The organism is Streptomyces sp. BV286 (genome assembly GCF_019090165.1).
Lineage (GTDB): Bacteria > Actinomycetota > Actinomycetes > Streptomycetales > Streptomycetaceae > Streptomyces.
On sequence record NZ_JAHRIB010000114.1, the window covers coordinates 1 to 57,273 of the forward strand.

Below are 57,273 nucleotides of genomic sequence, written 5' to 3' on the forward strand. Positions count from 1 at the left end.
GGAGCGGACGCCGCGGCCGGAGCCGCGCCCGGGGCACCGATGACGGCGAGCTTCGCGCCGACCTCGGCGGTCTCGTCCTCGCCGACCACGATCTCCAGCAGCACGCCGGCGGCGGGCGACGGGATCTCGGTGTCGACCTTGTCCGTGGAGACCTCGAGCAGCGGCTCGTCCTCCGCGACCTCCTCGCCGACCTCCTTCAGCCAGCGGGTGACGGTGCCCTCGGTGACGGACTCGCCGAGCGCGGGCAGGACGACGTCCGTGCCCTCGGCGGAACCGCCGCCGGAGGCGGCCTCGGCGGTCGGGGCCGGCGCCGGAGCGGCGGCCTCGGTGGACGGGGTGGCCTGCGGGGCAGGCTCCGGAGCGGGCTCCGAGGCGGGAGCGGGCTCGGCGGCCGGAGCGGACTCGGCAGCGGGCGCACCCGAGCCGTCGTCGATGACGGCCAGCTCGGCGCCGACCTCGACGGTCTCGTCCTCGGCGACCTTGATGGAGGCGAGCACACCGGCGGCAGGGGAGGGGATCTCGGTGTCGACCTTGTCGGTCGACACCTCGAGCAGCGGCTCGTCGGCCTCTACACGCTCGCCCTCGGCCTTCAGCCAGCGGGTGACAGTGCCCTCGGTGACGCTCTCGCCGAGCGCCGGAAGGGTTACGGAAACCGCCATGGTTTCGGTTGCTCCTTACGAATTGCGGAAGTCTGGGTCGTCGCGTCGTGTGGTGACCGAGGGTCGGTCAGTCGTGCGAGTGCAGCGGCTTGCCGGCGAGCGCGAGGTGGGCCTCGCCCATCGCCTCGTTCTGCGTCGGGTGGGCGTGGATGAGCTGCGCCACCTCGGCGGGCAGCGCCTCCCAGTTGTAGATCAGCTGGGCTTCGCCGACCTGCTCGCCCATGCGGTCGCCGACCATGTGGACGCCGACCACGGCACCGTCCTTGACCTGGACGAGCTTGATCTCACCCGCGGTCTTGAGGATCTTGCTCTTGCCGTTGCCCGCGAGGTTGTACTTCAGAGCGACGACCTTGTCCGCACCGTAGATCTCCTTGGCCTTGGCCTCGGTGATACCGACGGAGGCGACCTCGGGGTGGCAGTACGTCACCCGCGGCACGCCGTCGTAGTCGATCGGAACGGTCTTGAGACCGGCGAGACGCTCCGCCACCAGGATGCCCTCGGCGAAGCCGACGTGCGCGAGCTGGAGCGTCGGGACCAGGTCACCGACGGCCGAGACGGTCGGCACGTTCGTGCGCATGTACTCGTCGACCAGGACGTAGCCGCGGTCCGTCGCGACGCCCTGCTCCTCGTAGCCGAGACCGGCGGAGACCGGGCCGCGGCCGATGGCGACCAGGAGGATCTCGGCCTCGAAGGTCTTGCCGTCGGCGAGGGTCACGCGGACGCCGTCCTGCGTGTACTCGGCCTTCTCGAAGAACGTGCCGAGGTTGAACTTGATGCCGCGCTTGCGGAACGCGCGCTCAAGAAGCTTGGAGCTGTTCTCGTCCTCGACCGGGACGAGGTGCTTGAGACCCTCGATGACCGTGACGTCGGTGCCGAAGGACTTCCACGCCGAGGCGAACTCGACGCCGATGACGCCGCCGCCCAGCACGATCGCGGACTGCGGGACGCGGTCCAGCGTCAGCGCGTGGTCCGAGGAGATGATGCGGTTGCCGTCGATGTCCAGGCCCGGCAGCGACTTCGGCACGGAGCCGGTCGCCAGGAGCACGTGGCGGCCCTCGACGCGCTTGCCGCCGACGTCCACGGAGGTGGGGGACGACAGGCGGCCCTCACCCTCGATGTACGTCACCTTGCGCGAGGCCACCAGGCCCTGCAGGCCCTTGTAGAGGCCGCTGATCACGTCGTCCTTGTACTTGTGGACGGCGGCGATGTCGATGCCCTCGAAGGTGGCCTTGACGCCGAACTGCTCGCTCTCGCGTGCCTGGTCGGCGATCTCGCCCGCGTGCAGCAGGGCCTTGGTGGGAATGCAGCCGTTGTGCAGGCAGGTGCCGCCGAGCTTGTTCTTCTCGATCAGGGCGACGTCCAGGCCCAGCTGCGCTCCGCGCAGGGCCGCGGCGTAGCCTCCGCTACCACCGCCGAGGATCACTAGGTCGAAAACGGTGCTGGCGTCGTTCGCCACGTCACGTCCTCCATGCATGTGCGCCTACGCCGGTCTGCGTCGACCGGGCGGCGGCTGGTGTCCGGCCGCTCTTTCTTCGGCCCTGAGGTGGGCCCTGTCCTGCCGAGAACCCATCTTCGCACTTGTCGGCGACAGGCGGGACGCCGGGCCGGGCAGTGAGACGTCTGATCGATCACACGGCAGTGCGTACACAGGGGCCCCGCACCCCCGCGCCCCTTCGAGGGGCGCGGGGAACTGCGATCAGCCACACCCGGCCCGCACCCGTCGCAGGACGGTCCGAGCCGGGTCATGGGGCGGGCGTCAGCCCAGATCCCCCGCGGCGGTCAACTCGGCGAGCCGCACCAGCGTGCGTACGGCCGACCCCGTCCCACCCTTGGGGGTGTACCCGAAGGGCCCCTGCTCGTTGAACGCGGGCCCCGCGATGTCGAGGTGCGCCCAGGTGATGCCCTCGCCCACGAACTCCTTCAGGAAGAGGCCGGCGACGAGGCCGCCCCCGTACCGCTCGCCCATGTTGGCGATGTCGGCGGTGGGGGAGTCCATGCCCTTCTTCAGGTGCTCCGGCAGGGGCATCGGCCACGCGGCCTCGCCGACCTCCTCGGCGGCCTCGTGCACCGCTGAGCGGAACGCGTCGTCGTTCGCCATGATCCCGAACGTGCGGTTGCCGAGCGCCAGCATCATCGCGCCGGTCAGCGTCGCCACGTCGACGATCGCGTCGGGCTTCTCCTCGGACGCCTTGGCGAGCGCGTCGGCGAGGACGAGCCGGCCCTCGGCGTCGGTGTTGAGGACCTCGACGGTCTTGCCGCTGTACATGTGCAGCACGTCGCCCGGGCGGGTGGCGGAGCCCGACGGCATGTTCTCGGCCAGCGCGAGCCAGCCGGTCACGTTGACCTCGAGGCCGAGGCGGGAGGCGGCGACGACCGCGGAGAACACGGCGGCGGCGCCGCTCATGTCGCACTTCATCGTCTCGTTGTGCCCGGCGGGCTTGAGCGAGATGCCGCCCGAGTCGTAGGTGATGCCCTTGCCGACGAAGGCGAGGTGCTTCTTCGCCCTGGACGACGTGTACGACAGCTTCACGAGGCGGGGCGCGGACGCGGAACCGGCGCCGACGCCGAGGATGCCGCCGTACCCGCCCTTGGCGAGGGCCTTCTCGTCGAGCACCTGCACCTTGATGCCGTGCTCCTTGGCCGCGGCCTGGGCGACGGCCGCGAAGGCCTCGGGGTTCAGGTCGTTCGGCGGGGTGTTGATGAGGTCGCGGGCGCGGTTCAGCTCCTCGGACACGGCGGTGGCGCGCTCGACGGCCGCCTTGAACGCCTTGTCACGGGGCTTGCCGCCGAGCAGCGCGGCCTCGGCGAGCGGGGCCTTGCCCTTCTTGGCGCCGTTGCCGTCCTTGCCGGTCTCCTTGTACGCGTCGAAGGAGTACGCGCCGAGCAGCACGCCCTCGCCGATGGAGCCGACGTCGGCGGCGTCCGTGACCGGCAGGGCGAACGCGGCCTTCTTGGTGCCGGCCAGGGCGCGGGCGGCGACGCCGGCCGCGCGGCGCAGCGTCTCCGCGGAGAAGGAGTCGTCCTTCTCGGGGAGGGCACCGAGACCGACCGCCAGCACGAGCGGCGCCTTGAAGCCGGACGGCGCGGGCAGCTTGGTCACCTCGCCCTCGCCGCCCGAGGCGCCGAGGGTCTCCAGAACGCCGGCGAGCCTGCCGTCGTACGCCTTGTCCACGGCCTCGGCGCCCGGCGCGACAACCAGGCCACCGGACTTGGATCCAGTGCCCTTGGCGACACCGACGACGATCGCGTCGGCTCGCAGGCCGGGCGCCGCGGCGGTGCTGAGAGTGAGAGCAGTCACGGTGGTGAAATCTCGCTTCCATTGAGTTGCTGTGGCCGGCGGGGGTGAGCTCGGCCGGGGCGTTTGGAGTCCCGGGCACGAGCCTACGCGCGGTGGCGCGTTTCGCTCATTCCAGCGGGTGTTCATCCCTGAGTGAGGACCTGGCCACTTCTCGCCCGTCCCCGCTGTGTCCCGGAACACACGCCTTCCGTTCGCGCTGAGCGACCCTCATTCCGCTTCGCGCTTTCCGGGCGGTCCGCTCCGGACTCCCGGCGTACGCCGCGCACTTGTCGAGGCCTTCGCGCGCGGCCGCCGCCGGAATCACCGGAAGAACACGAACAACCCGAACCGCTCCGCGCCACACACCACGCACCACTCAGCACTCAGCACTCACCACTCACGAGAGAGTGAGGACCACCAGCGCCGCGGTGGCGGCGGTTTCGGCCAGGCCGCCGAAGACATCACCGGTGATCCCGCCGAACCTGCGGACGCAATGCCGCAGCAGCAACTCGGCGCAACCGCACGCCACGAGCACGGCCAGCACGCCGAGGACGAGACCGCGGGCTCCGAGGAACGCCCCCGTGCCCGCCGCTACGAGAGCGGTGACCCCGCCCGCGACGAGCAGCGCCGCCCGGGGGGAGACAGCGCCCGCGACCGCCGCCCCCAGCCCCTCGGGCCGCGCCGCCGGGACCCCGGCCCGGGCGGCCAGCGTGAGCGCGAGCCGGGCGACGGTCGCGGACACGACGGCCGCGAGGGCGCCCCGGACCCACGAGGACCCGTACGCCTCGGCGAGCGCCGCCACCTGGGCGAACAGCACGAACACGAGGGTGATGACGCCGAACGGCCCGATGTCCGACTGCTTCATGACGCGCAGCGCCTCCTCGGCGGGCCTGCCGCTGCCGAGGCCGTCGGCGGTGTCGGCGAGACCGTCGAGGTGGAGGCCGCGGGTGAGGACGGCGGGTATGGCGGCGGTGGCCACGGCCGCCGTCAGCGGACCCGCCCCGACCAGCAGCAGGAACAGGCCGCTCGCGGCGGCGAGGACACCCACGGCCAGCCCGGCGACGGGCGCGCTCAGCATCCCGGTGCGCGCGGCCTCGCGGTCCCAGCGGGACACCTTCACGGGAAACACGGTGAGGGTGCCGAAGGCGAAGCGCAGCCCGGCGGTCCAGGGCGTCTCGGAGGCCTCGGGGGTCCCGGGCGGGGGCGTGGACACCGGCGCAGGTTACCCGGCGGGCCGGAAGCCCCTCACGGCAGCCGTGGTTAAAGTGCGCATATGGGGCATTGGTGGACACGGAACATCATCGAACCGGGAAAGCTGCCGCTGCTGCTGGCGCTCACTTCCTTCGTGCTGACCTTTGTGATCACCCGGATCGTGGTCCGGATGATCCGGGCGGGCAAGGGCCCCTTCGGCAACGTCGAGGCCGGCGGCGTCCACATCCACCACGTCGTCCCCGGGGTCGTCCTGACCGTGATCGGCGGTTTCGGCGCGGTGGGCAGCGACCGGCACGGGTTCGGTTCGGCCGCGTTCGCCGTGGTGTTCGGGATCGGCGCGGGTCTGGTGCTCGACGAGTTCGCGCTGATCCTGCATCTCGACGACGTGTACTGGAGCGAGGAGGGCCGCAAGAGCGTCGAGGTCGTGGTCGTCACGGCGGCCCTGGTCGGCCTGATGCTCAGCGGCTTCCTGCCGTTCGGCGTCAATGACCTCACCGAGGACGAACTGCAGGACCGCGCGGGCGTGATCGTGAGCATCGCGATCAACTTCCTCGTCGCGCTGCTGGCCCTGAGCAAGGGCAAGGCGCGCATGGCGATCTTCGGCGTGGTCGTCCCGCCTGTCGCCCTGGTCGGCGTGATCCGTCTGGCCCGTCCCACCTCCCCGTGGGCCAGGCGCTTCTACCGCCGGCGGCCGCGCGCCAGAGCCAAGGCGCGGCTGCGGGCCTACCACCACGACCGCCGGTGGGCGGGGCCCCGGCGCAGGTTTCAGGACCTGATCGGCGGCAAGCCCGACCCGGAACCCGTCCGCTCCCTGCCGGAACGCCGCTGACGGAACGCGGAGACCGCGCACACCACCAGTACGGCGGCGATCGCGGCCAGGTGCTCCTTGCCGGCCAGGTTCTCTTTGACCAGCACCTCGACGATCATGGCCACGACGACGGCGCCCGCGGTGCGGTACGCGCGATACCGCCACCCGAGGAAGACGGCGAGCCCGACCACGGCCGCCGACGGCCCGGTGTCCACGACCAGCGCGTCCGAGGCCGGCAGCCCCAACGGGCCGTGGGGGCCCAAAGCGATGCCCACGCGCGCGTAGAGGGTCCCGGCCAGCGTGGCGACGTACGCGACGGTCAGCGTCCGCCACCGGCCCAGGCAGATCTCGGCGATCCCGAACACGACAAGGATCTGTGCGAGCGCGCCCCACACGGGCAGATCGAGGGCCGGTACGAAGACGGAGAGCGGGGTGCGCAGGAGGGCCGGGCCCAGCGGGTCCTCGGCGCGGACGGCACCGATGTCCTGGACGAACCGGTAGCCCCAGGACTGGTTCTGCGCGTACTGCAGGAGCGCCGTCAGGCACACCGCGCCGACGGTCATGGGTATCGCGCGCCATCGTCTCGCGGCGAGGCCCGCGCGCACGGCCGCATGCAGCGGACCCCACTCGGCGCGGGCGGCGCGGCCGAGGAGGTTCACCGGCGCGCACCGCCCCGTCCGTACGCGGTCATCGGCGCGGGACCGCCGCTCCGTGCGTCCTCATCCGTGCGTCCTCATCATCCGTTGGTCCTCATCCGCGGGTACTCATCTGTGCGACTCCAGGTGCTTGCGGTGCAGCCACTTCGGCAGGCCAGGCGCCTCCAGGAAGCCTTCCGCGCGGGCGGCGGCGAGGCCGATGCGCGGCAGGTCGGCGCTCTTCTCGAAGAGCAGGAACCGCGGTTCCCAGATGGGCCGGTACTTGGCGTTGGCGCGGTACAGCGACTCGATCTGCCACCAGCGGGAGAAGAAGCTGAGCAGCGAGCGCCACAGCCGCAGCACCGGCCCCGCGCCGAGGCGCGCGCCACGTTCGAAGACGGAACGGAACATGGCGAAGTTGAGCGAGACCTGAGTGATCCCGATCTCGGGGGCCTGCTGGAGGAGCTCGATGACCATGAACTCCATCAGTCCGTTCTCGGAGTCCCGGTCCCGCCGCATGAGGTCGAGGGAGAGCCCGTGCGGCCCCCAGGGCACGAAGGACAGCACCGCCCGCAGCTCGCCCTCCCCGTTCTCGCCGCCGCCGTCCCGGCATTCGAGCATCACGCACCGGCCGTCACCGGGGTCCCCGAGCCGCCCCAGCGCCATGCTGAAGCCCCGCTCGGTCGCGCCGTCCCGCCAGTCGTCGGCGCGCTTGAGGAGGTACGCCATCTCGTCGGCCGGGATGTCCTCGTGCCGCCGGACGCGCACCTGGTAGCCCGCGCGCCGCACACGGTTGTAGGCCTGGCGGACGGTCCGCATGGCCCGCCCGTCGAGGGTGAACTCCGCGGTCTCGACGATCGCCTCGTCCCCGAGTTCGAGCGCGTCCAGCCCGTGCCGGGCGTAGACGGTCCCGGCCTCCTCGCCCGCGCCCATGACCGCCGGGATCCAGCCGTGCGCGCGGGCCTCGGCGAGCCAGGGGTCGATGGCTCCGGGCCATGCCTCGGGATCGCCGATGGGATCGCCGGAGGCCAGCGAGACACCGCCGACGACCCGGTAGACGACGGCGGCCTTGCCGGTGGGCGACCACACCACGCTCTTCTCGCGGCGCAGCGCGAAGTAGCCGAGGGAGTCCCGGTCGCCGTTGCGGTCGAGCAGCGCCCGCAGCCGCTCCTCGTCGTCCTCGGTGAGCGGGTCGACGGCGCGGCGGGAGCGGAAGGCCGCGTAGAAGACGGCGAGGACGAGCAGGGTGCTCAGCACGTTGATCGCGACGTTCACCCAGTTGGGAGTGGTGATCCCGGGGAAGCGGGAGTCGTCGGCGGCGACCGAGATCAGCCGCAGGGTGCCGTAGCGCCAGCGGTCGGTGAAGGTCGAGAGGTGCGCGTCGTGGGCGTGGTTCGTGACGGTCACCAGCAGCGCGGCCAGCAGGGAGCAGAGCAGGAGCCCGCCGACGCCCACGGCCGCCGCGAGCCTGGGGTTCGAGCGGTCGCCCTTCGCGTAGAACTCGCGTCGGCCGACGACGAGGGACGCCACGAACGCCGCCGTCAGGACGAGGGAGATCCAGTTCTGCGGGTACCGGCGGATCTCCGGGAAGACCATCGCGAAGGCGAACAGCAGCAGGAAGAGCCCTGCGAGCACCAGGTTGAGGATCCAGGCCGCTCGTTTGCGCCGGCGCATGGTGATCGCCAGGAACATCGTGAACACGCCCGACGCGAAGCCCGCGGTCAGCAGGTACGGAGTGAAGTAGTTCTCCGTGTTGTGGCGGCGCACGTCCTGGCCGAGGGAGACCCAGACGGCGCTGAGGAAGTTGAGGAACGAGACGACGCGGAGGTACCAGACGGCGAACGCGGCGGCGATTCGGGCTCTTCCCATGAAAATGGATCATATGGGGCAGAGGGCGGCAAGGGCGGATTCCAGCGACCAGGTCCCGCGCCCGTCAGGGGCGCGGGGAACTGCGCGACCAGCCCCCACGCACCCGAACGCGACGAACCCCGCTCAAGCGGCTATACGCCCCTCGGGGCCTCCGGGGCCTCCGGGGCCTCCGGGGCCTCCGGGGCCTCCGGGGCCTCCGGGGCCTCCGGGGCCTCCGGGGCCTCCGGGGCCTCCGGGGCTTCGGAGGGCGCTTCGGCGGCTTCCGGAGCCACCTCCGGCACCTCCGGCACCTCAGGAAGCTCCGCGGCCAGCGCCGCCGCGGCCTGCACCAGAGGCAGCGCGAGCAACGCCCCCGCCCCTTCCCCGACCGTCACCCCGTGATCCAGCAGCGGTTCGAGCGCCATCCGGTCGAACGCCTTGGCCTGCGCGGGCTCGCCACTGCTCTGGCCGGCCAGCCACCAGTCCGGCGCGCGGAAGGCGACCCGCTGCCCGACCAGCGCACACGCCGCGGAGACGACTCCGTCGAGGATCACCGGCGTCTTCCGTGCCGCGCTCTGCAGCAGGAAACCGGTGATCGCGGCGAGGTCCGCGCCGCCGACCGTCGCGAGCAGCTGCAGCTGGTCCCCGAGAACGGGCCGGGCCCGGCGCAGCGCGTCACGGATCGCCGCGCACTTGCGCATCCAGGCGAGGTCGTCGATGGCCCGCCCTCCGCGCCCGGTGACGACCGACGCGTCGGTCCCGCACAGCGCCGCCACCAGCACGGCCGCGGCGGTCGTCCCGCCGACGCTCACGTCTCCGAGCACCACGAGGTCGGTCCCGGAGTCCGCCTCCTCGTCCGCGACGGCGACCCCCGCCCGGAACGCGGCCTCCGCCTCCTCCAGGGAGAGCGCGTCCTCCACGTCGATCCGCCCGGACCCGCGCCGCACCCGGTGCCGTACGACCTCGTCGGGCAGGGTGCCGGGCTCGCAGTCGAGCGCCATGTCCACCACGCGCACCGGCACCCCGAGGCGCCGGGCCAGTACGGACACGGGGCTCGCGCCGTCGAGCACGGAGCGCACCAGTTCGTCCGCGCTCCCGGCGGGCCGCGCCGACACCCCAAGGCCGGCAATCCCGTGATCGCCCGCGAACAGCACCACGCGCGGACGCTCGACCGCCCGGACCGGCACCGCCCCCTGTGCCGCCGCCAGCCACTCACCGAGTTCGTCGAGGCGGCCCAGTGACCCGGGCGGCACGACCTGGCGCTCCCGGCGCGCCTCGGCGTCACGGCGGACGCCGCCGTCCGGGCGCTCGATCAGATCGGTGAAGTCGTCGAGATTCAGCGGGCTCATTCGCCGAACAGTACCGGCAGTGATCGGACCGGGATCCTGACGGGCGGTCAGTGGGATTCGCGGGGTCGTTGCATCGAAGATCGCGATCCCATACGTTCCGGTTTGCAGTGGATTGTCATACCGGTTTGTATCAGCTGGTAACAGCACATATCAGCCTCTACAGGGTCTTACCCGTCGGACCGGCAGGAGCAGACAGACCATGCCCCCCACACCCCCCACGCCCGTCACACCCCCCGCACGGCCGACCGTCGCCCAGCGCCGTGCCGTGTACCTCGGCGAACTCGCCCAGGGCACCGACCGCTTCCACGAACCGCGCAGGCCCGACTGCCCCTGGTGCGGCTCGCGGCGGCTGCGCACCCGGCTGCGGACCCCCGACCTGCTCCAGCACAAGCCCGGCACGTTCGTCGTCGACGAGTGCGAGGACTGCGCCCACGCGTTCCAGAACCCCCGCCTCACCGCGGAGGGCCTCGCCTTCTACTACCGGGACTTCTACGAGAACCACGAGAGCCGGGAGGACGGCGAGGAGCACGAGAGCTTCGCCGAGCGGATCCTGCGCGCCCGCGCCGGCCGCAGACGCCACGAGGCCGCGGCCCGCGCGATGCTCCCGTTCCCGGAGCCCGAGAGCTGGCTGGACGTCGGCACCGGCCACGGCCACTTCCCGGCGGCGGCCAAGGAGTTGTACACGTACACGGCCTTCGACGGGCTCGACCCCACCGCGCGCGTCGAGAAGGCCCGGGCCGCGGGCCGGGTCGAGGAGGCGCACCGCGGCCTGCTGCCCGACCTCGTCGAGCGGCTGCGGGCCCGCTACGACGTGGTCAGCATGTTCCACCACCTGGAGCACAGCCCCGACCCGCGCGTGGAACTGCGCGCCGCGCTCGCCGTGCTGCGCCCCGGCGGGCATCTCCTCGTCGAAGTCCCCGACCCCGACTGCGCGTTCGGCGCGCTGCTGGGCAAGTGGTGGGTGTCGTACTGCCAGCCGCAGCATCTCCACCTCATGCCGCTGCGCAACCTGCTGGACGAACTGGACGAACTGGGCTGCACGGTCGTCTCCACCGACCGCCGCGAACCGCACGTCCCCTACGACCTGACCGGCGCCCTGGCCCTCGCGATCGGCAACCGGCTGCCGGGCGGGGACGAGCCCTGGCGGCCCACGCCGCCCACCGACCTCCAGCGCACCCTGCGGACGGCGCTCACCCGGGCCACCACCCCGCTGCTCGCCTCCGCCCTCGTGCTGGACCACGCCCTGGCCCCGCTCCTGCGCCGCACACGCTTCTCGAACGCGTACCGGATCATCGCCCGCAAGAACGCGCGCGAGCCGTCCCTCCGGTCCGCGCCCCACCCGGAGCGCGGACCTGGCGAGCCCTTCAGCTCTTCAGCGTGAGCGCCTGTCCCGCCACCACCAGCAGCACGTGCTCGCACTCGGTCGCGAACGCCGTGTTGAGGCGGCCCAGTTCGTCGCGGTAACGACGGCCGGAAGGAGTGGCGGGGACGATGCCGGAACCGACCTCGTTGGAGACGGCGACCACCGTGCGGCGGGTCTCACGGACGGCGGCCGTCAGTTCCTCGACACGCGCCCGCAGCGCGCGCTCGCCGCCGCCCGCCCACTCGTCGTCGTCCCACGCGCCCGCCGAGTCCATGGCGTCCGTCAGCCACAGGGACAGACAGTCGATGAGCACCGGCGGCCCGTCCTCCTTCAGGACCGGCACGAGGTCACAGGTCTCGGTGGTACGCCAGGAGCCGGGACGCCGCTCGCGGTGCGCGTGCACCCGGGCCGCCCACTCCCCGTCCCCGTTGCGCGCGCCGCCCGTCGCCACGTACAGCACGTCCGGGAAGGCCTCCAGCCGTCGCTCCGCCTCCACCGACTTCCCGGAGCGCGCCCCGCCGAGCACCAGGGTCCGGCGCGGCACGTCGGGCACGTCCTCGTACACCCCCACGGTCAGCGTCGTGCCGTCCGGCACGGCCCGTGCCCCCGCGGCCGCGAGCCGCCGCCCCAGCTCACGGCCCGGCGGCACGTCGTGGTCGAGGTGCACCGCGATCACGTCCGTGGCGGGCCCGACGGCTCCGACCAGTCTCAGCCGGGCCAGCGCGTCCGGCCGCCCGACGACGTCCCCGACCACCATGTCGTACATGCCGGCCGTCTCGTCCAGGCCCGCCGGGGCCGCGCCCGGCGGCAGGTAGAGCAGCCGCTGCCCGTCCGGGCCCGTGACCGCGTACCCGGTGCCCGGGGCGTCCATCGGCAGCGCCCGCACCCGATGCCCCGTCAGCAGGGTGAGCTCGCGCCCGTCCGGCACCCGCCCCGGCTGCGGCAGCCCCGCCGGCACCTCCACGGCGGGCCCGTCATGGGGGTGCGACAACAGGACCTGTCGCACCCCGCTCAGCGAGTGCCCGGCCCGGGCCGCCGCGAAGGCCGCCCCGGGCGTCAGATCCAGCAACAACGTCCCGTCCACCAGCAGGGCGGCGGCCGCCCGGGCGCCCTCACCGAGCGCCACCGCGCAGACGGCGCACGAACAGTCGGGCCTGGGCAGCCCCATGGGCCCGCCGGTACCAAGCAGAGTCACTTCCACGGAGCCGATTTTTCCGTGTCGGCGCGGCTCGTGCCCGTCAGGGGTGCACAATGGCGCGCTTCTTCCGGGCCGCGGGACGTCGCGCGAGCGGTCCCCGTCCGCCCGGCACCGGCACCCCACAGTTCTCGACCTGCACCTTTGAACACCGGACGACCGGCGCAGCCCCTAGGCTGGCGCCAGGAGCCCGATCTTGCTCGGTACTTTTGGGAGGCTGACATGGCGGCATGGACGTGGCGGTTCGAGAAGGCAGATGGGACAGAGGTCCAGCCCGCGGTCCAGCCCGAGGAGTTCACCACCCAGGGCGACGCGGAGTCCTGGCTCGGCGAGCACTGGAAGGAGCTGGCCGAAGGGGGAGCGGACCAGGTCCGCATTTTCGAGGACGCCACGGAGGTCTACGGCCCGATGAGCCTGCACGCCGAGGCTTCCTAGGCTCGTAGCCCGTTCGGGTGAGAGGCCGCGACCGTGCGAACGGCCGCGGCCTCTCCGCCGCCCGGCCGTGCGACCCGTCGGTCACGGGCCACGCCGTCGTCCTCGGTTCCTTCGGCGGCCCGTCGGCCACGGCCCGCCCCGGGCGGAGGGGTCGTCAGCCGCGGACGCCGCAGAGGTGCAGCAGCGCTGCCACGCGGCGGTAGGGATCCGTCCGTCCGGCCCGCTCCTCGGCGGCCAGCAGGACGTCCACGTCGTCCGGCACCACCGCGTCGTCGGCGGCCGTGTCCGTGAAGACCCGCACCCCGTACCAGGCGTGCAGTGGCGCCCCGATCCCGGCCAGGGTGCCGGTGAGGGTGTCCAGCCCGTCGGCCCGTACGTCGAGCCCGAGCCGGTTCGTGTACGAGCCGGTGTCGAAGGAGGCCAGCGCGCCCGCCCAGTCGCCGGCCAGCCCCGGCCGCATGGCCAGCGCGTCGGCGTTCCGCACGAGGAGGGACAGGAGTCCGCCGGGGGCCAGCATCCGCGCGAGCCCCGCCAGCAGCGGGTCGGGCTCCTCGACGTACATGAGTACGCCGTGGCACAGCACCACGTCGAAGCTGCCCGGCAGGAAGTGGACCCCGGTGTCCCGCCCGTCGCTCTCGACGAGCCGCACCCGGCCGCGGATGCCCTCCGGCTCGCAGGCGAGGGCGTCGCGGGCCACCGCGATCATCGTGGAGTCCTGCTCGACCCCGGTCACCTGGTGGCCGGCCCGGGCCAGCCGCAGCGCCTGCGTGCCCTGGCCCATGCCCACGTCGAGCACGCGCAGCCGCTGCCCCACGGGGAACCGCCCGGCTATCTGCTCGTCGAGCTGCCGGGCCACCAGCTCCTGCCGTACGACATCACGCAGGCCGCCCAGCTTGCTCAGCCAGGCATCCGCCGCGCCCCCCGCGAAAGATGCCGCGCTCAGGGCCGCTCTCCACGCTTGACCTGCGGCTTCGGCAGCCTGAGGCGGCGCATCTGGAGGCTGCGCATCAGCGCGTAGGCGACCGCGCCACGCTTCGCCTCGTCGGGGAAGCGCGTGTTCAGCTGCTTCTTCAGGCGGATCGCGATACCGACCGAGTCGACCACGATCAGCACGATCACGAAGAGCCACAGCAGCAGCGCCACGTTCTGCAGCTGCGGGATGCGGACCATGCTCAGAACGAGGATGACCACGGCGAGCGGCAGGAAGAACTCGGCGATGCAGAACCGCGAGTCGACGAAGTCCCGCGCGAGCTTGCGCACGGGGCCCTTGTCACGGGCGGGCAGATAGCGCTCGTCGCCGCTGGCCAGCGCCTGGCGCTGCTTCTCCATGTGGGCACGGCGATCATCACGCTGTCGCTTGGCGGCCTCCTTGCGCGTCGTGGGCGTATTGGCCACGCTGCGCCGCTGGGACTGGGCCTCACTGCGCTTGGGCGTGGGCCGACCCTTGGGGGCCTGCGGGTCACGGGTCTGAGTGGAGTCGGTCAGCGCCTTGTCGGCGGGGGCCTTCTCATCCTTGGCACGGCTACGGAACACAAAACCCAAGGGTAATGGGTACGGAGGCATGGACGTCAGTCCTGTGGGGAACGATCCGGCAACACCGGTCGTCTCCAGGGGGACAGAGCGGTCCGAAAAGGGGTGGTGGTGTGAGGTTCTCCCAGCCGGCCCCCGCACGAACCCCGGGGGTCACCTACTCCCTACGCCGGAGCGGGATCGTCAGCAGTCGTCCTTGGGGATGAGCGCATCCGTCCCCGAACAGTGCGGTAATGGATGCAGGGCCCGTACTGTGGGTTCTGTTGCAGTCGCTGGAGCTGGAAGTCCGTCAGAAGGGGGCGCGCGAAGCCCATGAGCGGTGTCATGAAGCGTATGGGAATGATCTTCCGCGCGAAGGCGAACAAGGCCCTTGACCGGGCCGAGGACCCGCGCGAAACCCTCGACTACTCGTACCAGAAGCAGCTGGAACTGCTGCAGAAGGTGCGTCGCGGAGTCGCCGACGTGGCGACCTCCCGCAAGCGCCTGGAACTGCAGCTGAACCAGCTGCAGGGCCAGTCCTCCAAGCTGGAGGACCAGGGGCGCAAGGCGCTCGCGCTCGGCCGTGAGGACCTGGCCCGTGAGGCCCTGTCCCGCCGTGCCGCGCTGCAGCAGCAGGTGACCGACCTGGAGACGCAGCACCAGACCCTCCAGGGCGAGGAGGAGAAGCTCACCCTCGCCGCCCAGCGCCTCCAGGCGAAGGTCGACGCCTTCCGCACCAAGAAGGAAACGATCAAGGCGACGTACACCGCCGCCCAGGCGCAGACCCGGATCGGCGAGGCCTTCTCCGGCATCTCCGAGGAGATGGGCGACGTGGGCATGGCCATCCAGCGGGCCGAGGACAAGACCGCGCAGCTCCAGGCGCGGGCCGGCGCCATCGACGAGCTGCTCGCCTCCGGCGCTCTCGACGACCACTCCGGGCTCGCCAAGGACGACATCCAGAGCGAGCTCGACCGGCTGTCCGGCGGCACGGACGTGGAGCTCGAGCTCCAGCGCATGAAGGCCGAGCTGGCCGGGGGCTCCTCGTCCCAGCAGGCGATCGAGGGCGGTCCGGGTCAGACTCGGTCCCAGCAGCAGCCGCAGGACACCCCGCGCTTCGACAAGCAGTAGCCGCGGGCAGCGTCCCACGCCGAGGAGGGCGTCATGATCGTACGGATCATGGGGGAGGGACAGGCGAGGCTGGACGACGGCCACCTCGCCGAACTGAACAAGCTGGACGACGAGCTCCTGGCGGAGATGGAGTCCGGTGACGAGGAGGGCTTCCGGCGGACGCTGGGAGCGCTGCTCGACGCGGTGCGCCGGCTGGGCGTCCCCCTCGCCGACGACTCCCTCGAACCCTCCGAGCTCATCCTCCCGTCCCCCGACGCGACCCTGTCGGAGGTCCGGGAGATGCTCAGCGACGACGGGCTGATCCCGGGCTGAGGGGGCTGTCGCCCCAGCCGCCCCTTCCTGTTCCCGTGCTCCGCCCCGGACATCCACCCCAGGGGCGCGGGCTGGAGACCAGCCGTCCCACCGGGCCTGCGAGAGAAGCTCGGGCAGGGGTTCGGGAACCGTCCCCCGTGACAGCGCCGAAAGCCCCGTACCGTAAACAGGTGTGAGCACACTGACGCGCGCCCGGGACTGGTTGAGGTCCCACCCCCTGGTGGTCGACGGAGCACTGGCGGCGGCCGTCCTCGCGTGCATGGTGGCCGGCGCGTTCGCGGAGCCGAACGGACGGCACCACCCCGCCTGGGACATCCGCACCCCCGATCCCCTCAGCATCGTCCTCACACTGCTCGCCGCCGGCGCGCTGGTCTTCCGCCGCCGCAGCCCCATGAAGGTCCTGGCCGCGACGAGCGCCCTGTCCGTCGTGGAGTTCGTGACCGGCGACCCCAGGGCCCCCGTCGCGATGTCCGCCGTCGTCGCCCTCTACACCGTCGCCGCGGCGACGGACCGCCCCACCACCTGGCGCGTGGGCCTCCTCACCATGACGGTCCTCACCGGCATCGCCATGCTCGCCGGCCCTCTGCCCTGGTACGCCCAGGAGAACCTCGGCATCTTCGCCTGGACCGGTATGGCCGCCACCGCGGGAGACGCGGTCCGCAGCCGCCGCGACTTCGTGCACGCCATAAGAGAGCGCGCCGAGCGGGCGGAGCGCACCCGCGAGGAGGAGGCGCGCCGCCGGGTCGCGGAGGAACGCCTGCGCATCGCCCGCGATCTGCACGACGTCGTCGCCCACCACATCGCCCTCGTCAACGTGCAGGCCGGAGTCGCCGCGCACGTCATGGACAAACGCCCCGACCAGGCGAAGGAGGCCCTCGCCCACGTCCGCGAGGCCAGCCGCTCCGCGCTCAACGAACTCCGCGCCACGGTCGGCCTGCTGAGACAGTCGGGCGACCCCGAGGCCCCCACCGAACCGGCGCCCGGCCTGCACCGCCTCGAAGAGCTCGTCGGTACGTTCCGCAGCGCGGGCCTGCCCGTCGAAGTGGCCCGCACCGACCACGGCACGACCCTCCCCGCCGCCGTCGACCTGGCCGCGTACCGGATCATCCAGGAAGCCCTCACCAATGTGCGCAAGCACGCGGGCCAGGAGGCGAAGGCCGAGGTGAGCGTCGTACGCGTGGGACCGAACGTGGAGATCACCGTCCTGGACAACGGCCCCGGCGACGACGCCGCCGCCCGCCTGGAGGAGAACGGCGGCCACGGGCTCCTCGGCATGCGCGAGCGGGTCACCGCGCTCGGCGGCACCTGCACCGCGGGACCCCGATACGGAGGCGGCTTCCGGGTGCATGCGATCCTGCCGGTCAAGAGCGGTACCGCAAGCGCCGGGACTACCGGCACAACCGGCAGTACGGGGAGCACCGCGGGTACGGCGTCCACCGCGGCCGGCTCCCGGGCCGCAACCACGCCGACCGCCTCCCCGGCCACCTCCGGCAGGGGAGCGGCCGCGTCCGGTGGCCCCGCGTCCACCTCGTCCACGAACAAGGCAGCCAAGGGGAACCCCGCATGACCATCCGTGTCCTGCTCGCCGACGACCAGGCTCTGCTGCGCAGTGCGTTCCGGGTCCTGGTCGACTCGGAGCCCGACATGGAGGTCGTCGGAGAGGCCTCGGACGGTGCGGAGGCCGTGCGGCTCGCGCGCGAGGAGCGGGCCGACGTCGTCCTGATGGACATCCGCATGCCCGGCACCGACGGGCTGGCCGCGACCCGGCTCATCAGCGCCGACCCGGGCCTCGCCCAGGTGCGGGTCGTCATGCTGACGACCTTCGAGGTCGACGAGTACGTGGTGCAGTCGCTGCGGGCCGGAGCCTCCGGTTTCCTCGGCAAGGGGTCCGAGCCGGAGGAACTGCTCAACGCCATCCGTGTCGCTGCCGGCGGCGACGCGCTGCTGTCACCGGTGGCCACCAAGGGACTGATCGCGAAGTTCCTCGCGCAGGGCGACGCCGACGACGACCGGGACCCCGCGCGCGCCGAACGGCTCGAAGCGCTGACCGTCCGCGAGCGCGAAGTCCTCGTCCAGGTCGCCGGCGGGCACTCCAACGACGAGATCGCCGAGCGGCTGGAGGTCAGCCCGCTCACGGTCAAGACGCACGTCAACCGGGCCATGGCCAAGCTCGGAGCACGCGACCGGGCCCAGCTCGTGGTGATCGCGTACGAGTCGGGACTGGTACGCCCAAGGGTGGAGTGAGCTCCACCCGCACGTACTGCGGTCGCGGTATGCGCCGCATAAGTAAACGGGACCTGGGGGCGAGGGGAGTGGCCTCGCGCATGGCTCAGAGTGATAGGCGGACGCTCACATGAGCCCCTTCTTCCGCTCCACAGCCCCAAGCCACAGAAGAGAGACCCGCCACCCATGTCCTGGCTGTCCCGCTTCAGCCTCGCTCAGCGTGCCCTCATAGGGCTCATGTCGATCATCGCGCTCGCCTTCGGAGCGATAGCGATCCCGCAGCTCAAGCAGCAACTGCTGCCCACCATCGAACTGCCGATGGTGTCGGTCCTGGCGCCGTACCAGGGCGCATCCCCCGACGTGGTCGAGAAGCAGGTCGTCGAGCCCATCGAGGACAACCTCGAAGCGGTCGACGGAATCTCCGGCGTCACCTCCACGGCCAGCGAGGGCAACGCCCTGATCATGGCCTCCTTCGACTACGGCAACGACTCCGCCCGGATCGTGGCCGATGTCCAGCAGGCCGTGAACCGCGCCCGCGCCCAGCTCCCCGACGACGTGGACCCGCAGGTCGTCGCCGGTTCGACCGACGACATACCCACCGTCGTCCTCGCCGTCACCTCGGGCAAGGACCAGCAGGCCCTCTCGGACCAGCTGGACCGCACCGTCGTGCCCGCGCTGAAGGACATCGACGGCGTCGGCCAGGTCACCGTCGACGGGGTCCGGGACCTGGAGGTCGCGGTCACGCCGGACGACGCGAAGCTGGCGAAGGCGGGACTCACCCCGGCCGCCCTCGGCCAGGCCCTCCAGGCGGGCGGCGCGACCGTACCGGCCGGATCCTTCGACGAGGACGGCAGCAACCGCACGGTCCAGGTCGGCGGCGGATTCACCTCGCTGCGCCAGATCGAGGACCTGATGGTCACCGGCGAGGGCGGCAAGAAGCCCGTACGCCTCGGTGCCGTCGCCACCGTCGAGGAGAAGCCCGCCAAGACGGAGTCCATCACCCGTACCGACGGGAAGCCCAGCCTCGCCGTCTCCGTCACCATGGACCACGACGGCAGCGCGGTCGCCGTCTCGGACGCGGTCCAGGACAAGCTGCCGGGCCTGCGCAAGGACCTCGGATCCGGCGCCACCCTGACGGTCGTCAGCGACCAGGGCCCGGCCGTCTCCAAGTCCATCAAGGGCCTGACCACCGAGGGCGGCCTCGGGCTCGTCTTCGCGGTCCTCGTCATCCTGGTCTTCCTGGCGTCGCTCCGTTCGACGCTGGTCACCGCGGTCTCCATCCCGCTGTCCGTCGTCCTCGCGCTGATCGTGCTGTGGACCCGCGGCGAGTCGCTCAACATCCTGACGCTGGGCGCGCTGACCATCGCCATCGGCCGGGTCGTCGACGACTCGATCGTGGTGCTGGAGAACATCAAGCGGCACCTCGGCTACGGCGAGGAGCGCGAGGAGGCCATCCTCAAGGCCGTACGGGAGGTCGCGGGCGCCGTCACCGCCTCGACGCTGACCACCGTCGCGGTCTTCCTGCCCATCGGTCTGACCGGCGGGATGGTCGGCGAACTGTTCGGCTCGTTCTCCCTGACGGTCACGGCGGCCCTGCTGGCCTCACTTGTCGTCTCACTGACGGTCGTACCGGTGCTCTCGTACTGGTTCCTGCGCGCTCCCAAGGACGTGCGCGGGGCGGACCCGGAGGAGGCACGCCGCAAGGCCGAGGAGAAGGAGGCGCGCAGCCGTCTCCAGCGCTTCTACGTTCCCGTGCTGCGCTTCGCGACCCGTCGCCGCCTCACCAGCGTGGCGATCGCGGTGGTCGTCCTGGTCGGTACGTTCGGCATGGCGCCGCTGCTGAAGACCAACTTCTTCGACCAGGGCGAGCAGGAGGTCCTCACGGTCAAGCAGGAGCTGAAGCCCGGCACCAGCCTGGCGGCGACCGACGCCCAGGCCAAGAAGGTCGAACGGATGCTCGCCGGCGTCAAGGGCGTCGAGGACTACCAGGTCACGATCGGCTCCTCCGGATTCCTGGCCGCGTTCGGCGGGGGCACGGACACCAACCAGGCCTCGTACACCGTCAAGGTCGCCGACTCGGCCTCCTTCGACGACGTCCAGGACCGCATCGAGGAAGGGCTCGGCGGGCTCTCCGGGATCGGTACGACGACGGTCGCGGCCGGTGACGGGTTCAACAGCCAGGACCTGAGCGTCGTGGTGAAGTCCGCCGACGCCGCCGTACTGCGCGAGGCGGCGGAGAAGGTCCGGGACGAGGTCGCCAAGCTGGACGACGTCACCGACGTCACCAGCGACCTCGCCCAGTCCGTGCCGCGGATCTCGGTCCGGGCCAACGACAGGGCGGCCGCCGCCGGGTTCGACGACGCCACGCTCGGCGCGGCCGTCGGCCAGGCCGTGCGCGGCACCACCAGCGGCAAGGCCATCCTGGACGACACCGAGCGGGACGTGGTCATCAAGTCGGCGCAGCCGGCCGAGACGCTGTCCGAGCTGAAGAATTTGAACCTCGGCGCGGTGAAGCTCGGTGACATCGCGACGGTGGAGCTGGTCGACGGCCCGGTGTCGATGACCCGCATCGACGGTCAGCGCGCGGCCACGATCACGGCGAAGCCGACGGGTGACAACACCGGCGCGGTCAGCGCCGACCTGACGGCCAAGCTCGACAAGCTGAAGCTGCCGGCCGGTGCCACGGCCGCCATCGGCGGGGTCTCCGAGGACCAGGACGACGCGTTCGCGTCCCTCGGCCTCGCGATGCTCGCGGCGATCGCGATCGTCTTCATGCTGCTGGTGGCGACCTTCCGGTCGCTGATCCAGCCGCTGATCCTGCTCGTCTCGATCCCGTTCGCGGCGACGGGCGCGATCGGTCTGCTGGTGCTCACGGGCACCCCGATGGGTGTGCCGTCGATGATCGGCATGCTGATGCTGATCGGCATCGTCGTCACCAACGCGATCGTGCTGATCGACCTGATCAACCAGTACCGCAAGCAGGGTTACGGCGTCGTCGAGGCCGTGGTGGAGGGCGGCCGGCACCGCCTGCGCCCGATCCTCATGACGGCCCTGGCGACGATCTTCGCCCTGCTGCCGATGGCGCTGGGCATCACCGGTGAGGGCGGCTTCATCGCCAAGCCCCTGGCGGTGGTGGTGATCGGCGGTCTGATCACGTCGACGCTGCTGACCCTGCTCCTGGTGCCGACGCTCTACGCGATGGTCGAACTCCGCAAGGAGCGCCGCGCGAAGAAGAAGACGGCGAAGCGGGCGGCCAAGGCCGAGGTTCCCGACCGGCCGGCATCGTCCGACTCGGACGAGCCGGAGCGGGCGGGGGTCTAGCCGAACTCGAAAGACCGCGCCGTTCCCCGCGGGCCCCTTCGGGGGCGCGGGGAACGGCGCGGTCTTGTCAGGGGCGCGGGGAACGGCGCGACCGGCCACGACGGACCCGCGGACGAGACACCGCCCGCCCGGCGGAGCCCTACGGCAGGGCCAGCATCCGCTCCAGCGCCAGCTTCGCGAACTGCTCCGTCTCCCGGTCCACCTCGATGCGGTTGACGAGATTGCCCTCGGCCAGCGACTCCAGGGTCCAGACCAGGTGCGGAAGGTCGATCCGGTTCATGGTCGAGCAGAAGCAGACCGTCTTGTCGAGGAAGACGATCTCCTTGCCCTCGGGGGCGAACCGGTTCGCCAGGCGGCGGACGAGGTTCAGCTCCGTGCCGATGGCCCACTTGGAGCCGGCCGGAGCCGCCTCCAGCGCCTTGATGATGTACTCCGTGGAGCCCACGTAGTCCGCGGCGGCCACGACCTCGTGCCGGCACTCGGGGTGCACGAGGACGTTCACGCCCGGGATGCGCTCCCGCACGTCGTTCACCGAGTCGAGCGAGAAGCGGCCGTGCACCGAGCAGTGCCCCCGCCACAGGATCATCTTCGCGTCCCGCAGCTGTTCGGTGGTCAGCCCGCCGTTCGGCTTGTGCGGGTTGTAGAGGACGCAGTCGTCGAGCGACATGCCCATGTCCCGCACGGCGGTGTTGCGGCCCAGGTGCTGGTCGGGGAGGAACAGGACCTTCTCGCCCTGCTCGAACGCCCAGTCCAGCGCCTTCTTGGCGTTGGACGACGTGCAGATCGTGCCCCCGTGCTTGCCCGTGAACGCCTTGATGTCCGCGGACGAGTTCATGTACGAGACGGGCACGACCTGCTCGGCTATCCCGGCTTCGGTCAGCACGTCCCAGCACTCGGCGACCTGCTCGGCGGTGGCCATGTCGGCCATCGAGCACCCGGCGGCCAGGTCCGGCAGGACCACCCGCTGGTCGTCGGAGGTCAGGATGTCCGCCGACTCGGCCATGAAGTGCACACCGCAGAAGACGATGTACTCGGCCTCGGGGCGCGCGGCGGCGTCCCTGGCGAGCTTGAAGGAGTCCCCCGTGACGTCCGCGAACTGGATGACCTCGTCGCGCTGGTAGTGGTGGCCGAGCACGAAGACCTTGTCCCCGAGCTTCTCCTTGGCGGCGCGGGCGCGCTCCACCAGGTCCGGGTCGGACGGCGAGGGCAGGTCACCGGGACAGTCGACGCCGCGCTCGCTCCGCGGGTCGGCCTCACGGCCGAGGAGCAGCAGGGCGAGGGGCGTCGGCTGTACGTCGAGTTCCTGGGTCTGGGCGGTGGTCACGACACGCACCCTTTCTGTTCTGCGGCTCGCTCGGCCGACCGACTGGAACGGCCGAGCAGGACACGCCTTTTCGTCGAAATGACGTTATCTATCATAACCGCTTCACGTCACGTTGACGATGTCCATAACGTCCATGTGACGTGAATCCCGTGGGGTCCGCCGGAAGCGGGACGAAAGCGTGCCGGAAACGGGCCGGGCACGGGCGGGGGCCGGGGCGGAGATCGTTCCGCGGCTCGGCCCGTGGGGTTGTGCACAGGCTGTTTTCCGCTTTCCGCGGTGTGTGCGAGCATGAAGAGAGAACCCGAAGACACAAGCCCGGCCCGGAATGAATCCGAGGCCCCGCCGGTTGCAACCGTCGGCAAGCAGTCTCCGTACAACCCGGGAGAGAAGCAGATGTCCGTATCGGACGAGACCACCACCGTGAGCGACGGCATCCTCCTGTCGGACGCCGCCGCGGACAAGGTCAAGGGCCTGCTCGAGCAGGAGGGTCGCGACGACCTGGCGCTGCGCGTCGCCGTTCAGCCCGGCGGCTGCTCCGGCCTGCGGTACCAGCTCTTCTTCGACGAGCGCTCCCTCGACGGTGACGTCGTCAAGGAGTTCGGCAGCGTGAAGGTCGTCACCGACCGCATGAGCGCTCCGTACCTGGGCGGCGCCTCGATCGACTTCGTGGACACCATCGAGAAGCAGGGCTTCACGATCGACAACCCGAACGCGACGGGTTCCTGCGCCTGCGGCGACTCCTTCAGCTAGGACTGCCGCTCCCGGTCGGCGAGCCATCCTTCGCGCGGCGGCCCCGGCCGGATGCCGAGCACCGCAGAAAGGCGGCGCCCCCTCCAACGGGGCGCCGCCTTTCGCGTACCAGTGACCGGGGAGTCCCCTTCCCCGGCTGCCTGGCAGGCTAGGGAAGATCCTTCTCCAGGGGTACGGCCTTGCCGTCGTCGGCGACCACCTTCCGGTCCCCGAGCGGCTCCTTGAGCTCGACCGTCCGGTGGAAGACCTTGGCGATCAGGATGCAGACCGCGTCCGGGTCGAAGGTCTCGGTCACCCGGGCCGTCACCCTGCCGCCGGTCTCGTCCGCAGACGCCGCGTAGTCGCTGCACACGCCGCCCGTGAAGCGCACGGTCAGTTCCCTGCCCTTCACGCTGTAGCCCTCGACCCGGACGTCCCGCGTCGTGGGCGCCGCGGAGGTCCCGCCGCCGGGCTCGCTCGTGCGCGGGCTCGGCCGGGCTGTCGGGCTCTCGCTCGGAGGAGCCTCCGGCGGCTTCGGGGCGGTCAGGTACTTCGGGTCGACCGCGGGATGGGTGACCGTGAAACTGTCGTCGGCCCCCGGGGGCCGTACCTCGAAGAGCCAGGACGGCACCAGCGCCTGCCGGCCGTCCACGAAGTGCGCGGCCAGGCCGAACACCGCGTCCTCGACGACGACCGGAGCGGGCTTCGGCGCCGTGGTCGACGCCTCGCAGGGCGTCTCGTTCCCGTCCTTCAGTGGCACGGGGCTCGCGCAGCCGCCGATCCCCACGCGCCCGCCGCCCGTCCCCGACCCGTTCAGCAGGCCGAGCGTCTTCCGCGCGCTGATGACGGGATACGTGTCCCCCTTCACCGGTGCCTTCACCTGGCCGCTGCCGCCCACCACCTGGCCGTCCGGGCCGACCTGGACGCCGGTCGTCCAGCCGTACGTGGGCAGCCCGCCGACCTCCGGATCCGCGTTCACCACGCGTACGGAGTCCATGAGCTGGCCTGCGTCGAGCTTCGCGTCGTCCTGGCCGACGGCCTTGAGGACCGGCGCCGCGGCCTTCTTCGCGGCCTCGGCGCTCACCGGGTCGGTCTCGGTGCCCTCCGCGCTCCCGCTCGCGCACACCGTGGTGCTCTCGCAGTTGTCGGTACGGGCCGCGAAACGGCTGAACGTCCAGATGCCGGGCGCCTTCCTGCTCACCTGCAGACCGGGCCCGAAGCCGTCCTTGGTGGCCCCGACCTTCCAGGCGTCCCCCTCCGCCTTCGGGGTGCCCTCCACGCCCAGGGCCTTCGCGAGCCGTGCCACCTCCGCCGCGGTGACCTCGCCCTTCGCCCGGTAGACGGCCGAGGAGGAGGGGCCACCGGGCAGCTCGCCCTCGGCGCGGTAGGTCGCGCCGTTCGGGTCGGGCTCGCCGGGAGCGATGCCGTTCGTGCCGCCGGTGCCGCCCGCACCGCTCTCCGTGTAACCGTCGAGGGCGAGGAGCGGCGGACTGCCGTCACCGCCCGGTGTACCGGAACTGTCCCTGCCCCCGGAACCGCCGGACGCGGTGGCGGCGAAGTACGCCCCGCCGCCACCCACGAGGATCACCGCGGCCGCCACCGAGGCGACGGCCACCGGCGAACGCCGTCGGCGCGGCTGGTCCTCGTCGGCTGCGCCGGCCGCTTCGTTGTCGGGTCGCTCGGTGTCCACCGCATCGCTCCTTCTGCCACACCGCTGTCCCATGGGACCCACCCCTGACCGGGTCAGGGCACAGCAGGGTCGTATCCTGCCTCCCCTTTACGGGGGACAGCGATGGGACGCGGCGGGGGAGCGCGCGGTTCCCTCCGGGGGGAGCGGGTTCGAAATCCGCGGGCCGTCAGTGACTGCTCGCGCCCCTGCGGCGGAGCCGCACGGCGTCACGGTCCCGCCCCCCTCCTCGGAGTCGATCAGTCGCCGTAGTCGGACATGCCGTCCAGCAGCCGGGCGGAGGCGGGCGGCACGGTCACACCGTGGATGAGCGACGGGGACACCGGGAGGGCGGCGATCCGGGCGGGAGCCGACCAGTGCGGGGCCATGCGCGCACAGTCCCCCCGCAGCTCCGCGAGCCCGCCCGCCACGCCTTCGGGACCGAGCGGGGCATCACCATGGATCTTGAGGTTCGTCATGACGGCACCGTATGCACCTCAGGCCCCATGAAAAAAGCCCTACTATTGGGTAGTTTTGCCTGCTTCGACGTGACGGACTCCAGGAAGACCCCACCGCCTGCCGGACTCCGACCCGGTAGCGTGAACTGTCAATCCCCCTCCTCGCAGGAGCGTGTCCTAGCCGTGCGTATCGCAGTCTCGGGCTCCATCGCCACCGACCACCTCATGACCTTCCCCGGCCGCTTCGCCGACCAACTGGTCGCGGATCAGCTGCACACGGTCTCCCTCTCCTTCCTGGTCGACAATCTGGACGTACGCCGGGGCGGCGTGGGTGCGAACATCGCCTTCGGCATGGGCCAGCTCGGCACCTCGCCGATCCTGGTCGGGGCCGCCGGCTCCGACTTCGACGAGTACCGGGCCTGGCTGGACCGGCACGGCGTCGACACCGCGTCCGTCCGGATCTCCGAAGTGCTGCACACCGCGCGCTTCGTCTGCACCACGGACGCCGATCACAACCAGATCGGCTCCTTCTACACCGGCGCCATGAGCGAGGCCCGTCTCATCGAGCTCAAGAAGGTCGCCGACCGGGTGGGCGGACTCGACCTCGTCCTGATCGGTGCGGACGACCCCGAGGGGATGCTCCGGCACACCGAGGAGTGCCGGGCCCGCTCGATCCCCTTCGCCGCCGACTTCTCCCAGCAGATCGCCCGCATGGAGTGCGACGAGATCCGCCTCCTCCTCGACGGGGCGACCTATCTCTTCTCCAACGAGTACGAGAAGGGGCTCATCGAGGCCAAGACCGGCTGGAGCGACGCTGAGATCCTCGCCAAGGTCGGACACCGGGTGACGACCCTCGGGGCGCGCGGGGTGCGGATCGAGAGCGTCGGCGCGGACCCGATCGAGGTCGGTGTCGCGGAGGAGACGGCGAAGGTCGACCCGACGGGCGTCGGCGACGCCTTCCGCGCGGGCTTCCTGTCGGGACTGGCCTGGGGTGTCTCGCACGAGCGAGCCGCGCAGGTCGGCTGCATGCTCGCGACGCTCGTCATCGAGACCAAGGGCACGCAGGAGTACCAGCTGCGCCGCTCACACTTCCTGGACCGGTTCACGAAGGCGTACGGGCACGACGCCGCCGCGGAGGTTCAGAGGCACCTGGCGTAGTGCCGGTGCCCTTCTGACGGGTGCGCTTCGGTTCGTCGCCGTCCGAGGGTGCGTGGGGGCTGGTCGCGCAGTTCCCCGCGCCCCTTCGGGGCGGACCGGCGCTAGGGGGCCAGGCGGCGGACCACGTACGCCGTTCCGCCCTCCGTCGGTTCCTCGCCCACGTACTCCTGCCCTCGCATCTCGCACCACGCCGGGATGTCCAGGCGGGCCGCCTCGTCGTCCGAGAGGACGCGGACGGTGCCGCCCACCGGGACGTCGGTGATGACCTTGGCGAGCTCGATCACGGGAATCGGGCAGCGCTTGCCGAGGGCGTCCACCACCAGCGGGGCCGGGGCGGCGGGGGAGCCGGCCCCGACCGGCGCCACCGCGGCGGCCGCCGGCGCGCCCAGCTTCTCGCGGACCGCCGCCACCGTACGGGGCAGGACGTCCAGGAATCGGTCGACGTCCTCCTCCGGCGTCCCGAGGGGCAGGGACACCCGTACGTTGCCCTCGCTGAGCACGCCCATGGCCTTCAGCACATGGCTCGGCGTCAGCGTGCTGCTCGTGCAGGACGATCCGGACGAAACGGAGAACCCTTCACGGTCCAGCTCGTGCAGCAGTGTCTCTCCGTCGACATAGAGACAGGAGAAGGTGAGGAGATGGGGGAGCCGGCCGGCCGGGTCGCCCACCACCTCCACGTCCGGGACCAGTTCGGGCACCCGCGAGCGGATCCGGTCCGTCAGCTCCCGCAGCCGGACCGACTCGGCCGCCGCCTCGGCCCGTACGGCGCGCAGCGAGGCCGCCGCGGCGACGATGCCCGGAATGTTCTCGAAACCCGGCGAGCGCCCCGACTCCCGCTCGTCGGCGGGACCTTGGGACGCGTACCGCACTCCCTTGCGCACGGCGAGCAGTCCGACCCCCGCGGGCCCGCCCCACTTGTGGGCGCTGCCCGTCAGCAGTGACCAGCGGCCCTCGACCGGCCCCCAGGCCAGTGACTGCGCCGCGTCCACGAGCAGCGGTACGCCCGCCGCACGGCACGCCTCGGCGACGGCCGCCACCGGCTGCTCCGTACCCACCTCGTGGTTGGCGGACTGGAGGCAGGCGAGCGCCGTGTCGGGGCGAAGGGCATCGGCGTACGCGGTGGGGGACACCGCACCCGTACGCAGAACGGGCACTTCGGACACCGTGCCGCCCTCGCGCCGATGGGTCTGAGCCGAATGGAGCACCGAAGAGTGTTCGACGGCGGACACGATCAGGTGGCGTCCGGCGCGGTGGCGACCCGCGAGCGCGCCGGTGATGCCCAGGTGCACCGCGCGTGTGCCGGACGAGGTGAACACCAGCTCGTCCGGACGGCAGCCGACCGCCTCTGCGGCGGCCTCACGGGCGGCGTCCAGGAGCAACCGGGCGCGCCTGCCCTCGCGGTAGAGGCGGGCAGGGTCCGCCCAGCCCTCGTCGAGGGAGGCCTGGAGGGCCTGGCGGGCCACGGGGTGGAGGGGGGCGGACGATGCGGCGTCGAAGTAGGACACGGGGCCACGCTAACGCTCCCCGCGGGGTGGGGTGCCGGGGGCCGCTCGCGCAGGGGGACGGGGCGAAGCCCTTCCCCGAGGGGCGCGGGGAACTGCGCGACCGGCCACGCCGCACCCGCACCCGCACCCGCACCCGCGGACGCACCGCACCGACCGAGCTCCCGGCACCCCGCCCCACCCGGAGGGGCACGCACTCGAACGCCCCGTCACATGCCTCGCAGAGCCCCGCGTTCCACCCCTTCGGGGTGAGCGGCGGCGCGTTGGGGACCCTCCCCGCGCGACCCCAAAAAGCGTCCAGTAGGGTTTGGTCCGCATAAACATCCAAACCCCTGCCCGACGCAGGGCGGCGACCGACCGGCGAGAAGGCCGCAGCCGACCGCGCGGGCGAGACTCTCGGGAAGGCGCTACGTGAGTCCCTACGGCTCCGACCTCCCCCACGCCCCAGGGGGCGCGGGCGGTACCCCCATGCCGCGGCGCCCGATGCGGCGGAAGCTGCTGCAGGCACTGACTGCGGGCCTGGTCCTGGCGACCGCGACCGGTTGCACATACAAGGACTTTCCCCGCCTTGGTATGCCCACCCCGACCACGGAAGAGGCTCCTCGGATCCTCTCCCTGTGGCAGGGCTCGTGGGCCGCAGCGCTCGCCACGGGCGTGCTGGTCTGGGGCCTGATCCTGTGGAGCGCGTTCTTCCACCGGCGCAGCCGCACCAAGGTCGAAGTTCCCCCGCAGACCCGGTACAACATGCCCATCGAGGCGCTGTACACGGTGGTCCCCCTCATCATCGTCTCGGTGCTGTTCTACTTCACGGCCCGCGACGAGTCGAAGCTCCTCAGTCTCGACAAGAAGCCCGATGTGACGGTCAACGTCGTCGGCTTCCAGTGGAGCTGGGGCTTCAACTACATCGAGAACGTCGACGGCTCGACCGGTGACGCGAAGACCGACAAGAACCTGGACGCGATTCCGGATCGGTTCAAGAAGGACTTCCCGGCCGGCGCCGGTGGTGTCTACGACGTCGGTACACCCGGCACGGAGAACCCGCAGACGCACAACCCCGGTCCGACCCTCTGGCTCCCCAAGGGCAAGACGGTCCGCTTCGTCCTCACTTCGCGTGACGTCATCCACTCCTTCTGGGTGGTGCCGTTCCTCATGAAGCAGGACGTCATCCCGGGGCACACCAACTCCTTCCAGGTGACCCCCAACAAGGAGGGCACCTTCCTGGGCAAGTGCGCCGAACTCTGCGGCGTGGACCACTCCCGGATGCTCTTCAACGTGAAGGTCGTCTCTCCCGAGCGCTACGAGGCCCACCTCAAGGAGCTCGCCGAGAAGGGCCAGACCGGTTACGTCCCGGCCGGCATCGAGCAGACGGACCACGAGAAGGAACGGGAGACGAACGTACTGTGAGCATCCTCAACGAACCTCAGGGTGCCGCCGAGACCGAGCACTATCAGAACGAGGTGCCGGTCCGGCGTAAGCAGCCGGGCAACGTCGTGGTCAAGTGGCTCACCACCACGGACCACAAGACGATCGGCACGTTGTACCTGGTCACGTCGTTCGCGTTCTTCTGCATCGGCGGCGTGATGGCGCTGTTCATGCGCGCCGAACTGGCCCGTCCCGGCACGCAGATCATGTCGAACGAGCAGTTCAACCAGGCGTTCACGATGCACGGCACGATCATGCTGCTGATGTTCGCGACGCCGCTGTTCGCGGGCTTCACGAACTGGATCATGCCGCTGCAGATCGGTGCCCCCGATGTGGCGTTCCCGCGGCTGAACATGTTCGCCTACTGGCTGTACCTGTTCGGCTCGCTCATCGCGGTCGGTGGCTTCCTCACCCCGCAGGGCGCGGCCGACTTCGGCTGGTTCGCCTACTCCCCGCTGTCCGACGCGGTCCGCTCGCCGGGCATCGGCGCCGACATGTGGATCATGGGTCTGGCGTTCTCCGGCTTCGGCACCATCCTGGGCGCGGTCAACTTCATCACCACCATCATCTGCATGCGCGCCCCCGGCATGACGATGTTCCGCATGCCGATCTTCGTGTGGAACGTGCTGCTGACCGCGGTCCTGGTCCTGCTCGCCTTCCCCGTGCTCGCCGCCGCGCTGTTCGCGCTGGAGGCGGATCGGAAGTTCGGCGCACACATCTTCGATGCCGCGAACGGTGGTGCCCTGCTGTGGCAGCACCTGTTCTGGTTCTTCGGGCATCCAGAGGTGTACATCATCGCGCTGCCGTTCTTCGGCATCATCAGTGAGGTCATCCCGGTCTTCTCCCGCAAGCCGATGTTCGGCTACATGGGCCTGATCGGCGCGACCATCGCCATCGCCGGCCTGTCGGTGACGGTGTGGGCCCACCACATGTACGTCACCGGCGGAGTCCTCCTGCCGTTCTTCTCCTTCATGACGTTCCTCATCGCCGTGCCAACAGGCGTGAAGTTCTTCAACTGGATCGGCACCATGTGGAAGGGGTCACTGAGTTTCGAGACCCCGATGCTGTGGGCCACCGGCTTCCTGATCACCTTCACCTTCGGTGGTCTGACCGGTGTCATCCTGGCCTCGCCGCCGATGGACTTCCACGTCTCGGACTCCTACTTCGTGGTGGCGCACTTCCACTACGTGGTGTTCGGCACGGTCGTGTTCGCGATGTTCTCCGGCTTCCATTTCTGGTGGCCGAAGTTCACCGGCAAGATGCTCGACGAACGCCTCGGCAAGATCACCTTCTGGACCCTGTTCATCGGCTTCCACGGCACCTTCCTCGTCCAGCACTGGCTGGGCGCCGAGGGCATGCCGCGCCGGTACGCGGACTACCTGGCGGCCGACGGCTTCACCGCGCTGAACACGATCTCGACGATCAGTTCGTTCGTGCTCGGCCTGTCGATCCTGCCCTTCTTCTACAACGTGTGGAAGACGGCCAAGTACGGCAAGAAGGTCGAGGTCGACGACCCGTGGGGTTACGGCCGTTCGCTGGAGTGGGCCACGTCCTGCCCGCCGCCGCGGCACAACTTCCTCACGCTGCCGCGGATCCGTTCCGAATCCCCGGCCTTCGACCTGCACCACCCGGAGATCGCCGCTCTCGACCAGCTCGAGAACGCCGGTCACGGTGAGAAGGCCCTCGCTGGTGGAAAGGAGGCCGGCAAGTGAAGGTCCAGGGCAAGATGTTCATCTGGCTCGCCGTCTTCATCCTCGTCATGGCGATCGTCTATGGCGTGTGGTCGAAGGAGCCGGCCGGCACCACGGCGCTCTTCCTGGGCTTCGGCCTGAGCGTCATGATCGGCTACTACCTGTGGTTCACCGCCCGGCGGGTCGACACGGGCGCACAGGACAACAAGGAGGCCGACGTCGCGGACGACGCCGGTGAGGTCGGTTTCTTCAGCCCGCACAGCTGGCAGCCGCTCTCCCTCGGCATCGGTGGCGCGCTCGCCTTCATGGGCGTCGTCTTCGGCTGGTGGCTGCTCTACTTCTCGGCCCCGATCATCATGATCGGCCTGTGGGGCTGGGTCTTCGAGTACTACCGCGGAGAAAGCCAGAACCAGTAGCACGCGCTGAGCGAAGGAAGCCCGGACACTCCGTCAGGAGGTCCGGGCTTCCCTCTTTTGCCACGCTTTCCGTCCCCCGCACGGCCCACTCGGCGCGCCGCGACCGACAGCCGTTCCTACGTTGAGGACATGAGCCACTCAGCTTCCTCCAGGGGCGCCGACACAGGTGCGGCGCGCCCGCGGAACCGTACCGCCGTCAGCTGCACGGCACTGATGGCCGCCATAGCCGTGGGCACCACGGCCTGCGGCTCCGACGGCCACCCGCTCTCCGCCAAGCCGTACGACGCGGCCGAGGACGTCTCCTTCAGCGCCGCCGTGAGCGACGGCAAGAAGGCGGACCCGGACAAGCCCCTGGAGATCACCGCCCAGGACTCCGACGGACGCATCACCGACGTCACGGCCACGGACGCCGCAGGGCGGTACGTGGCGGGCGAACTGTCGGCCGACGGAGGCCGCTGGCACAGCACCTCACCGCTCGCCGCAGGAGCCCACTACACGGTGCGCGTGAGCACCGAGGACGAGGACGGCGCGCCGGGACGCAAGGTCGTCGGCTTCGACACCAGCACCCCCAGAACCAAGAAGCGGCTGAACGTGACGTTCGGGCCCGAGAAGGGCACGTACGGCGTCGGCCAGCCCGTCACCGCCGAACTCAGCGTCCCGGTCAAGGACAAGGCCGCGAGGGCCGTCGTCGAACGGGCCCTCAAGGTCCGCTCGCAGCCCGCGGTCCAGGGCGCCTGGCACTGGGTGGACGACAAGAAGCTGCACTACCGCCCCAAGGAGTACTGGCCCAGCAACGCCACCGTCCGGGCGTCCAGCAACCTCTCGGGCATCAAGGTCGCCGAGCGGCTCTGGGGCGGCGAGGTCAAGCCGCTGACGCTCACCACGGGCGACCGCATCGAGGCCGTGACGGACGCCGCGTCGCATTCGATGACGGTCTACCGGAACGGTGAGGCGATCAAGACGATCCCCGTCACCACCGGCAAACCGGGCTTCGACACCCGCAACGGTGTCAAGGTCGTGCTGGGCAAGGAGTACTTCGTACGGATGCGCGGCACCAGCATCGGCATCGCCGAGGGCAGCGCGGAGTCCTACGACCTGCCCGTCTACTACGCCACCAGGGTCACCTGGAGCGGCGAGTACGTGCACGCCGCGCCCTGGTCCACCGGCTCCCAGGGGGCGGCCAACGTCAGCCACGGCTGCACCGGCATGAGCATGGCCAACGCCGAGTGGTTCTTCGAGACCGTCCGTGCCGGAGACATCGTCAAGGTCGTGAACTCGTACGGCAACACGATGGACGCGTTCGGCAACGGCTTCGGTGACTGGAACCTGACCTGGAAGAAATGGCGCAAGGGCAGTGCCCTGGTGGCGGACACCGTGGAGGGCCCGGCCCCCGAGGACCGCCTGCGCCTGAACCCCGAGCCCGCGTAGCAGGGCCCCCGCAAGGGGCGCGGGGAACTGCGCGGCCGGCCGCGACGGACCCGAGCCCGCCCACGGCAGGCGTCGCACGACGCTAGGCGCTCAGTGCCCGCTTACCGCGCAGCAGTCCCGCCAGGGCCGAGGCGAACTCCACAGGATCCACCGGCAGGGTCACCGCGGCCTCGGCCCGGCTCCACGTGGCCAGCCATGCGTCCTGCGGCCGTCCGATCAGCAGCAGCACCGGCGGGCAGTTGAAGATCTCGTCCTTGATCTGCCGGCAGATCCCCATCCCGCCCGCAGGAACCGCCTCGCCGTCCAGCACGCACACGTCGATGCCGCCGCGGTCGAGCTCCTTGATGACCGCGGCAGGGGTGGCGCACTCGATGAACTCGACCTGGGGAACGTCCGTCGCGGGCCTGCGGCCCGTCGCGAGCCGCACCTGTTCGCGGGTGTTGGAGTCGTCGCTGTAGACCAGCACCGTTGCGGTCGGCTGCATTCTTCCTCCGGGACGTCAGCGTCGTAGAGACAGATCACGGACAGGGTCCGATGCGCGGATGCTACTCCCTCGACCACGTGGTCAACACCGGTTCGGACAGGGCTTCGATGGGCCATACGGGCTGGACACACCCCACAGACACCCCGAACGGCACCCCCGGGAGTGAGGGCGGGATAAGCGACCGACATAATGTCGGTCGTGGCGACAGCAACGACAGTAGATACCGGGCACGCGCACCCGTCGGTCAATCGACCGAACCTCACCAGCGTCGGAACCATCATCTGGCTGAGTTCCGAGCTGATGTTCTTCGCGGCCCTCTTCGCGATGTACTTCACCCTGCGATCGGTGACGGGTCCCGACCACTGGAAGGAAATGGCGTCCAGCCTGAACTTCCCGTTCTCGGCGACGAACACCACGATCCTGGTGCTCTCCTCCCTCACCTGCCAGCTCGGCGTCTTCGCCGCCGAGCGCGGGGACGTGAAGAAGCTCCGGATGTGGTTCATCGTCACCTTCGTGATGGGTGCGATCTTCATCGGCGGTCAGGTCTACGAGTACACCGAGCTGGTCAAGCACGAGGGCCTGTCGCTCTCGTCCGACCCGTACGGCTCGGTGTTCTACCTGACCACCGGCTTCCACGGCCTGCACGTGACGGGTGGTCTCATCGCCTTCCTGCTGGTCCTCGGGCGCACCTACGCCGCCCGCAGGTTCACGCATGAGCAGGCGACCGCCGCCATCGTCGTGTCCTACTACTGGCACTTCGTCGATGTCGTCTGGATCGGCCTCTTCGCCACGATCTACATGATCAAGTAGCCGGGCCCGTTCCCGCGCACATTCCAGAAGCATCGACGCTGAAGATCCTGACACCGGGGTAATCCGTGAAAAAGCTCTCCGCACGACGACGCCATCCGCTGGCGGCGGTCGTCGTCCTACTCCTCGCGCTGGCGGCCACCGGGGGGCTGTACACCGCGTTCGCGCCCGCGGACAAGGCACAGGCCGATACATCCGCCCAGTCCCTCGCCATCGACGAGGGCAAGAAGCTCTACGCCGTCGGCTGCGCGAGCTGCCACGGCACGGGCGGTGAAGGCACCACCGACGGTCCCAGCCTGGCGGGCGTGGGCGCCGCGGCCGTCGACTTCCAGGTCGGCACCGGCCGCATGCCGGCCCAGCAGCCGGGCGCGCAGGTCCCGAAGAAGAAGGTCATCTACTCGCAGGCCGAGATCGACCAGCTCGCGGCGTTCGTCGCCTCACTGGGCGCCGGCCCGAGCGTGCCGACCGAGGAGCAGTACAGCGCCGAGGGCGCGGACATCGCCGAGGGCGGCGAGCTCTTCCGGACCAACTGCGCGCAGTGCCACAACTTCACCGGCAAGGGCGGCGCGCTGACCAACGGCAAGTACGCCCCGACGCTGGAGGATGTCGACCCGAAGCACCTCTACGAGGCCATGCAGACCGGCCCGCAGAACATGCCTTCCTTCCCCGACACCACGCTGACGGAGAAGAACAAGCAGGACATCATCGCGTACCTCGACGCGGTCAACAGCGATGACTCGGAGAGCCCCGGTGGTCTGGAGCTGGGCGGCCTCGGGCCGGTCAGCGAAGGCCTCTTCGGCTGGATCTTCGGTCTCGGCGGACTGATCGCCGTCGCCGTGTGGGTCGCCGCCCGGACCGCAAAGGCCAAGAAGTCATGAGTAGCCAAGACATTCCAGAAGAGAAGCTGCCCGCCGAGCGGGCCGACGACGAGCACGCGCACGGTGCCGTGGGTGTCGCGGACGAGAAGCACCCGTTCGCGGATCCCGGTCTGCCGCCGCACGAGCACCGCATCCAGGACATCGACGAGCGGGCCGCCAAGCGGTCCGAGCGCACGGTCGCCCTGCTGTTCACGCTGTCGATGCTGGCCACGGTCGGGTTCATCGCGTCCTTCGTGACGATCCCGGCCGACAAGATCGTCTACATCTTCCCGCTCGGTCACATCAGCGGTCTGAACTTCGCCCTGGGCATGACGCTCGGCCTGGCGCTGTTCTGCATCGGCGCGGGCGCGGTCCACTGGGCCCGCACCCTGATGTCCGACGAGGAGATGGCCGACGAGCGCCACGCCATCGCGGCGGAGCCCGAGGTCAAGGCCAAGGTTCTGGCCGACTTCAAGCAGGGTGCCAAGGAGTCCGCGCTCGGCCGCCGCAAGCTCATCCGCAACACGATGTTCGGCGCGCTGACGCTGTTCCCGCTGTCCGGCATCGTCCTGCTGCGCGACCTCGGTCCGCTGCCGGAGGACAAGCTGCGGCACACGCTGTGGTCCAAGGGCAAGCTGCTCGTCAACATGAACACGAACGAGCCGCTGCGTCCGTCCGACGTCGCCGTGGGGTCGCTGACCTTCGCCATGCCCGAGGGCCTGGAGGAGCACGACCACGATTTCCAGACCGAGATCGCCAAGGCGGCCCTGATGATCGTCCGGCTGCAGCCGGAGAACATCAAGGACAAGCGTGAGCTCGAGTGGTCCCACGAGGGCATCGTGGCGTACTCGAAGATCTGCACCCACGTCGGTTGCCCGATCTCCCTGTACGAGCAGCAGACGCACCACGTCCTCTGCCCGTGCCACCAGTCCACCTTCGACCTCGCCGACGGTGCCCGAGTGATCTTCGGCCCGGCCGGTCACGCCCTGCCGCAGCTGCGCATCGGTGTGAACGACGAGGGTTACCTCGAGGCGCTCAGCGACTTCGAAGAGCCCGTCGGTCCTGCTTTCTGGGAGCGCGGATGAGCACTACGACCAACTCCGCAGACTCGCGCTCGCGCGAGAAGGCACCGGCCGGCGAGCGCGTCGCCGACTGGGCCGACGGCCGGCTGGGGATCTACTCCCTCGCCAAGGCCAACATGCGCAAGATCTTCCCGGACCACTGGTCCTTCATGCTGGGCGAGATCTGCCTCTACAGCTTCCTGATCATCATCCTCACGGGTGTGTATCTGACGCTGTTCTTCCACCCCTCGATGAACGAGATCGAGTACCACGGAAGCTACGTCCCGCTGCAGGGACAGCTGATGTCGGAGGCGTTCGCCTCCACGCTGGACATCAGCTTCGACGTGCGTGGCGGTCTGCTGATCCGGCAGATCCACCACTGGGCGGCGATCGTCTTCCTGGCCGGCATGTTCGTGCACATGATGCGCGTCTTCTTCACCGGCGCGTTCCGCAAGCCGCGTGAGATCAACTGGCTGTTCGGCTTCCTGCTGTTCGTCCTGGGCATGTTCACCGGCTTCACCGGCTACTCGCTCCCGGACGACCTGCTCTCCGGCACCGGTGTCCGCTTCACCCAGGGCGCGATCCTGTCGATGCCGATCGTCGGCACGTACATCTCGATGTTCTTGTTCGGCGGGGAGTTCCCGGGCGGCGACTTCGTCGCACGGTTCTACTCGATCCACATCCTGCTGCTGCCCGGCATCATGCTGGGGCTCGTGGTCGGCCACCTGATCCTGGTCTTCTACCACAAGCACACCCAGTTCGCGGGTCCCGGAAAGACCAACAAGAACGTCGTCGGCATGCCGCTGCTGCCGGTCTACATGGCCAAGGCCGGAGGCTTCTTCTTCCTGGTCTTCGGGTTCATCGCCATGCTGTCCGCGGTCGCGACCATCAACCCGATCTGGGTGCTGGGGCCGTACCGGCCGGACCAGGTGTCCACGGGCGCCCAGCCCGACTGGTACATGGGCTTCGCCGAGGGTCTGATCCGAGCCATGCCCGGCTGGGAGATCAACATCTGGGGCCACACGCTCGTCCTGGGCGTGTTCATCCCCCTGGTGGTCTTCGGCATCTTCCTCGCGATGATCGCGCTCTACCCGTTCATCGAGTCCTGGATCACCGGGGACAAGCGCGAGCACCACATCCTGGACCGTCCGCGCAACGCCCCGACCCGCACGGCCTTCGGTGTCGCCTGGGTCACCGCGTACGTGATCATGCTGATCGGTGGTGGCAACGACATCGTCGCCACACACTTCCATCTGTCGATCAACGCGGTCACCTGGTTCGTCCGGGTCGGGTTCTTCGTCGGACCGGTCCTCGCGTTCATCGCCACCAAGCGGATCTGCCTCGGCCTCCAGCGCCGGGACAAGGACAAGGTGCTGCACGGCCGCGAGTCGGGCATCATCAAGCGCCTGCCGCACGGTGAGTTCGTCGAGGTGCACGAGCCGCTCAGCCAGGAGGCCCTGCACACCCTCACGGCGCACGAGCAGTACGAGCCGGCGCAGATCGGCCCGGCGGTCGACGAGAACGGTGTCGAGCGCAAGGTGAAGGGCCCGCAGAAGCTGCGTGCCAAGCTCAGCAACGCCTACTTCGGTGAGGACAACCAGATCCCGAAGCCGACCGCTGAGGAGTACAAGGAGATCACGAGCGGCCACGGCCACCACTGATCTCCGACCTGTTCGCCACGGCAGGAGCCCCGTCCATTGCATGGACGGGGCTCTTTGCCGTCCCGAGGGCTGGATAGGGTGGACCCGTCCCTGTACGCAGGGTGAATCCACCGTCGCGCGTCTACGAACCCAGGAGCGGCAAATGAGTGCTGTGACCCCCGCTGGAGGCGACTTCGCGGCGGGCCGTTCCTGGCCCGCTCTCCTGAACGGCCTGCTGGACGGCCGCGACCTGAGCGCCGACGACACGGCCTGGGCGATGGACCTGATCATGCGGGGCGAGGCGACGGACGCCCAGATCGCGGGGTTCGCGGTGGCGCTGCGGGCCAAGGGCGAGACCGTCGAGGAGATCACCGGCCTGGTCCGCACGATGTACGCGCACGCCAACGTGATCGAGGTGCCGGGGGAGACCGTCGACATCGTCGGTACCGGCGGGGACGGGGCGAAGACCGTCAACATCTCGACGATGTCGGCCGTCGTCATCGCCGGTACGGGCGCCAAGGTCGTCAAGCACGGCAACCGCGCGGCGTCCTCCGCGTCCGGTGCCTCGGACGTCCTCGAGAAGCTGGGCGTCAATCTGGAGCTGACGCCGCGGCGGGTCGCCGAGGTCGCCGAGGAAGCCGGGATCACCTTCTGCTTCGCGGTGAAGTTCCATCCGGCGCTGCGTCATGTGGCGGCGGCGCGAGGGCAGTTGGGGATCCGGACGACCTTCAACTTCCTCGGCCCGCTCACCAATCCGGCACGGGTGAAGGCGCAGGCGGTCGGGGTGGCGCACGCGCCCATGGCGCCCATCGTGGCCGGCGTCCTGGCGGAGCGCGGCAACTCCTCGCTCGTCTTCCGCGGGGACGACGGGCTCGACGAGCTGACCACCACGTCCACGTCCCGGGTGTGGGTCGTACGGGACGGGCAGGTGCGCGAGGAGGCCTTCGACCCGCGTGACGTCGGCATCGAGCTGGTGCCGGTGGAGGCGCTGCGGGGCGCCGACGCCTCGTACAACGCGGATGTCGCGCGGCGGCTGTTCCAGGGGGAGACGGGGCCCGTGCGGGACGCCGTCCTGCTGAACTCGGCGGCGGCGCTGGTGGCGCTGTCGCCGGGGCCTGGTTCCCTCGCGGAGCAGATCCGGGCGGGGATGGCCCGCGCCGCGGAGGCCATCGACTCCGGGGCGGCCCTGCGGACGCTGGAGCGGTGGGTGGCCGCGACCAACGCGTAGCGCTTCGTCCGCGGCCCGGTGGGGGCTGGTCGCGCAGTTCCCCGCGCCCCCTGGACGACGACTGCCCCGCGCCCCTGAAGGGGCGCGGGGCAGTCGTCGTCCGAAGGTGCCGTCCCGGTATGCGGACAGCGGGGTTGCGCCCCGGTGATCGTGTGGCAAGATGCTGGCAGGTCATGAGTGACAGTCATGAGGCCCCGGCCGACTGTCCGGCAACCCTCCGTCCGTGGCGGGGTGCCCCGGGTGAAGACCAGGTCGTAGGCAGTGAGGTCTACGGCAAGCGCGGACCCCTCGCCGCTTCTGTGAGCGGAGACACCAGGGGTCCTGGTCGTTCGAGGGAGCCTTTCATGAGCAAGCGAATGCGATAGGGCGCCGAGCCCCACCTCCGCGTACCCCCTTCACCTTTCCTGTGCCGGGCCGGGCCGTGCCCGCCCGCACAGTGACTTCGCCTGCCTCTCACAGGAGTTCGCCATGTCTGTCTCCACCGTTGCCTCCGACCGGTCCGCCTGCTGTGACACCGACGCCGCCGGGCCCCTGCCCGTGCTGGGCCGGGACGTCACCGTTCCGCTCGTGACCGGCGGCGAGGTCACCTACGCGGCACTCGACTACGCGGCCAGCGCTCCCGCCCTCCAGCGGGTGTGGGACGACGTGGCCGCGTACGCCCCGTACTACGGCAGCGTGCACCGCGGGGCCGGGTACCTGTCCCAGCTGTCCACGGACCTCTTCGAGAACGCCCGCAGGACCGTCGCGGAGTTCCTCGACTGCCGGAGCGACGACGAGGTCGTCTTCACCCGGTCCACCACCGACTCGCTGAACCTCCTCGCCACCGCCCTTCCCGCCGACTGCCAGGTCTTCGTCTTCGAGACCGAGCACCACGCGTCACTGCTGCCGTGGCAGGACGCCCGGGTCACGTACCTCGACGCCCCGCGCACGCCCGGTGAGGCCGTCGCGACACTGGAGCGGGCGCTCGCCGGCCGTGACCCGTACGGACCGGCACTCGTGTGCGTCACGGGCGCCTCGAACGTCACCGGTGAGCTGTGGCCCGTACGGGAGCTGGCCGCCGCCGCCCATGCGCAGGGCGCCCGGATCGTCCTCGACGCGGCCCAGCTCGCCCCCCACCACCCGGTCTCCGTACAGGAGTTGGACGTGGACTGGGTCGCCTTCTCCGGTCACAAGCTGTACGCGCCGTTCGGCTCGGGTGTGCTCGCGGGACGCTTCGACTGGCTGCGTGAGGCCGACCCGTACCTCGCCGGCGGGGGTGCCTCGCGGAAGGTGTCGCGGCGCACCGACGGCGGCGTCGACGTGGAGTGGCACGAGAGCGCCGCCCGGCACGAGGCCGGCTCGCCCAACGTCATCGGCGCCTACTCCATCGCCTCCGCCTGCAAGGCACTCACCGAGGCAGGCTTCGACACGCTGGTCGCCCGCGAGCAGCACCTCGTCGACACCGTGCGCCGGGGCCTCGCCGAGGTGCCGCAGGTCCGCGTGCTCTCGCTCTTCGGGGACGACGCGCCGCGCGTCGGCGTCATCTCCTTCGTCGTCGACGGCTGGAACAGCTCGCACTTCGCCGCCGCGCTCTCCGCCGAGTACGGCATCGGCGTCCGTGACGGTCTCTTCTGCGCCCACCCCCTCGTCCGTACGCTCCTCGGCAGCGACCCGCAGACCCAGGGCGAGTGCGGTGCCCCCGAGGCGGCCCCCGGCGAGAAGTCCCTCAACGCCATCCGGGTCAGCTTCGGCGCGGGCACGCCCGACGAGCACGTGGAGCGGTTCCTGCGAGCCGTGAAGGAGCTCGTCACGGACGGCGCGCGCTGGAACTACCGTACGGAGGACGGCCGTTGCGTCCCGGACACCGGGGCGGACAACGGCGTCTGAAGCGGCCTGGACGGGGGCGCGGACAGGGGCGAGGGTGCCGCTTCCTGCGTCCGGGGCCGTGGGCCGGTGGGCAGCCGGGCACCCAGCACCACCATGCGCAGGGCCCGCTCCGTCGCGTCCGTGAGGAGTTCGCCAGCGCGCAGGAACGCCTCGGCCGGTGCCATCGGAGCGGGCAGGATCCCGCTGTACGCGTCCACGCCGGGCACCGTGTGCGCGCCCTCGCCGAGGGTGCCCGCCAGGGCGAGGACCGGACGCCCGTGGAGCTTGGCGCGGCGGGCCACCTCGGCGGGGACCTTGCCCCGCGGAGTCTGGTGGTCCAGGGCGCCCTCGGCGGTGAGGACCAGGTCGGCGCGGGCCAGCCGCGCGTCCAGGTCGAGGTGGTCGAGGAGCACCTCGAAGCGGGGGAGGAGGCGGGCGCCGAGAGCCGCCAGGCCCGCGCCCAGGCCGCCGGAGGCGCCCGTACCCGGCCCGCCGTACAGGTCGCCGGTGACCGGCAGGTCCCGGGTGAGGACGCGCGCCCAGTTCTCCAGTCCGGCCGCGAGCTGTTCGACCTGTGCGGGAGTCGCCCCCTTCTGCGGACCGAAGACACGGGCCACGCCCAGCTCACCGCAGAGCACGTTGTACGGGTTGCAGGCGACCAGCAGTTCCACGTCCGCGAGGCGGGGGTCGAGGCCCGTCGGGTCGATGCGCTGAAGGCGCACCAACTCGGCTCCGCCGTGCGGGAGTTCGAAGCCGTCCGCGTCGAGCAGTCTGGCGCCCAGCGCCTGGAGCGCGCCGGCGCCCCCGTCCGAGGTGCCCGAGTCGCCGCAGCCGACGAGCACGCGGTGCACGCCCGTGTCGAGGGCGGCGCGGATCAGCTCGCCCACGCCGTACGTGGTGGTGGCGCCCGGATCGCGCAGGCCGTGCGGGACGAGGGAGAGGCCGGCGACGGCCGCCATCTCCACGACGGCCGTGTCACCCCCGCCGAGCAGCGCGAAGTGGGTGCCCACGGGCTCGCCCAGGGGGCCGGTGGCGGGCAGGGCGACCAGCTGGCCCCCGGTGGCCGTGGCGAGGGCCCGGGCGGTGCCCTCGCCGCCGTCCACCAGCGGGATGAGATCGACCTCGGCGTCCGGGACGACACGGCGCACCCCGGCCGCGATGGCGTCGGCGGCGGCCTGGGCGGACAGGGACTCCTTGAAGCCGCTGGGGGCGACGGCGAAACGGGTCAGCATGGGCGGGCTCCTTCAGAGCTGCGGGACGTCCGGGTTCCGGGAACCGGGCCTTCCAGGACCCGGCGGTCGGAGGTACGGGGGATCGGGGCTTCAGGGGTCAGGGCTTCAGGACGGGCACGCCGAGCAGCGGCCACACGGCGAGGGCGAAGAGCAGGACGAGGGCGGCCGTCAGCGGGGCGAGGACCGCGGACAGGCGCAGCAGGTCGCGCGGGGTGTAGGTCGGCGTGCCGGGTATCTCCGCGAAGAGGGTGACCGGCTTGGCCGAGGCCGGCAGCGTGTGGCAGAAGCCCGCCGCCGCGGTGGACGCCAGCGCCGCCGCGACCGGGTTGACGCCCGCGCCCACGGCCGCCGCGACGACCAGCGGCACGAGCACGGACGAGCGGGCCGAGCGGGACTGCAGGACGAGGTGGGCCGCCGTGCTCACCGCGACGACGAGCGTGAGGAAGAGCCACGGCTCCACGTCGGCCGGCAGGCCGGACACCAGCCACTTCGCCGCCCCCGAGTCCGCGAGCGCGACCCCCATCGCCATCGTCGCGGCCATGAAGAGGAGCAGCGACCAGGGCACGGTCCTCAGGGCGTCCTTGAGGCCGACCGTCCCGAGGGCGGGCGAGGCCGCGACGACCGCGCCGATCAGCGCGACGACCGCCGGCGACACCTGGTGGAGCGGTTCGCTGCACCACAGCACGACCACGGTGGCGAGCAGCAGCGCACACCGCGACTCGGCCGGTGTCCAGGGGCCGGTGACCGGCCGCTCGCTGTGCCGCTGGATGTCATCGGCCGTGATCCGGACGGGAGTTCGGCGGTCCGAACGCCGGGTGGTCGTCCACAGCACCGCTTCGGCGGCCAGATGGGAGGACACCACCGCCAGCGGCAGGCCGAGCAGCAGCCACTGGGTGAAGTCGATGCGGTCGCCCGTGGTCTCCCACAGCACCGACACCGTGATCAGATGCGCTCCCGCACCGATCAGGGTCGCCACCGCCGACAGGAGGATCACGGTCGGGAAGAGCAGTGCCAGCATCACGACCAGTCGTTTCCGGTCGGCCAGTGCTTTGGCGAGCGCGAGGAACACCGGCAGTGCCAGCGCGGCCCGGCCGGAGGTGGCGGGCACCGCGAACGCCGTCACGACGAGCGCCGCGGTGGTCAGGTGCACCAACTGCCGCACACCGCGCGCCCCGCCGACCAGGAACGCCGCCGCCCGCCCGGCGAGCCCGGTCCGGGTCACCGCCGCCGCGAGCACGAAGGCGCAGATCAGCAGCCAGACCGTCGAGTCGCCGAGGGTGCCGAAGAGCGTGTCGCTGCTGATCACCCCGGTCACCGTGAGGGCGAGTCCCGCGCCCAGGGCGATGTACGTGTCGTCGATGGGCGTACCGATCCACGCGCAGGTCGCCAGCGTGAACACGGCGAGCGTCAGCCGGGCGTCGGCGCCTAGCCCGGGGAAGTTGCCGGGCACGGCCAGCAGGGCGCAGAGGCTCAGGGCCACGCACAGGGTGACGGTTCGGCGGAGGTTCAGGCTCACAGGTCCCAGAGTCCGGCCGGGCCGTGAGCCTCCAATGAGCCCCACATGAAGGAAGCTTCACGCTCACCCGGGGAGCCGGTACCCCATTCCCCGCACGGTCTCCACCCGCTCGGCCCCGAGCTTCTTGCGCAGCGCGCGCACGTACACGTCGACGATGTTGGACCCGGGATCGAAGTCGTACCCCCACACGTGCGACAGGATCTGCTCGCGCGACAGGACCTGACCGGGGTGCCGCAGGAACAGCTCCAGGAGCACGAACTCGCGGGCCGTCAGGTCGACGGTCCGTTCGCCCGCCCGAGCCCGCCGGGTGCGCAGGTCCAGCGTCAGGTCACCGCCGCGCAGCACGGTGACCTCGGGCGCCCCGGCCGCCGTCCGCAGCCGCAGGCGCACCCGGGCGAGGAGTTCCTCGAACCGGAACGGTTTGGTCATCCAGTCGTCGGCGCCGCCCTCCAGGCCGGCCACCGTGTCGCGTACGGAGTCCCGGGCGGTCAGCACGATCACCGGGACCGTGACACGGGCCTCGCGCAGTTCGCGCAGCACGGTGAAGCCGTCCCGACCCGGCAGCCCGATGTCGAGGATCACCAGGTCGAAACCGCCGGTCAGCGTGTACTCGTACGCCGAGTCGCCGTCCGCCACGACGGTCGTGGTGAAGCCGCCCGCGCGCAGGCCCTTCTCGACGAAGGAGGCGATGCGCTCCTCGTCCTCGACGATCAGGATGCGGTTCATGTGTGCCGTCCCGTCATGTGTTCCTCTTCCCGTGCGAGGTCGAGTACGAAGGTGGCCCCGCCGCCCTCGGTCCGCCGGAGCAGTACCCGGCCGCCGGGGTGCCCCTGCGCGATCGCCCGCACGATCGACAGGCCGAGGCCCGCGCCGCTGCCCCGGGTACCGCGCCGGGCGGTGCCGCGGCGGAAGCGTTCGAAGATGACCTCGGCGTCCTGCGGCTGCACACCGGGGCCCGAGTCGGACACGTACAGCTCCACGCGTGAGTCCAGGACCTGCGAGCCGATGCGGATCGACTGGCCGGGGACGGTGTGCTGCACGGCGTTCTGCGCGAGCTGCACCATGGCCTGGGTGACGCGCTGAGGGTCCAGCAGGGCCTCGCCCTCGGCGACCTCGGCCAGCTCCCAGTGGCGCTCGCCCAGGGTGCGGGCCTTGACGAAGACGTCGGCGGTGAGTTCGGCGAGCTGGACCGGCTCGGGGGTGACGAAGTCGGGCCGTTCGGTCCGGGCGAGCAGCAGCAGGTCCTCGACGATGCGGCTCATCCGGTCCAGCTCGTCGGTGACCAGGCGGATCGTCTCCTCCCGCTCGGCCGGATCGTCGCCCATCAGCTCCAGATGGCCGCGCACGATGGTGATCGGGGTGCGCAGTTCGTGGCCCGCGTCGTCGACGAACTCCCGCTGGGCGGCGAAGGCGCGCTCCAGCCGGTCCAGCATCGCGTTGAACGTCTCGGCCAGCGCGGCGATGTCGTCGTGGCCGCGGACCGGGATGCGCCGCGTGAGGTCCTGCTCCGTGAGCTGCGCGGCGGCGGTGCGCACCAGCCGTACGGGCTTGAGGATGCGGCCGGCCACCACCCAGGCGATCCCCGTCGTCAGCAGCAGCGCCACCCCGCAGATGGCGAGCAGGATGCGGAACACCTCGTTCGCGCGGGCCTGTTCGCGCCCCGGGTGGAAGGCGACGACGAACGCCGCCTCCGGCTCGCCGCCCGGCCGGGCGATCGCGACCTTGGCCCACCGGACGTCCCCGGCGGCGCGGTGCAGCGTACCGGTGGACGCGGTCGACGCGAAGATCTGCCGACGGGCCGCCGCATCCCGGTGCAGAGGCAGTTCCACGGGGATCTCGCGGTCCTGGACGAGCTTCGCCGGGTCGGCGCCCGAAGGGCCGGCGAGGAGCCCCATCAGCTCCTCGTCGGGGTCGGCGTACTGCCGTTCCAGGAAGACGCGCAGCAGCCGTCCGGGATCGCTGAAGGGCCGGCCGGTCGCGGGATCCACCCCCCGCTCCTCGAAGTGCGCGAACTCGCCGGTCTCCTGGGCGAGCAGGCCGCTGACGCGGGAGTCGACGTCCCGCAGGAGGATCGAGCGGGTGGTCGTGGCCACCGCGGCGAAGGCCACGGCCATCACGAGCAGCAGCCAGAGCAGGATGCGGACCCGGGCCGAGACCCGCCGACGCACGGACCCGGAACCGGGCATGGATGTGGGAGCGGACCCGGGCATGGATGTGGGAACGGGCTCAGCCGTCGTCCCCCGGGCCGTCGTCGTCATCGTCGTCATCACTCACCGGAGGCCGTGACACGACCTCGTCACTCGGGGTCGGAGTCGGGGTCGGAGCCGGTTCGGCGGAGGTGGGCGCCGCCGAGGGCGAACCGCTCTCCAGCTCGACCCTGGGCGGCACCTTCGGGGACTCCGGACTGTCGGTCAGGGCGTAGCTGGTGGCGGCGATCCCCAGCGGGATCACCACGACGGCGGCGAGGGCCGCCATACGGTGGGAGAAGACCATGGGCCGATGCTGCGGGGTCCGGGGGTGCGTCCGGATGAGCGCCGGATGAAGAACTCTTCATCCTGGGCTGCGGGGGCCGGTGGGCCCGAGGGCTCGACGCGGCGGCCACCCTGCCACGGCCGCTCCTCAGCTCCGCCGGTGAGCGGCCCCGGGGCGCGGGACCGCGCGATCGGTCACCACCGACCCGCAACCGGCATCCGGCCCCGCGATCCGGACTAGTTGTCGAGCCCGATGGCGAACGCGGCCTCGAGGTCGTGCTGCGAGTACGTCCGGAACGCCACATGGGTGTCCGTGCCCTCCACCCCCGGAATCTTGCTGATCATCCCGGGAATGACATCGGCCAGGTCGTCATGGGCCTTCACCCGGACCATGGCGATCAGGTCGTACGTGCCGGTCACGGAGAAGACCTCGCTGACGCTGTCGAGCGCGGCGATCGACTCGGCGATCTCGGGGATCCGGTCCACGCTGGTCTTGATGAGCACGATCGCGGTGATCACGGCTGGGTTTCTCCCTCGGTGGCCGGCGCTGGGGATTTCACTCTAGCCGGACGGCCGTACCGCACCCACGCGTAGAGGAAGCCGGCCGAGAAGCCCAGCAGGTGCGCCAGATAGGCGACGCCGGGACCCTGTGTCGCGCGCCCGGCGGCCAGCCACTGCAGGGACACCCAGAACGGGAGCACGACCCAGGCGGGAAACCGCAGCGGGAGGAAGAACAGGAAGGGAAAGAGACTGGTCACCCTGGCTTTGGGGAACAGGTAGAGGAAGGCGCCGAGGACCGCGGAGATCGCCCCGGACGCGCCGACGAGGGTCTGTGCCGAGTCGGCGTGGGCGGCCGCGTAGCCGAGCAGGGCGAGGTATCCGCAGCCCACGTAGAAGAGGGCGAACTGGACGTGGCCCATCCTCTCCTCGGCCATCGCCCCGAAGACATAGAGGAAGAGCATGTTCCCCAGAAGATGCAGCCAGCTGCCGTGCACGAAGAGCGCGGTGGCCGGGGTGACGGCGGCCCGTGGCGTCCCCTGGAACAGTTCGACGGGTACCACCCCCCACCGTTCGAAATAGGCCCGCTGTGCCGAGAGCAGCTCGTCGCCGGTGCCGTACGCGGGCCCGAGGCCCGAGGCCGGGCCGATCACGAAGACCAGGCAGCACGCGGCGATCAGTCCGTAGGTCACCGGAGCGGACTGCCCCCGGGCCGCTCCGGCCGTCCTGCCGACGGTCCTGCCCCAGTTGCCGATCATGGGCAGATCATGACGTAACGGAACCGACCGGCGCAGAGTGCCTCGCCGCTTCGCACCCCGCGGGGGTGCGGGGCCGCGACCCGGCGGCGGCCCGCCGCGCGTCCGTGACCGGTCGCGGACGGCCCGCGGTGTTCGGACCACCCCTCCAGCGGAGCGCTCGGTACGCGCCAGGCCGTAGGGTTACGAGCCACACGCTCCAGGACGGCTGGTGCGCCGCGGAGATCCAGGAAAGAGAGCGACTGCCACGATGACGGTTCCCCTCCCGACCACCGAGACCCGTTGGCGCTGCACGCTCTGCGGCAACCTGACGCGATTCGACGTGACCCGTTCGTCGAAGGTCGTCGAGTACGTGCATCTCGACCTGGCCGGGGAACCGAAGGTCGAGGAGCGCGACGTGGTCAGTGAGACCATCGAGTCCGTGCGCTGCCGCTGGTGCAACGCGGTGGATCAGGTGGAACTGGTGGACAGGCCGGGCGCCGGCTCCTGACGGGAGCGGGCCCCGCACGGACGATGGGGTGAAGGATGGTGGAGACCGCAGGCGAGGAGCCGGACGACGGCGACGCCGAGGTGCTCGATCGTCCGCTGCCCGACGGTGTGCGCCGCAAGGTCGTACAGATCGTCTCGGACGGCTTCGGCGGGCTGACCGTGGCCGAACTGCCCGCCCAGCTGAGGCAGTACGCCCGGTTCGCCCCCAATCGTCGCGCCAAGTTCGCGGGTACGGCGATGGCGGCGGCCATGGAGACGGACCCGCTCTTCAGACAGCGCATCGCCGAGAAACTCAGAGACGCGCAGCCGGAGCTGTCCGGCGCTCTCGTCTCAGGCTCTGCGCTCCCGGCCGCGGACCCGCTCGACGTGGCGGCCGCGGCCTATGTGCTGCGGCCCCCGGGCTGGGTCAAGCTGGTGACCGCCGCGGGCGAGGAGGCGCTGCGGGCTGACGCCGAGCGCGCCGACGAGGAGAGCCGCGCCGAGCTGGAGCGGCTGCGCGAGGAGCTTGCCGAGGCCCGTGGCCAGACCCGTACCGAGACGGAGCGGCTGCGCGCCGAGCTCGAAGCGGCGAAGAAGGAAGCCGAATCGCTTCACCGCAAACTGCGCGGGGCGCTCAGTGACGTCAAGCGCGGCGAGGCCGCCCTGCGCAAGCTGCGGGGCGAGATGGAGTCCGTACGCGGCGACGGCCAGGCCCAGGTGTCGGCCGCCGAGAGCGAGAGCCGGCGCCTGAAGTCGCGGCTCGGCGAGGCGGAGGCGGCCCTGGAGGCCGCCCGCCGCGCGGCCCGTGAAGGCCGCAGTGTCGAGGACATGCGCGTACGGCTGCTGCTGGACACCGTGCTCGACGCGACTCAGGGGCTGCGCCGCGAACTGGCCCTGCCGCCGGTGTCGGTGCGGCCCGCGGAGACGGTGGACGCGGTCGAGCCGGGACGGATGACGCCGAAGGACATCGCCGCCCGGGCGCTGTCCGAGAACGATCCCGCCATCCTCGACCAGCTGCTCGCGCTGCCGCAGGCGCACCTGGTCGTCGACGGCTACAACGTCACCAAGACCGGCTATCCGCAGATGCCGCTGGAGAAGCAGCGCCTGCGGCTCCTCGGCCAGCTCTCGCAGCTTGCCGCGCAGACCGGCGCCGAGGTCACCTGTGTCTTCGACGGGGCCGAGCTGGCCGCCCCGGTGCTGCTCGCGCCGCCGCGCGGGGTGCGGGTGCTGTTCTCCAAGCCCGGCATCACCGCGGACGAGTTGATCCGCCAGCTGGTGCGCGCGGAGCCCCCGGGCCGGCCCGTCATCGTCGTCTCCACCGACCGCGAGGTGGCCGACGGTGTGGCCAGTGCGGGCGCGCGTCCGGTGGCCTCCGTGGTGCTGCTCAAGCGCCTGTCGAGGGGTTGAGACCGGCCGTTCGCGGGCAGCCCCGCCGCTCCGGTCGTCCGCGGCCGCCTTTCTGTCCCGTACGTCACATACGTGCCGGACGCCCCAAGCGCAACGCATGGTCGTCTTGCCCGAATTGGCGAAACCTTCACGCAACGTAGTGTCAATCGCGCATTACTGCACGTGAGTTGAGTGCAAAGAATGCGGTCGGTGACCGAGATTTTTCCGAGGAGGATTTGAACTGATCACAGGGTGGTCACTAGGGTCAGGCCTCGAACCTCTACTCGGGTGATCACTCATTGGGAGTGACGGTGGAGGGACACCGCCAACCGGCGTCTTCGGTGGGCGGCTGAGGTAATGAAGGAGCTCGCCTCCGTGGCGTCCCACCGTCGACCGAAGCAGCCGAGCCGCACCCGCGTGACCGTGCTCACCACCGCCGCTGCCGCAGCCGTTGCCCTCAGCTCGCAGGCGGCCAACGCCGCGCCCAGCGAGAAGCCGAGCAAGGACGAGGTCAAGGCCAAGGTCGACAAGCTCTACGAAGAGGTCGAGCGGGCCACCGACAAGGCCAACGGGGCTGAGGAGAAGCAGGAGAAGCTCGAGAAGGAGATCGACACTCTCCAGGACCAGGTCGCACGCGGCCAGGACGATCTCAACTCCATGCGCGACGGCCTCGGTCTGATGGCCAGCTCCCAGTACCGGACGGGCGCCATCGACCCCTCCGTCCAGCTCTTCCTCTCCTCGGACCCGGACGACTACCTCGACAAGGCGTCCGCCATGGACCAGCTGAGCTCTCAGCAGGTCGAGGCGCTGAAGAAGGTCCAGGACAAGCAGCGGGTTCTCGCCCAGCAGCGCCAGGAGGCCTCCGGCAAGCTCAAGGAGCTCGCCGACACCCGCAAGACCCTGGACCAGAAGAAGAAGGAGGTCCAGGGCAAGCTCACCGACGCGCGCAAGCTGCTCAACACCCTGACCGCCAAGGAGCGTGCGGCCATGACGGCCGCCGACCAGCGCGCCAGCCGCTCCGCAGGTGACCGCATCGAGCTCGGCAACGAGGTCCCCGCCTCCGAGCGCGGTGCCGCCGCCCTCGCCGCGGCGAAGACCCAGATGGGCAAGCCGTACGTCTCCGGTGGCAGCGGCCCCAACTCGTACGACTGCTCCGGGCTGACCCAGTGGGCGTACAGCCAGGCCGGTGTGGCGATAACCCGGACCACGTACACGCAGCAGAACGACGGCGTGAAGATCGGCCGCGACCAGCTCAAGCCCGGCGACCTCGTCTTCTTCAACAGCCTCGGACACGTCGGCCTGTACGCCGGAAACGGTGTGATCGTGCACGCCCCGAAGCCGGGCGCCGTCGTCCGCCTCGAGTCGATGAGCACGATCGGCACCTTCCAGTTCGGCGTCCGCGTCTGATCCCGGGCCCTCGTCCGGCAGACTGATCGCCGGGTTCCACGGCTCGTCCGACCGCCGGGGTACGACGGCCCGTTCGGCCGCCCCGGTCCGACGGGCCCTCCGGCCCCGAACCTCGCCCGCCCCTCCCCGGAGTTGACCGCCGCGCCGCCCGAACGGGCGAATTACCGTGCCTCCCGCTGACTCCACGCCCCGCTGATGACCTGCGTCTGAGGCGGGGTGTCGCGTTGTGTACCCGTATGGGTCTTTGGCCGTCGCGTAGTCGCACGGCTACTGTCTGGCGCGTTTCCCCCAACTCCGGGGGTTCGTCAGCGGAAGGGAGAGCGGCTTCCTGTGGGGTCCCATCGCCGCCCAGCACCGTCCGGCTTCGACCGGGGCGCCAGAGGCGCCACCCTCTGCGTACTGACCGCCGCGGCCGCGGCCCTCGGCGTCCTGCCGGCCGGCGCCGCGCCTCAGGACGACAGCCGCGCCGAGGTGGACCGGCTGTACGAGGAGGCCGAGCAGGCCACCGAGTCGTACAACAAGGCCGACGAACGCGCCGACACCCTGCGCGACCAGGTGGACAGGTCGCAGGACCGGATCGCCGGACAGCAGGACCGCATCAACACCATGCGGGACGCGCTCGGTTCGCTCGCCGGGGCCCAGTACCGCTCCGGCGGCCTCGACCCGTCGCTGGCGCTGATGTTCTCGGACGACCCCGAGGAGTACCTCGACAAGGCGGCCGCGCTGGACCGGATCAGCGCCCGCCAGGCCGGGGAACTCAGGGAACTCCAGGGCGCCATGCGCGACCTCGCCCAGGAACGCGAGGAGGCGACCCGCAAGCTCTCCGAGCTCGACAGGAGCCGCAAGGCCGTCGCCCGGCACAAGCGCACCGTCGAGCAGAAGCTGTCCAAGGCGCGGCGGCTGCTCAACGCGATGCCGGAGGGCGACCGCGCCGCCTTCGACCGGGCCTCCCGCTCCGGCCGGACCCCCGACCTCACCGGCGCCGTCCCGTCCTCCGGGCGCGCGGCCGCCGCCGTCGCCGCGGCCCGCTCCGCCCTCGGCCGCCCGTACGTCTGGGGTGCCAACGGGCCCACGGGCTTCGACTGTTCGGGCCTCACGCAGTGGTCGTACGCGCAGGCCGGTGTGGGTCTGCCGCGGACCTCGCAGGCCCAGGCGCACGCCGGACGGCCGGTGCCGCTCTCCCAGGCGCAGCCCGGAGACATCGTCACCTACCGGGGCGACGCCAGCCACGTGGGGATGTACGTGGGCAACGGCCAGGTGATCCACGCGCCCTACCCCGGTGCCCCCGTGCGCTACGACCCGGTGGGCATGATGCCCGTCAACACGGTGACGCGCCCCTGACCCGTCGGGCCCGGCGCCGTACGATCGGGGCCGTGGCTGGTCGTGGGCGTGCGCCGAGGTGGGTCGTCGGGCTGCTGCTGACCACTCTGGTGGGCTGCGGCGGCCCCTCCGGGACCGACGGTTCGTCCGCCGACGTCCAGCGGGTGCTCGACCGGCGGGCCGCGGCGGTGCGTGCGGGCAGCGAGAGGGACTTCGTGGCGACGGGCGCGCCGGACTCCGTCGACGCCGGTGAACGCAGCGCCGCCCGCGCCGAGTTCAGGAACCTGCGGGCCGTTCCGCTGACCGACTGGTCGTACCGCGTGACCGGCTTCCGCCGCTCCGGCGACCGTGCCACGGCGGACGCGGAGCTCCGCTACCGCATGGACGGCTACGACAGGGCGCCCGTCGTCACCGCCCGCACACTGACCCTGGCCCGCGCCGACGGGCGCTGGTACGTGACCGCCGACAAGCCCGCCGCCGACGCCGGCCGGCAGCTGTGGGAGCAGGGCCCCGTGCTGGCCGTACGCGGCGAGCACAGCCTCGTCCTCGGGGTCGGGCAGCCCCGGGGCGCCCTGCGCGGTTACGCGAGGCTCGCCGACCGTGCGGTGCCCGCGGTGCGCGAGGCGTGGAGCGCGGACTGGCCGGGGCAGGTCGTCGTCCTCGTACCGGCGTCGCTGGAGGGGATGGGGGAACTGCTGGGGGCGCCCGCGTCCGGGTACCGGGGGATCGCCGCGGTCACCACGGGGGAGACGGGCGGCTCCGGGAAGACACCCGCCGACCGGATCATCGTGAACCCCGACGCGTACGGAGTGCTGGGTTCCTTCGGCCGGCAGGTCGTCCTCACGCACGAGACGACCCATGTCGCGACCCGTGCCTCGACCTCGGCGGCGACCCCGCTGTGGCTGTCGGAGGGGTACGCGGACTGGGTCGGCTACCGGGGCACCGGCCGCACCGCGGGGCAGGTCGCGCCGGAGCTGGCGCGTGCGGTGACCGAGGGGCGGGTACCGGCCGCTCTGCCGGGCGACAAGGACTTCGGCTTCGGCGGGGACGCGGGGAAGCTGGCGCGGGCCTACGAGAGCGGCTGGCTGGCCTGCCGGCTGATCGCCGAACGGTGGGGCGAGGTGCGGCTGGGGGAGTTCTACCGGGCCGTGGGGGCCCACGACAAGCGGGCGGGCGCGGTGGAGGCGGGGCTCCGGGAGGTCCTGGGGACGACGCCGGAGGAGTTCACGCGGATGTGGCGGGAGTACCTGCGCGACCGGCTCGGGTGACCTGCGCGGCCGGGCCCCTGCCCTCAGGGGGTCAGGGACTCCTTGCTGGCGGGCGTCGGCCGGCCGGCCGCGGGAGCCGCGTCCGCGTACGACACGGTGTCGCGCCACAGGAGCGTGCCCGCGGTGACGGTCGCGGCGACCAGCAGGCCGTTGCGGATCACGAGCAGGGTGATCCCGAGGCCGTTGCTGGCGACGACGTCCGCGAAGTAGACGGGGAACTCCAGGACGGTGACGAAGCTCGCCACCACGACCATCCCCGCCGGCAGGCCCATCCGGCTGCCGCGGAAGACCAGGCACACGGCGGCCAGGCCCACCAGCCACACCATGTACTGCGGGCTGATGACCCGGCTCGTCGTGGTGAACAGGAGCACCGCCACGAACGCGGCGTCCGCGACCGTGTGCACCAGGAACCGCGTCGCGCACAGCCGCCACAGGAGCAGCCAGCCGAACGCGAGCCCGGTCAGCATCAGGGCCACCGTGCTCACCACGTCGACGTACGGGCCGAGGAACTCCACCGAGCCGTAGTTGAGCAGGACCTGGCCCTCCCAGCCGTGGTGCCGGGCGATGTGGAAGACGAGCGAGCCGAGGGACTCGACCTCGGTCCCGCGGTCGCGCTGGAACGTCAGGAACGCGAACGCGCCCGGCATCGACACGGCGAACAGCAGCGCGATCCCGACGGCCGTCCCGGCCGCCCAGCCCCAGGCCCTGCGCCCGGTCGTGCCCACGAGCAGCAGCAGCGGCCACACCTTCAGCAGCGCGCCGAACGCGGCCAGCGCGCCCATGAGCTTCGGGTTCCGGACGCCCGCGAGGACCGCGGCCACGACGACGGCGGTCACCATCACGTCGTACCGCGAGTACACCGTCGGACCGAGCAGGGGCACGCCCACGACCCACACCCAGGCACCGCGCCGGGACCTGCCCGGGCTCCGGGCCGCGTACAGGAGCAGTCCGAGGGCGACCAGGTCGGCGGCGAAGGCGAGGACGAAGAACGCCTCGGTGTAGGCGAGGAACGGCAGCAGCGAGGGGGAGAGGATCGCGAGCGCGGCCGCCGGCGGGTACTGCCAGGTCACGTCGTCCAGCGGGAACGTGCCGGTGCGCAGGACCTCGTACCAGCCCTGGTAGGTGACCGCGACGTCACTGGTGACGTCCGGGCCGGGGAAGACGAACACCTTGAAGACGAAGAGCAGCAGCGCCAGCCTCGTCAGACCCCAGGTCACCAGCAGTACGTACGGGAACCTCGTCCCCCCGGTTCCCGCCATGCGCACCTGCCCTTTTCCGTACGGATCCTGTGCGGGCCATGATGGACCGCGCCGCTGTGCGAGAGCCGTGAAGCACGGCCGCGCTCAGTCGCGGGGTGCGGGTTCGGTACTGTCGACGGCGATGCACAAGACCTTGATCGTGACCAACGACTTTCCGCCGAGACCGGGCGGCATCCAGGCCTTCCTGCACAACATGGCGTTGCGCCTGGACCCCGAGCGGCTCGTCGTCTACGCCTCCACCTGGAAGCGGGGCCGGGAGGGAGCCGAGGCCACAGCCGCCTTCGACGCCGAACAGCCCTTCGTCATCGTACGCGACCGAACAACCATGCTGTTGCCGACGCCGGGGGTCTCCCGGCGGGCCGTCGGGCTGCTGCGGGAGCACGGCTGTACCTCGGTGTGGTTCGGCGCGGCGGCGCCGCTCGGACTGCTCGCACCGGCGCTGCGGAAGGCGGGCGCGGAGCGCCTCGTGGCCACCACGCACGGGCACGAGGCGGGGTGGGCGCAACTGCCCGCCGCACGGCAACTCCTGCGCAGGATCGGCGAGTCGACGGACACGATCACGTATCTCGGTGAGTACACCCGCTCGCGCATCGCCACCGCGCTGACGCCCGGAGCGGCCGCCCGGATGGTGCAACTGCCCCCGGGCGTCGACGAGAAGACCTTCCATCCCGGCTCGGGCGGGGCCGCCGTCCGGGCCCGCCTCGGGCTGACGGACCGCCCGGTCGTGGTCTGCGTGTCCCGTCTCGTCCCGCGCAAGGGCCAGGACACGCTCATCCTCGCCATGCCGCGCATCCTGGCGAGCGAGCCCGAGGCGGTGCTGCTGATCGTCGGCGGCGGACCGTACGCGAAGGACCTGCGCAGGCTCGCGCACGAGACGGGTGTCGCCGACTCCGTCCGCTTCACCGGCGCGGTGCCCTGGTCGGAGCTGCCGGCCCACTACGGCGCGGGCGACGTCTTCGCCATGCCGTGCCGTACGCGCCGAGGAGGGCTCGACGTCGAAGGGCTCGGCATCGTCTACCTGGAGGCCTCCGCGACGGGGCTTCCCGTCGTCGCCGGTGACTCGGGGGGCGCGCCGGACGCCGTGCTCGACGGCGAGACCGGCTGGGTCGTACGGGGCGGCTCCGCCGGGGACACGGCCGATCGCGTCGTCGCGCTCCTCGGCGACGCGGAGCTGCGCCGCCGCATGGGGGAGCGGGGCCGGGAGTGGGTCGAGGAGAAGTGGCGCTGGGACCTCCTGGCGGAGGGTCTCAAGGAGCTGCTGTAGCGCCGGTGGGGGCCGGCTCCCCGCGCGCTGAAGGGCGCAGCCCTTTCAGGGGCGCGGGGAACTGCGCGAGCAACCACGATGGCGGGACAGCCGCATTCGGGACAGCCGCATGCGAAGGGGCGCGGGGAACGGCGCGACAAGCCACCGCGGCGGGCAAGCCGCACACGCACCCCCCGCCCCACGGCGAGTGGGCGCCCTCAACCCCGATAGATCGCTTCGATCTCGTCCGCGTAGTCCTTCGCCACCACATTGCGCTTGAGCTTCAGCGACGGCGTGAGATGGCCGGAGTCCTCGGTGAACTGGTGGGACAGCACACGGAACTTCCGCACCGACTCCGCCTTCGACACCGCGGCGTTGCCGTCGTCGACAGCGCTCTGGATCGCGGCGAGCAGATCCGCGTCCTGACCCAGCGACGCCGCGGTCGAGCCCGCGGGCTTGCCGTGCTCGTCGGCCCAGCGGCCCAGGAACTCCTCGTCGATGGTCACCAGCGCGCCCACGAACGGGCGCCCGTCGCCCACCACCATGCACTCGGCGACCAGCGCGTGCGCGCGGATGCGGTCCTCGATCACGGCGGGCGCGACGTTCTTGCCGCCCGCGGTGACGATGATCTCCTTCTTGCGGCCGGTGATGCGGAGGTAGCCGTCCTCGTCGAGGGTGCCGATGTCACCGGTGTGGAACCAGCCGTCGGCGAGCGCCTCCTCGGTCGCGCCCTCGTTGTTCCAGTACCCCTTGAACAGGTGCTCGCCGTGCAGCAGCACCTCGCCGTCGTCCGCGATGCGGATCACCGAACCCGGCAGCGGCTGGCCGACCGTGCCGATCTTCTGGCGGTCCCACGGGTTGAAGGCGGTGGCCGCGCAGGACTCGGTGAGGCCGTAGCCCTCCAGGACCGTGAAGCCGATGCCGCGGAAGAAGTGCCCGAGGCGCTCGCCCAGCGGAGCGCCGCCCGAGATGGCGTACTCGCCCTTGCCGCCGAGCACCGCGCGCAGCTTGCTGTAGACGAGCTTGTCGAACGTCTTGTGTTTGATCTTCAGGCCGATGGAGGGGCCCGCCGGGGTGTCCAGGGCGCGGCTGTACGCGATCGCCGTGTCGGCCGCCTTGTCGAAGATCTTGCCCTTGCCGTCGGCCTGCGCCTTGGCCCGCGCCGAGTTGTAGACCTTCTCGAAGACGCGCGGCACACCGAGGATCAACGTCGGCCGGAAGGAGGCCAGTTCGTCCGTGAGGTTCTTGATGTCCGGGACGGTGCCCAGCTTGATCGGCGCCATCATCGGCGCGACCTGCACGAGCCGCCCGAAGACGTGCGCGAGCGGAAGGAAGAGGAGGACCGAGCACTCGCCGGTCCGGAAGAGGGGCCGCAGCCGCTCCACGATGTTGCCGCACTCCGCGAAGAAGCTGCGGTGGGTCAGCACGCAGCCCTTGGGGCGCCCGGTCGTACCGCTCGT

At 71.1% G+C, this 57,273-nt stretch carries 50 protein-coding genes and 1 riboswitch (1 of these 51 only partly in view); of the genes, 26 read left to right on the forward strand and 24 right to left on the reverse strand.

Annotated elements, in window-relative coordinates; translation table 11 throughout:
• The 4 genes from KUF83_RS15905 to KUF83_RS15920 form a co-directional block, all read right to left on the reverse strand.
• Nucleotides 1-659 (reverse strand): biotin/lipoyl-containing protein (locus KUF83_RS15905; protein WP_302828518.1); only part of this gene is annotated, 659 nt, incomplete at its 3' end.
• Between the two features lie 67 nt (nt 660-726).
• Nucleotides 727-2,115 carry a dihydrolipoyl dehydrogenase gene (gene lpdA, locus KUF83_RS15910; RefSeq protein WP_217455337.1) on the reverse strand — a complete coding sequence of 463 codons (1,389 nt, stop codon included), beginning with the start codon at nt 2,113-2,115 and terminating at the stop codon, nt 727-729.
• 300 nt (nt 2,116-2,415) lie between these two features.
• Nucleotides 2,416-3,957, reverse strand: coding sequence for a leucyl aminopeptidase (locus KUF83_RS15915; protein WP_217455338.1), 1,542 nt, complete (start codon nt 3,955-3,957; stop codon nt 2,416-2,418).
• 376 nt (nt 3,958-4,333) lie between these two features.
• Nucleotides 4,334-5,149 (reverse strand): adenosylcobinamide-GDP ribazoletransferase, encoded by an 816-nt coding sequence (locus KUF83_RS15920; protein ID WP_217455339.1) that lies wholly within the window; start codon nt 5,147-5,149, stop codon nt 4,334-4,336.
• 60 nt (nt 5,150-5,209) lie between these two features.
• Between KUF83_RS15920 and KUF83_RS15925 the strand changes: the two genes are divergently transcribed.
• Entirely contained in the window at nt 5,210-5,977 is a 768-nt protein-coding gene (locus KUF83_RS15925) for a hypothetical protein (RefSeq protein ID WP_217455340.1), read from the forward strand.
• Here KUF83_RS15925 and KUF83_RS15930 read toward each other — a convergent pair.
• The 3 genes from KUF83_RS15930 to cobT all read right to left on the reverse strand — a co-directional run bounded on the left by KUF83_RS15930 (nt 5,914) and on the right by cobT (nt 9,788).
• Nucleotides 5,914-6,615: a hypothetical protein gene (locus tag KUF83_RS15930; protein WP_217455341.1), complete on the reverse strand. Its 702-nt coding sequence runs from the start codon at nt 6,613-6,615 to the stop codon at nt 5,914-5,916. The genes KUF83_RS15925 and KUF83_RS15930 overlap by 64 nt on opposite strands.
• Nucleotides 6,616-6,720: 105 nt before the next feature.
• Nucleotides 6,721-8,460, reverse strand: coding sequence for a phosphatidylglycerol lysyltransferase domain-containing protein (locus KUF83_RS15935; RefSeq protein WP_217455342.1), 1,740 nt, complete (start codon nt 8,458-8,460; stop codon nt 6,721-6,723).
• 131 nt (nt 8,461-8,591) lie between these two features.
• Nucleotides 8,592-9,788, reverse strand: coding sequence for a nicotinate-nucleotide--dimethylbenzimidazole phosphoribosyltransferase (gene cobT / locus KUF83_RS15940; RefSeq protein ID WP_217455343.1), 1,197 nt, complete (start codon nt 9,786-9,788; stop codon nt 8,592-8,594).
• Nucleotides 9,789-9,987: 199 nt separating this feature from the next.
• Here cobT and KUF83_RS15945 point away from each other — a divergent pair, with 199 nt between their 5' ends.
• Nucleotides 9,988-11,169 carry a class I SAM-dependent methyltransferase gene (locus KUF83_RS15945; RefSeq protein ID WP_217455344.1) on the forward strand — a complete coding sequence of 394 codons (1,182 nt, stop codon included), beginning with the start codon at nt 9,988-9,990 and terminating at the stop codon, nt 11,167-11,169.
• On the opposite strand, the gene KUF83_RS15950 is transcribed toward KUF83_RS15945, so the two are convergent.
• On the reverse strand, nt 11,153-12,352 hold the full coding sequence (locus KUF83_RS15950; RefSeq protein WP_217455345.1) for a bifunctional adenosylcobinamide kinase/adenosylcobinamide-phosphate guanylyltransferase: 1,200 nt from the start codon (nt 12,350-12,352) through the stop codon (nt 11,153-11,155). The two genes, KUF83_RS15945 and KUF83_RS15950, sit on opposite strands and share 17 nt — an antisense overlap.
• Nucleotides 12,353-12,568: 216 nt before the next feature.
• On the opposite strand from KUF83_RS15950, the gene KUF83_RS15955 reads away from it, so the two are divergent.
• The gene (locus KUF83_RS15955; RefSeq protein ID WP_217455346.1) at nt 12,569-12,781 is read left to right on the forward strand and encodes a hypothetical protein; all 213 of its coding nucleotides are present in this window, start codon (nt 12,569-12,571) and stop codon (nt 12,779-12,781) included.
• A 154-nt stretch (nt 12,782-12,935) separates the two neighbouring features.
• Here KUF83_RS15955 and KUF83_RS15960 read toward each other — a convergent pair whose 3' ends face one another.
• Complete coding sequence (locus KUF83_RS15960) at nt 12,936-13,637, reverse strand: bifunctional 2-polyprenyl-6-hydroxyphenol methylase/3-demethylubiquinol 3-O-methyltransferase UbiG (RefSeq protein ID WP_217455347.1); 702 nt, start codon at nt 13,635-13,637, stop codon at nt 12,936-12,938.
• Between the two features lie 83 nt (nt 13,638-13,720).
• Nucleotides 13,721-14,344: a DUF3043 domain-containing protein gene (locus KUF83_RS15965; RefSeq protein ID WP_217455348.1), complete on the reverse strand. Its 624-nt coding sequence runs from the start codon at nt 14,342-14,344 to the stop codon at nt 13,721-13,723.
• A 279-nt stretch (nt 14,345-14,623) separates the two neighbouring features.
• Here KUF83_RS15965 and KUF83_RS15970 point away from each other — a divergent pair, with 279 nt between their 5' ends.
• The 5 genes from KUF83_RS15970 (at nt 14,624) to KUF83_RS15990 (ending at nt 21,274) form a co-directional block, all read left to right on the forward strand.
• On the forward strand, nt 14,624-15,418 hold the full coding sequence (locus KUF83_RS15970) for a PspA/IM30 family protein (RefSeq protein WP_217455349.1): 795 nt from the start codon (nt 14,624-14,626) through the stop codon (nt 15,416-15,418).
• A gap of 33 nt (nt 15,419-15,451) precedes the next feature.
• On the forward strand, nt 15,452-15,730 hold the full coding sequence (locus KUF83_RS15975) for a hypothetical protein (protein WP_217455350.1): 279 nt from the start codon (nt 15,452-15,454) through the stop codon (nt 15,728-15,730).
• A 172-nt stretch (nt 15,731-15,902) separates the two neighbouring features.
• Nucleotides 15,903-17,297 carry a sensor histidine kinase gene (locus tag KUF83_RS15980; RefSeq protein WP_217455351.1) on the forward strand — a complete coding sequence of 465 codons (1,395 nt, stop codon included), beginning with the start codon at nt 15,903-15,905 and terminating at the stop codon, nt 17,295-17,297.
• A complete protein-coding gene (locus tag KUF83_RS15985; protein WP_217455352.1) occupies nt 17,294-17,974 on the forward strand; it encodes a response regulator transcription factor in 681 nt (226 codons plus the stop codon). Before KUF83_RS15980 ends, KUF83_RS15985 begins: the two co-directional genes overlap by 4 nt.
• 165 nt (nt 17,975-18,139) lie before the next feature.
• Entirely contained in the window at nt 18,140-21,274 is a 3,135-nt protein-coding gene (locus tag KUF83_RS15990; RefSeq protein ID WP_217455353.1) for an efflux RND transporter permease subunit, read from the forward strand.
• A gap of 139 nt (nt 21,275-21,413) precedes the next feature.
• On the opposite strand, the gene nadA is transcribed toward KUF83_RS15990, so the two are convergent.
• A complete protein-coding gene (gene nadA, locus KUF83_RS15995; RefSeq protein WP_217455354.1) occupies nt 21,414-22,598 on the reverse strand; it encodes a quinolinate synthase NadA in 1,185 nt (394 codons plus the stop codon).
• A 393-nt stretch (nt 22,599-22,991) separates the two neighbouring features.
• Between nadA and KUF83_RS16000 the strand changes: the two genes are divergently transcribed.
• Nucleotides 22,992-23,348, forward strand: a complete 357-nt coding sequence (locus KUF83_RS16000; protein ID WP_217455355.1) for an iron-sulfur cluster assembly accessory protein — start codon at nt 22,992-22,994, stop codon at nt 23,346-23,348.
• Between the two features lie 148 nt (nt 23,349-23,496).
• Here the strand turns inward: KUF83_RS16000 and KUF83_RS16005 are convergent, their stop codons facing one another.
• Together KUF83_RS16005 and KUF83_RS16010 are read right to left on the reverse strand one after the other, a co-directional pair.
• Entirely contained in the window at nt 23,497-25,017 is a 1,521-nt protein-coding gene (locus KUF83_RS16005) for a hypothetical protein (protein WP_217455356.1), read from the reverse strand.
• A gap of 236 nt (nt 25,018-25,253) precedes the next feature.
• Entirely contained in the window at nt 25,254-25,472 is a 219-nt protein-coding gene (locus KUF83_RS16010) for a hypothetical protein (protein ID WP_217455357.1), read from the reverse strand.
• A gap of 162 nt (nt 25,473-25,634) precedes the next feature.
• On the opposite strand from KUF83_RS16010, the gene KUF83_RS16015 reads away from it, so the two are divergent.
• Nucleotides 25,635-26,609, forward strand: a complete 975-nt coding sequence (locus KUF83_RS16015) for a carbohydrate kinase family protein (protein WP_217455358.1) — start codon at nt 25,635-25,637, stop codon at nt 26,607-26,609.
• Nucleotides 26,610-26,710: 101 nt separating this feature from the next.
• Here KUF83_RS16015 and KUF83_RS16020 read toward each other — a convergent pair whose 3' ends face one another.
• Nucleotides 26,711-28,114 (reverse strand): cysteine desulfurase/sulfurtransferase TusA family protein, encoded by a 1,404-nt coding sequence (locus KUF83_RS16020; RefSeq protein WP_217455359.1) that lies wholly within the window; start codon nt 28,112-28,114, stop codon nt 26,711-26,713.
• A 408-nt stretch (nt 28,115-28,522) separates the two neighbouring features.
• Between KUF83_RS16020 and coxB the strand changes: the two genes are divergently transcribed.
• The 4 genes from coxB to KUF83_RS16040 all read left to right on the forward strand — a co-directional run bounded on the left by coxB (nt 28,523) and on the right by KUF83_RS16040 (nt 33,068).
• Nucleotides 28,523-29,515, forward strand: a complete 993-nt coding sequence (coxB, locus tag KUF83_RS16025) for a cytochrome c oxidase subunit II (RefSeq protein ID WP_374106071.1) — start codon at nt 28,523-28,525, stop codon at nt 29,513-29,515.
• Nucleotides 29,512-31,245, forward strand: coding sequence for a cytochrome c oxidase subunit I (ctaD, locus tag KUF83_RS16030; protein WP_217455361.1), 1,734 nt, complete (start codon nt 29,512-29,514; stop codon nt 31,243-31,245). The genes coxB and ctaD overlap by 4 nt, the downstream gene beginning before the upstream one ends.
• Entirely contained in the window at nt 31,242-31,640 is a 399-nt protein-coding gene (locus KUF83_RS16035) for a cytochrome c oxidase subunit 4 (RefSeq protein ID WP_217455362.1), read from the forward strand. The genes ctaD and KUF83_RS16035 overlap by 4 nt, the downstream gene beginning before the upstream one ends.
• Nucleotides 31,641-31,769: 129 nt before the next feature.
• Nucleotides 31,770-33,068 (forward strand): Ig-like domain-containing protein, encoded by a 1,299-nt coding sequence (locus tag KUF83_RS16040; RefSeq protein WP_217455363.1) that lies wholly within the window; start codon nt 31,770-31,772, stop codon nt 33,066-33,068.
• Between the two features lie 82 nt (nt 33,069-33,150).
• On the opposite strand, the gene KUF83_RS16045 is transcribed toward KUF83_RS16040, so the two are convergent.
• Nucleotides 33,151-33,552: a hypothetical protein gene (locus KUF83_RS16045; protein ID WP_217455364.1), complete on the reverse strand. Its 402-nt coding sequence runs from the start codon at nt 33,550-33,552 to the stop codon at nt 33,151-33,153.
• Nucleotides 33,553-33,741: 189 nt separating this feature from the next.
• On the opposite strand from KUF83_RS16045, the gene KUF83_RS16050 reads away from it, so the two are divergent.
• From KUF83_RS16050 to KUF83_RS16075, 6 genes are all read left to right on the forward strand, one after another.
• Complete coding sequence (locus tag KUF83_RS16050) at nt 33,742-34,362, forward strand: heme-copper oxidase subunit III (protein WP_217455365.1); 621 nt, start codon at nt 33,742-33,744, stop codon at nt 34,360-34,362.
• 65 nt (nt 34,363-34,427) lie between these two features.
• Complete coding sequence (locus KUF83_RS16055) at nt 34,428-35,237, forward strand: c-type cytochrome (RefSeq protein ID WP_217455366.1); 810 nt, start codon at nt 34,428-34,430, stop codon at nt 35,235-35,237.
• Nucleotides 35,234-36,301 (forward strand): ubiquinol-cytochrome c reductase iron-sulfur subunit, encoded by a 1,068-nt coding sequence (locus tag KUF83_RS16060; protein ID WP_217455367.1) that lies wholly within the window; start codon nt 35,234-35,236, stop codon nt 36,299-36,301. The genes KUF83_RS16055 and KUF83_RS16060 overlap by 4 nt, the downstream gene beginning before the upstream one ends.
• Entirely contained in the window at nt 36,298-37,938 is a 1,641-nt protein-coding gene (locus tag KUF83_RS16065; protein WP_217455368.1) for a cytochrome bc complex cytochrome b subunit, read from the forward strand. The genes KUF83_RS16060 and KUF83_RS16065 overlap by 4 nt, the downstream gene beginning before the upstream one ends.
• A gap of 142 nt (nt 37,939-38,080) precedes the next feature.
• Nucleotides 38,081-39,145, forward strand: a complete 1,065-nt coding sequence (gene trpD / locus KUF83_RS16070) for an anthranilate phosphoribosyltransferase (protein WP_217455369.1) — start codon at nt 38,081-38,083, stop codon at nt 39,143-39,145.
• A 169-nt stretch (nt 39,146-39,314) separates the two neighbouring features.
• Nucleotides 39,315-39,431: riboswitch (SAM riboswitch) on the forward strand.
• Nucleotides 39,432-39,613: 182 nt separating this feature from the next.
• Nucleotides 39,614-41,011 (forward strand): aminotransferase class V-fold PLP-dependent enzyme, encoded by a 1,398-nt coding sequence (locus KUF83_RS16075; RefSeq protein ID WP_217455370.1) that lies wholly within the window; start codon nt 39,614-39,616, stop codon nt 41,009-41,011.
• Here KUF83_RS16075 and KUF83_RS16080 read toward each other — a convergent pair.
• The 7 genes from KUF83_RS16080 to KUF83_RS16110 form a co-directional block, all read right to left on the reverse strand.
• On the reverse strand, nt 40,954-42,222 hold the full coding sequence (locus KUF83_RS16080) for a glycerate kinase (RefSeq protein ID WP_217455371.1): 1,269 nt from the start codon (nt 42,220-42,222) through the stop codon (nt 40,954-40,956). The two genes, KUF83_RS16075 and KUF83_RS16080, sit on opposite strands and share 58 nt — an antisense overlap.
• Nucleotides 42,223-42,319: 97 nt before the next feature.
• Nucleotides 42,320-43,732, reverse strand: coding sequence for an SLC13 family permease (locus KUF83_RS16085; RefSeq protein WP_254643932.1), 1,413 nt, complete (start codon nt 43,730-43,732; stop codon nt 42,320-42,322).
• A gap of 69 nt (nt 43,733-43,801) precedes the next feature.
• Nucleotides 43,802-44,464 carry a response regulator transcription factor gene (locus tag KUF83_RS16090; protein ID WP_217455373.1) on the reverse strand — a complete coding sequence of 221 codons (663 nt, stop codon included), beginning with the start codon at nt 44,462-44,464 and terminating at the stop codon, nt 43,802-43,804.
• Nucleotides 44,461-45,924, reverse strand: a complete 1,464-nt coding sequence (locus KUF83_RS16095; protein WP_374106073.1) for a sensor histidine kinase — start codon at nt 45,922-45,924, stop codon at nt 44,461-44,463. The genes KUF83_RS16090 and KUF83_RS16095 overlap by 4 nt, the downstream gene beginning before the upstream one ends.
• 40 nt (nt 45,925-45,964) lie before the next feature.
• Nucleotides 45,965-46,231 carry a small secreted hydrophilic protein gene (locus KUF83_RS16100; protein WP_217455375.1) on the reverse strand — a complete coding sequence of 89 codons (267 nt, stop codon included), beginning with the start codon at nt 46,229-46,231 and terminating at the stop codon, nt 45,965-45,967.
• Nucleotides 46,232-46,446: 215 nt separating this feature from the next.
• The gene (locus tag KUF83_RS16105; protein WP_055615922.1) at nt 46,447-46,728 is read right to left on the reverse strand and encodes an Lrp/AsnC family transcriptional regulator; all 282 of its coding nucleotides are present in this window, start codon (nt 46,726-46,728) and stop codon (nt 46,447-46,449) included.
• Nucleotides 46,725-47,465, reverse strand: a complete 741-nt coding sequence (locus KUF83_RS16110) for a rhomboid family intramembrane serine protease (RefSeq protein WP_217455376.1) — start codon at nt 47,463-47,465, stop codon at nt 46,725-46,727. The genes KUF83_RS16105 and KUF83_RS16110 overlap by 4 nt, the downstream gene beginning before the upstream one ends.
• A gap of 247 nt (nt 47,466-47,712) precedes the next feature.
• Between KUF83_RS16110 and KUF83_RS16115 the strand changes: the two genes are divergently transcribed.
• From KUF83_RS16115 to KUF83_RS16135, 5 genes are all read left to right on the forward strand, one after another.
• On the forward strand, nt 47,713-47,952 hold the full coding sequence (locus KUF83_RS16115) for a hypothetical protein (protein WP_217455377.1): 240 nt from the start codon (nt 47,713-47,715) through the stop codon (nt 47,950-47,952).
• A gap of 35 nt (nt 47,953-47,987) precedes the next feature.
• A complete protein-coding gene (locus KUF83_RS16120) occupies nt 47,988-49,337 on the forward strand; it encodes an NYN domain-containing protein (RefSeq protein ID WP_217455378.1) in 1,350 nt (449 codons plus the stop codon).
• A gap of 354 nt (nt 49,338-49,691) precedes the next feature.
• The gene (locus KUF83_RS16125) at nt 49,692-50,723 is read left to right on the forward strand and encodes a C40 family peptidase (protein ID WP_217455379.1); all 1,032 of its coding nucleotides are present in this window, start codon (nt 49,692-49,694) and stop codon (nt 50,721-50,723) included.
• Between the two features lie 330 nt (nt 50,724-51,053).
• A complete protein-coding gene (locus tag KUF83_RS16130) occupies nt 51,054-52,064 on the forward strand; it encodes an NlpC/P60 family protein (protein ID WP_217455380.1) in 1,011 nt (336 codons plus the stop codon).
• 32 nt (nt 52,065-52,096) lie between these two features.
• On the forward strand, nt 52,097-53,311 hold the full coding sequence (locus KUF83_RS16135; protein WP_217455381.1) for a hypothetical protein: 1,215 nt from the start codon (nt 52,097-52,099) through the stop codon (nt 53,309-53,311).
• Between the two features lie 23 nt (nt 53,312-53,334).
• Here KUF83_RS16135 and KUF83_RS16140 read toward each other — a convergent pair whose 3' ends face one another.
• Entirely contained in the window at nt 53,335-54,570 is a 1,236-nt protein-coding gene (locus KUF83_RS16140; protein ID WP_217455382.1) for a glycosyltransferase 87 family protein, read from the reverse strand.
• A gap of 121 nt (nt 54,571-54,691) precedes the next feature.
• Between KUF83_RS16140 and KUF83_RS16145 the strand changes: the two genes are divergently transcribed.
• A complete protein-coding gene (locus KUF83_RS16145; protein WP_217455383.1) occupies nt 54,692-55,834 on the forward strand; it encodes a glycosyltransferase family 4 protein in 1,143 nt (380 codons plus the stop codon).
• Nucleotides 55,835-56,031: 197 nt separating this feature from the next.
• Here the strand turns inward: KUF83_RS16145 and KUF83_RS16150 are convergent, their stop codons facing one another.
• Nucleotides 56,032-57,273, reverse strand: partial view of a long-chain fatty acid--CoA ligase gene (locus tag KUF83_RS16150; protein WP_217455384.1) — the 3' portion only. Its footprint extends 555 nt past the window's final position; the window shows 1,242 of its 1,797 coding nt (coding positions 556-1,797); the start codon falls outside the window, past its right edge; the stop codon is at nt 56,032-56,034.

Excerpts from the sequence above, each read along its gene's own strand:
- KUF83_RS15925 (WP_217455340.1), top strand. The coding sequence starts at position 5,210 with ATGGGGCATTGGTGGACACGGAACATCATCGAACCGGGAAAGCTGCCG.
- KUF83_RS15935 (WP_217455342.1), bottom strand. The coding sequence starts at position 8,460 with ATGGGAAGAGCCCGAATCGCCGCCGCGTTCGCCGTCTGGTACCTCCGC.
- cobT (WP_217455343.1), bottom strand. The coding sequence starts at position 9,788 with ATGAGCCCGCTGAATCTCGACGACTTCACCGATCTGATCGAGCGCCCG.
- KUF83_RS15945 (WP_217455344.1), top strand. The coding sequence starts at position 9,988 with ATGCCCCCCACACCCCCCACGCCCGTCACACCCCCCGCACGGCCGACC.
- KUF83_RS15955 (WP_217455346.1), top strand. The coding sequence starts at position 12,569 with ATGGCGGCATGGACGTGGCGGTTCGAGAAGGCAGATGGGACAGAGGTC.
- KUF83_RS15965 (WP_217455348.1), bottom strand. The coding sequence starts at position 14,344 with ATGCCTCCGTACCCATTACCCTTGGGTTTTGTGTTCCGTAGCCGTGCC.
- KUF83_RS15970 (WP_217455349.1), top strand. The coding sequence starts at position 14,624 with ATGAGCGGTGTCATGAAGCGTATGGGAATGATCTTCCGCGCGAAGGCG.
- KUF83_RS15975 (WP_217455350.1), top strand. The coding sequence starts at position 15,452 with ATGATCGTACGGATCATGGGGGAGGGACAGGCGAGGCTGGACGACGGC.
- KUF83_RS15985 (WP_217455352.1), top strand. The coding sequence starts at position 17,294 with ATGACCATCCGTGTCCTGCTCGCCGACGACCAGGCTCTGCTGCGCAGT.
- KUF83_RS15990 (WP_217455353.1), top strand. The coding sequence starts at position 18,140 with ATGTCCTGGCTGTCCCGCTTCAGCCTCGCTCAGCGTGCCCTCATAGGG.
- KUF83_RS16000 (WP_217455355.1), top strand. The coding sequence starts at position 22,992 with ATGTCCGTATCGGACGAGACCACCACCGTGAGCGACGGCATCCTCCTG.
- KUF83_RS16010 (WP_217455357.1), bottom strand. The coding sequence starts at position 25,472 with ATGACGAACCTCAAGATCCATGGTGATGCCCCGCTCGGTCCCGAAGGC.
- KUF83_RS16040 (WP_217455363.1), top strand. The coding sequence starts at position 31,770 with ATGAGCCACTCAGCTTCCTCCAGGGGCGCCGACACAGGTGCGGCGCGC.
- KUF83_RS16045 (WP_217455364.1), bottom strand. The coding sequence starts at position 33,552 with ATGCAGCCGACCGCAACGGTGCTGGTCTACAGCGACGACTCCAACACC.
- KUF83_RS16050 (WP_217455365.1), top strand. The coding sequence starts at position 33,742 with ATGTCGGTCGTGGCGACAGCAACGACAGTAGATACCGGGCACGCGCAC.
- KUF83_RS16060 (WP_217455367.1), top strand. The coding sequence starts at position 35,234 with ATGAGTAGCCAAGACATTCCAGAAGAGAAGCTGCCCGCCGAGCGGGCC.
- KUF83_RS16065 (WP_217455368.1), top strand. The coding sequence starts at position 36,298 with ATGAGCACTACGACCAACTCCGCAGACTCGCGCTCGCGCGAGAAGGCA.
- trpD (WP_217455369.1), top strand. The coding sequence starts at position 38,081 with ATGAGTGCTGTGACCCCCGCTGGAGGCGACTTCGCGGCGGGCCGTTCC.
- KUF83_RS16075 (WP_217455370.1), top strand. The coding sequence starts at position 39,614 with ATGTCTGTCTCCACCGTTGCCTCCGACCGGTCCGCCTGCTGTGACACC.
- KUF83_RS16080 (WP_217455371.1), bottom strand. The coding sequence starts at position 42,222 with ATGCTGACCCGTTTCGCCGTCGCCCCCAGCGGCTTCAAGGAGTCCCTG.
- KUF83_RS16090 (WP_217455373.1), bottom strand. The coding sequence starts at position 44,464 with ATGAACCGCATCCTGATCGTCGAGGACGAGGAGCGCATCGCCTCCTTC.
- KUF83_RS16095 (WP_374106073.1), bottom strand. The coding sequence starts at position 45,924 with ATGCCCGGTTCCGGGTCCGTGCGTCGGCGGGTCTCGGCCCGGGTCCGC.
- KUF83_RS16100 (WP_217455375.1), bottom strand. The coding sequence starts at position 46,231 with ATGGTCTTCTCCCACCGTATGGCGGCCCTCGCCGCCGTCGTGGTGATC.
- KUF83_RS16110 (WP_217455376.1), bottom strand. The coding sequence starts at position 47,465 with ATGATCGGCAACTGGGGCAGGACCGTCGGCAGGACGGCCGGAGCGGCC.
- KUF83_RS16115 (WP_217455377.1), top strand. The coding sequence starts at position 47,713 with ATGACGGTTCCCCTCCCGACCACCGAGACCCGTTGGCGCTGCACGCTC.
- KUF83_RS16120 (WP_217455378.1), top strand. The coding sequence starts at position 47,988 with ATGGTGGAGACCGCAGGCGAGGAGCCGGACGACGGCGACGCCGAGGTG.
- KUF83_RS16140 (WP_217455382.1), bottom strand. The coding sequence starts at position 54,570 with ATGGCGGGAACCGGGGGGACGAGGTTCCCGTACGTACTGCTGGTGACC.
- KUF83_RS16145 (WP_217455383.1), top strand. The coding sequence starts at position 54,692 with ATGCACAAGACCTTGATCGTGACCAACGACTTTCCGCCGAGACCGGGC.